The organism is Paenibacillus sp. 32O-W, assembly GCF_007679495.1.
Classification (GTDB): Bacteria; Bacillota; Bacilli; order Paenibacillales; family NBRC-103111; genus Paenibacillus_L; species Paenibacillus_L residui.
The window spans coordinates 1-57,671 of record NZ_VEGP01000030.1 but is presented as its reverse complement, the minus strand read 5'-3'; the positions used below and the strand labels follow the sequence as shown (position 1 = coordinate 57,671).

At 49.6% G+C, this 57,671-nt stretch carries 54 protein-coding genes and 2 pseudogenes; 45 read left to right on the top strand and 11 right to left on the bottom strand.

The window, feature by feature from the left end; all coding sequences use genetic code 11:
* Positions 1-75 precede the first annotated feature (75 nt).
* The 6 genes from FS806_RS13585 to FS806_RS13560 all read left to right on the top strand — a co-directional run bounded on the left by FS806_RS13585 (position 76) and on the right by FS806_RS13560 (position 4,230).
* Complete coding sequence (locus FS806_RS13585; RefSeq protein WP_144937319.1) at positions 76-615, top strand: GNAT family N-acetyltransferase; 540 nt, start codon at positions 76-78, stop codon at positions 613-615.
* Between the two features lie 191 nt (positions 616-806).
* Positions 807-1,727, top strand: coding sequence for an ABC transporter ATP-binding protein (locus tag FS806_RS13580; RefSeq protein ID WP_144937296.1), 921 nt, complete (start codon positions 807-809; stop codon positions 1,725-1,727).
* On the top strand, positions 1,727-2,479 hold the full coding sequence (locus FS806_RS13575; protein ID WP_144937293.1) for an ABC transporter permease: 753 nt from the start codon (positions 1,727-1,729) through the stop codon (positions 2,477-2,479). The genes FS806_RS13580 and FS806_RS13575 overlap by 1 nt, the downstream gene beginning before the upstream one ends.
* Positions 2,480-2,519: 40 nt before the next feature.
* Positions 2,520-3,143: a hypothetical protein gene (locus FS806_RS13570; RefSeq protein ID WP_144937290.1), complete on the top strand. Its 624-nt coding sequence runs from the start codon at positions 2,520-2,522 to the stop codon at positions 3,141-3,143.
* Complete coding sequence (locus FS806_RS13565) at positions 3,133-3,453, top strand: winged helix-turn-helix domain-containing protein (protein WP_144937287.1); 321 nt, start codon at positions 3,133-3,135, stop codon at positions 3,451-3,453. The genes FS806_RS13570 and FS806_RS13565 overlap by 11 nt, the downstream gene beginning before the upstream one ends.
* Before the next feature lie 102 nt (positions 3,454-3,555).
* Positions 3,556-4,230 carry an NAD(P)H-dependent oxidoreductase gene (locus FS806_RS13560; RefSeq protein ID WP_144937284.1) on the top strand — a complete coding sequence of 225 codons (675 nt, stop codon included), beginning with the start codon at positions 3,556-3,558 and terminating at the stop codon, positions 4,228-4,230.
* Between the two features lie 67 nt (positions 4,231-4,297).
* Here the strand turns inward: FS806_RS13560 and FS806_RS13555 are convergent, their stop codons facing one another.
* Both FS806_RS13555 and FS806_RS13550 read right to left on the bottom strand, forming a co-directional pair.
* Positions 4,298-6,184 (bottom strand): FtsX-like permease family protein, encoded by a 1,887-nt coding sequence (locus FS806_RS13555; protein WP_144937281.1) that lies wholly within the window; start codon positions 6,182-6,184, stop codon positions 4,298-4,300.
* Positions 6,159-6,923, bottom strand: a complete 765-nt coding sequence (locus tag FS806_RS13550) for an ABC transporter ATP-binding protein (protein WP_144937278.1) — start codon at positions 6,921-6,923, stop codon at positions 6,159-6,161. Before FS806_RS13550 ends, FS806_RS13555 begins: the two co-directional genes overlap by 26 nt.
* Positions 6,924-7,150: 227 nt before the next feature.
* Here FS806_RS13550 and FS806_RS13545 point away from each other — a divergent pair, with 227 nt between their 5' ends.
* From FS806_RS13545 to FS806_RS13515, 7 genes are all read left to right on the top strand, one after another.
* Complete coding sequence (locus FS806_RS13545) at positions 7,151-7,567, top strand: GNAT family N-acetyltransferase (protein WP_144937275.1); 417 nt, start codon at positions 7,151-7,153, stop codon at positions 7,565-7,567.
* A 316-nt stretch (positions 7,568-7,883) separates the two neighbouring features.
* Positions 7,884-8,480: an ArsR/SmtB family transcription factor gene (locus FS806_RS13540; protein WP_144937272.1), complete on the top strand. Its 597-nt coding sequence runs from the start codon at positions 7,884-7,886 to the stop codon at positions 8,478-8,480.
* A complete protein-coding gene (locus tag FS806_RS13535) occupies positions 8,477-8,692 on the top strand; it encodes a hypothetical protein (protein ID WP_144937269.1) in 216 nt (71 codons plus the stop codon). Before FS806_RS13540 ends, FS806_RS13535 begins: the two co-directional genes overlap by 4 nt.
* A gap of 20 nt (positions 8,693-8,712) precedes the next feature.
* Positions 8,713-9,297 carry an ATP-dependent Clp protease proteolytic subunit gene (locus tag FS806_RS13530; RefSeq protein ID WP_144937266.1) on the top strand — a complete coding sequence of 195 codons (585 nt, stop codon included), beginning with the start codon at positions 8,713-8,715 and terminating at the stop codon, positions 9,295-9,297.
* Between the two features lie 455 nt (positions 9,298-9,752).
* Positions 9,753-10,136, top strand: coding sequence for an MmcQ/YjbR family DNA-binding protein (locus FS806_RS13525; protein ID WP_225312758.1), 384 nt, complete (start codon positions 9,753-9,755; stop codon positions 10,134-10,136).
* 28 nt (positions 10,137-10,164) lie between these two features.
* Positions 10,165-10,782 (top strand): NUDIX hydrolase, encoded by a 618-nt coding sequence (locus tag FS806_RS13520; protein WP_144937263.1) that lies wholly within the window; start codon positions 10,165-10,167, stop codon positions 10,780-10,782.
* Positions 10,783-10,835: 53 nt separating this feature from the next.
* Positions 10,836-11,249 (top strand): NUDIX hydrolase, encoded by a 414-nt coding sequence (locus FS806_RS13515; protein WP_144937260.1) that lies wholly within the window; start codon positions 10,836-10,838, stop codon positions 11,247-11,249.
* Here the strand turns inward: FS806_RS13515 and FS806_RS13510 are convergent.
* On the bottom strand, positions 11,227-11,715 hold the full coding sequence (locus FS806_RS13510) for a DedA family protein (protein ID WP_144937258.1): 489 nt from the start codon (positions 11,713-11,715) through the stop codon (positions 11,227-11,229). The two genes, FS806_RS13515 and FS806_RS13510, sit on opposite strands and share 23 nt — an antisense overlap.
* 15 nt (positions 11,716-11,730) lie before the next feature.
* The gene (gene pssA / locus FS806_RS13505) at positions 11,731-12,285 is read right to left on the bottom strand and encodes a CDP-diacylglycerol--serine O-phosphatidyltransferase (protein ID WP_144937255.1); all 555 of its coding nucleotides are present in this window, start codon (positions 12,283-12,285) and stop codon (positions 11,731-11,733) included.
* Positions 12,286-12,630: 345 nt separating this feature from the next.
* Between pssA and FS806_RS13500 the strand changes: the two genes are divergently transcribed.
* Both FS806_RS13500 and FS806_RS13495 read left to right on the top strand, forming a co-directional pair.
* A complete protein-coding gene (locus FS806_RS13500; RefSeq protein ID WP_144937252.1) occupies positions 12,631-13,311 on the top strand; it encodes a response regulator transcription factor in 681 nt (226 codons plus the stop codon).
* Positions 13,308-15,056, top strand: a complete 1,749-nt coding sequence (locus FS806_RS13495) for a sensor histidine kinase (protein WP_144937249.1) — start codon at positions 13,308-13,310, stop codon at positions 15,054-15,056. Before FS806_RS13500 ends, FS806_RS13495 begins: the two co-directional genes overlap by 4 nt.
* A gap of 93 nt (positions 15,057-15,149) precedes the next feature.
* Here the strand turns inward: FS806_RS13495 and FS806_RS13490 are convergent, their stop codons facing one another.
* A complete protein-coding gene (locus FS806_RS13490; protein WP_144937246.1) occupies positions 15,150-17,438 on the bottom strand; it encodes a helix-turn-helix domain-containing protein in 2,289 nt (762 codons plus the stop codon).
* A 248-nt stretch (positions 17,439-17,686) separates the two neighbouring features.
* On the opposite strand from FS806_RS13490, the gene FS806_RS13485 reads away from it, so the two are divergent.
* The 8 genes from FS806_RS13485 to FS806_RS13450 all read left to right on the top strand — a co-directional run bounded on the left by FS806_RS13485 (position 17,687) and on the right by FS806_RS13450 (position 27,331).
* The gene (locus FS806_RS13485; RefSeq protein WP_225312761.1) at positions 17,687-18,622 is read left to right on the top strand and encodes an ABC transporter permease; all 936 of its coding nucleotides are present in this window, start codon (positions 17,687-17,689) and stop codon (positions 18,620-18,622) included.
* A 12-nt stretch (positions 18,623-18,634) separates the two neighbouring features.
* Positions 18,635-19,519, top strand: coding sequence for a carbohydrate ABC transporter permease (locus tag FS806_RS13480; RefSeq protein ID WP_144937243.1), 885 nt, complete (start codon positions 18,635-18,637; stop codon positions 19,517-19,519).
* A 137-nt stretch (positions 19,520-19,656) separates the two neighbouring features.
* Positions 19,657-21,291: an extracellular solute-binding protein gene (locus tag FS806_RS13475; protein WP_144937240.1), complete on the top strand. Its 1,635-nt coding sequence runs from the start codon at positions 19,657-19,659 to the stop codon at positions 21,289-21,291.
* Between the two features lie 208 nt (positions 21,292-21,499).
* Complete coding sequence (locus FS806_RS13470; protein ID WP_186328348.1) at positions 21,500-22,510, top strand: ComEC/Rec2 family competence protein; 1,011 nt, start codon at positions 21,500-21,502, stop codon at positions 22,508-22,510.
* A 60-nt stretch (positions 22,511-22,570) separates the two neighbouring features.
* On the top strand, positions 22,571-23,161 hold the full coding sequence (locus FS806_RS13465; RefSeq protein WP_144937234.1) for a glycosyl hydrolase family 28-related protein: 591 nt from the start codon (positions 22,571-22,573) through the stop codon (positions 23,159-23,161).
* Positions 23,145-24,461: a right-handed parallel beta-helix repeat-containing protein gene (locus FS806_RS13460; protein ID WP_144937231.1), complete on the top strand. Its 1,317-nt coding sequence runs from the start codon at positions 23,145-23,147 to the stop codon at positions 24,459-24,461. Before FS806_RS13465 ends, FS806_RS13460 begins: the two co-directional genes overlap by 17 nt.
* 666 nt (positions 24,462-25,127) lie before the next feature.
* Positions 25,128-25,979 (top strand): 23S ribosomal RNA methyltransferase Erm, encoded by an 852-nt coding sequence (gene erm, locus FS806_RS13455; protein ID WP_144937229.1) that lies wholly within the window; start codon positions 25,128-25,130, stop codon positions 25,977-25,979.
* A 185-nt stretch (positions 25,980-26,164) separates the two neighbouring features.
* On the top strand, positions 26,165-27,331 hold the full coding sequence (locus FS806_RS13450; protein ID WP_144937312.1) for a multidrug effflux MFS transporter: 1,167 nt from the start codon (positions 26,165-26,167) through the stop codon (positions 27,329-27,331).
* Positions 27,332-28,252: 921 nt separating this feature from the next.
* Here the strand turns inward: FS806_RS13450 and FS806_RS13445 are convergent.
* Entirely contained in the window at positions 28,253-29,092 is an 840-nt protein-coding gene (locus tag FS806_RS13445; RefSeq protein ID WP_144937226.1) for a Gfo/Idh/MocA family protein, read from the bottom strand.
* 18 nt (positions 29,093-29,110) lie between these two features.
* A complete protein-coding gene (locus FS806_RS13440) occupies positions 29,111-30,172 on the bottom strand; it encodes a Gfo/Idh/MocA family protein (RefSeq protein WP_144937223.1) in 1,062 nt (353 codons plus the stop codon).
* 454 nt (positions 30,173-30,626) lie between these two features.
* Here FS806_RS13440 and FS806_RS13435 point away from each other — a divergent pair, with 454 nt between their 5' ends.
* A complete protein-coding gene (locus tag FS806_RS13435; protein ID WP_144937220.1) occupies positions 30,627-31,814 on the top strand; it encodes a hypothetical protein in 1,188 nt (395 codons plus the stop codon).
* A 131-nt stretch (positions 31,815-31,945) separates the two neighbouring features.
* Here FS806_RS13435 and FS806_RS13430 read toward each other — a convergent pair whose 3' ends face one another.
* The 3 genes from FS806_RS13430 to FS806_RS13420 are packed head-to-tail and all read right to left on the bottom strand — an operon-like array spanning position 31,946 to position 34,354.
* Positions 31,946-32,674 (bottom strand): ABC transporter permease, encoded by a 729-nt coding sequence (locus FS806_RS13430; protein WP_144937217.1) that lies wholly within the window; start codon positions 32,672-32,674, stop codon positions 31,946-31,948.
* Between the two features lie 13 nt (positions 32,675-32,687).
* Complete coding sequence (locus tag FS806_RS13425) at positions 32,688-33,440, bottom strand: ABC transporter permease (protein ID WP_144937214.1); 753 nt, start codon at positions 33,438-33,440, stop codon at positions 32,688-32,690.
* Entirely contained in the window at positions 33,437-34,354 is a 918-nt protein-coding gene (locus tag FS806_RS13420; protein ID WP_144937212.1) for an ABC transporter ATP-binding protein, read from the bottom strand. Before FS806_RS13420 ends, FS806_RS13425 begins: the two co-directional genes overlap by 4 nt.
* Before the next feature lie 167 nt (positions 34,355-34,521).
* On the opposite strand from FS806_RS13420, the gene FS806_RS13415 reads away from it, so the two are divergent.
* From FS806_RS13415 to FS806_RS13315, 21 genes and pseudogenes are all read left to right on the top strand, one after another.
* Positions 34,522-35,235, top strand: a complete 714-nt coding sequence (locus FS806_RS13415; protein WP_397347432.1) for a response regulator transcription factor — start codon at positions 34,522-34,524, stop codon at positions 35,233-35,235.
* Between the two features lie 7 nt (positions 35,236-35,242).
* Positions 35,243-36,655 (top strand): sensor histidine kinase, encoded by a 1,413-nt coding sequence (locus FS806_RS13410; RefSeq protein WP_144937206.1) that lies wholly within the window; start codon positions 35,243-35,245, stop codon positions 36,653-36,655.
* Positions 36,656-36,693: 38 nt separating this feature from the next.
* Positions 36,694-37,566: an NAD-dependent epimerase/dehydratase family protein gene (locus tag FS806_RS13405; protein WP_144937204.1), complete on the top strand. Its 873-nt coding sequence runs from the start codon at positions 36,694-36,696 to the stop codon at positions 37,564-37,566.
* Positions 37,567-37,582: 16 nt separating this feature from the next.
* Entirely contained in the window at positions 37,583-37,786 is a 204-nt protein-coding gene (locus FS806_RS13400; RefSeq protein WP_144937201.1) for a hypothetical protein, read from the top strand.
* Between the two features lie 227 nt (positions 37,787-38,013).
* A complete protein-coding gene (locus tag FS806_RS13395; RefSeq protein ID WP_144937198.1) occupies positions 38,014-38,610 on the top strand; it encodes a class I SAM-dependent methyltransferase in 597 nt (198 codons plus the stop codon).
* Positions 38,600-38,800, top strand: coding sequence for a hypothetical protein (locus tag FS806_RS13390; RefSeq protein WP_144937195.1), 201 nt, complete (start codon positions 38,600-38,602; stop codon positions 38,798-38,800). Before FS806_RS13395 ends, FS806_RS13390 begins: the two co-directional genes overlap by 11 nt.
* A complete protein-coding gene (locus FS806_RS13385; protein WP_144937192.1) occupies positions 38,769-39,464 on the top strand; it encodes a response regulator transcription factor in 696 nt (231 codons plus the stop codon). Before FS806_RS13390 ends, FS806_RS13385 begins: the two co-directional genes overlap by 32 nt.
* Positions 39,454-40,530, top strand: coding sequence for a sensor histidine kinase (locus FS806_RS13380; protein ID WP_144937190.1), 1,077 nt, complete (start codon positions 39,454-39,456; stop codon positions 40,528-40,530). Before FS806_RS13385 ends, FS806_RS13380 begins: the two co-directional genes overlap by 11 nt.
* A gap of 331 nt (positions 40,531-40,861) precedes the next feature.
* Positions 40,862-41,083: pseudogene (locus tag FS806_RS13375) on the top strand (DMT family transporter); the annotation flags it as partial.
* Between the two features lie 127 nt (positions 41,084-41,210).
* Positions 41,211-42,599, top strand: a complete 1,389-nt coding sequence (locus FS806_RS13370) for an ABC transporter substrate-binding protein (RefSeq protein ID WP_144937184.1) — start codon at positions 41,211-41,213, stop codon at positions 42,597-42,599.
* Between the two features lie 82 nt (positions 42,600-42,681).
* Complete coding sequence (locus FS806_RS13365; RefSeq protein WP_144937181.1) at positions 42,682-43,566, top strand: carbohydrate ABC transporter permease; 885 nt, start codon at positions 42,682-42,684, stop codon at positions 43,564-43,566.
* 2 nt (positions 43,567-43,568) lie between these two features.
* Entirely contained in the window at positions 43,569-44,396 is an 828-nt protein-coding gene (locus FS806_RS13360; protein WP_144937178.1) for a carbohydrate ABC transporter permease, read from the top strand.
* Positions 44,362-46,239 carry a cache domain-containing sensor histidine kinase gene (locus FS806_RS13355; RefSeq protein WP_313960583.1) on the top strand — a complete coding sequence of 626 codons (1,878 nt, stop codon included), beginning with the start codon at positions 44,362-44,364 and terminating at the stop codon, positions 46,237-46,239. The genes FS806_RS13360 and FS806_RS13355 overlap by 35 nt, the downstream gene beginning before the upstream one ends.
* Positions 46,236-47,546: a response regulator transcription factor gene (locus FS806_RS13350; RefSeq protein WP_144937176.1), complete on the top strand. Its 1,311-nt coding sequence runs from the start codon at positions 46,236-46,238 to the stop codon at positions 47,544-47,546. The genes FS806_RS13355 and FS806_RS13350 overlap by 4 nt, the downstream gene beginning before the upstream one ends.
* An 807-nt stretch (positions 47,547-48,353) precedes the next feature.
* Positions 48,354-49,316: an ABC transporter permease gene (locus FS806_RS13345; RefSeq protein WP_144937173.1), complete on the top strand. Its 963-nt coding sequence runs from the start codon at positions 48,354-48,356 to the stop codon at positions 49,314-49,316.
* Positions 49,317-49,346: 30 nt separating this feature from the next.
* Positions 49,347-50,243 (top strand): carbohydrate ABC transporter permease, encoded by an 897-nt coding sequence (locus FS806_RS13340; RefSeq protein ID WP_144937170.1) that lies wholly within the window; start codon positions 49,347-49,349, stop codon positions 50,241-50,243.
* Between the two features lie 84 nt (positions 50,244-50,327).
* The gene (locus tag FS806_RS13335) at positions 50,328-52,004 is read left to right on the top strand and encodes an extracellular solute-binding protein (RefSeq protein ID WP_144937167.1); all 1,677 of its coding nucleotides are present in this window, start codon (positions 50,328-50,330) and stop codon (positions 52,002-52,004) included.
* Positions 52,005-52,170: 166 nt separating this feature from the next.
* Positions 52,171-53,748, top strand: coding sequence for a response regulator (locus FS806_RS13330; protein WP_144937164.1), 1,578 nt, complete (start codon positions 52,171-52,173; stop codon positions 53,746-53,748).
* 15 nt (positions 53,749-53,763) lie between these two features.
* Positions 53,764-55,475: pseudogene (locus FS806_RS13325) on the top strand (sensor histidine kinase).
* Between the two features lie 156 nt (positions 55,476-55,631).
* The gene (gene dcd / locus FS806_RS13320) at positions 55,632-56,210 is read left to right on the top strand and encodes a dCTP deaminase (RefSeq protein ID WP_144937161.1); all 579 of its coding nucleotides are present in this window, start codon (positions 55,632-55,634) and stop codon (positions 56,208-56,210) included.
* 112 nt (positions 56,211-56,322) lie between these two features.
* The gene (locus FS806_RS13315; RefSeq protein ID WP_144937158.1) at positions 56,323-56,718 is read left to right on the top strand and encodes a GNAT family N-acetyltransferase; all 396 of its coding nucleotides are present in this window, start codon (positions 56,323-56,325) and stop codon (positions 56,716-56,718) included.
* A 43-nt stretch (positions 56,719-56,761) separates the two neighbouring features.
* Here the strand turns inward: FS806_RS13315 and FS806_RS13310 are convergent, their stop codons facing one another.
* The gene (locus FS806_RS13310) at positions 56,762-57,472 is read right to left on the bottom strand and encodes an NHL repeat-containing protein (RefSeq protein ID WP_222126661.1); all 711 of its coding nucleotides are present in this window, start codon (positions 57,470-57,472) and stop codon (positions 56,762-56,764) included.
* Between the last annotated feature and the right edge of the window lie 199 nt (positions 57,473-57,671).

Here is a 57,671-nt window from a genome sequence, read left to right as displayed (position 1 = left end):
ATCTGCTTGGGAAACGCACCCATCCATTAGTAGCATTCTTAGCTCACCGTACTATAAAAGGAGGAGTGAAAGTTGATCTATTATCGATACGGGGACCTTGCGGTAAGGGCACTGGAAGAAAGCGACGCCGAGCTTCTGGTGCATTGGCTGAGTGATCCTCGCGTGTTGGAGTTCTATGAAGGGCGGGACAGGCCTTTAACCATGGAAACGGTCAGGGAGCAATTTTACGACCGATCGATAGAGATCGATCCATGTATAGTTCAATATCAAGGCAAGGATATCGGGTATATTCAATTCTACCCGATTGGCGATGAAGAGAAAGAAGAGTACGGCTATAGCGATTTTGCCGAAAACATATACGGGATGGATCAGTTTATCGGCGAGCCGGATTATTGGAACCGCGGAATAGGGACCGAGCTGGTGCGATCGATGGTCGACTATTTGATCCGTGAGAAGCGGGCGGGCAAAATCGTAATGGACCCGCAAACCTGGAATGCCCGGGCCCTTAAAGTGTATGAGAAATGCGGGTTTGTCAAGGTCAAGCTGCTGCCGAAGCACGAATGGCGTGAAGGCGAGTACAGAGACTGCTGGCTGATGGAATACCGGAATAATTAAATAAGGCGGGACGCGCCGGAGAGGCAAAGACAGTAGATCAGAGCTTATTTTGTTCTATTGTCTTTTTTTTTGTATCGTGTAACCAAAGAGTTTTCTCATTGACTTTTGCTGAAAAACAGAATACTCTGTAATACAGAGTTAATTCACTCTGTCTTTCAGAGTAAAAATGAACATGCAAGGAGGGGCATCCGGTGGAAACTGTCATCCGGTTGGATAAGGTGAGCAAACGGTACGGATCTACGTTGGCTGTAGGGGATGTATCGCTGCAGATCGGTAAGGGGGAAATCTTCGGTATCGTAGGTCCTAATGGCGCCGGTAAAACAACTTTGATTGAAATGATGGAAGGACTGCGTTCGGCGGACAGCGGAACGGTGAAGGTGCTGAATAAAGATATCCGAAGCCATTCGCAGCAGATTAAGGAAAGGATCGGTGTGCTGCTCCAGTCCACATCCATCCCAGGAAATGCGAGGGTGAAGGAGATTCTGAACGTCTTTTCCTCCTTCTATGACCGCACGGCCGACTTGGAAGGAATCATACGTTTACTCGGGCTGGGGGATAGGTTAAACAGTTACTTCAAATCGCTGTCGGGCGGCTGGAAGCAGCGGGTATCGTTGGCTCTCGCCCTGATTAACGATCCGGATATTGTCTTCCTGGATGAGCCGAGTATGGGCTTGGACCCGGTTGCCCGCAATCAGATGTGGCAGATGATCAAGCAGCTTAGAGAGGAAGGGCGGACCATCGTTGTTACCACTCATTATATGGAAGAAGCAGAGACGCTGTGCGACCGGGTGGCGGTGATGAGCCGCGGCAGCCTGATTGCGCTGGATACGCCGGAGAATCTGATCGCGTTGCTCGGAGAGGGCAAGCGGATCAGTTTCCGAAATCCCGGGCGGACAAGTCAGAAGGCCATGGCGGAGCTGACAAATGTCGTTCATGTCGAATGGGAGTCCGGCATCATCAAGCTCCATTCGACGGACATGGATCTCACCCTCCAGCATTTGTACCGCCGGGCCGATGAAGAGAAGTGGGTGGTCAGAGGACTGAAGCTGGAGGAGATGTCGATGAACGAAGTTTTCAGTGAATTGACGGAAAAGCAGGGGAGGGGAGCGTAATGAACGCCTTTTTGAAATTGACGGCTTTTGATCTGCGGTTATATTTGCGGGACTGGATTACGATCTTTTGGGTGCTGGTTTATCCCGTGCTGATGCTGCTGTTGTTTGGTTCCATGTTCGGGGATTCACCCAGTACGATCTATCCGGGAGGCCGGTATATCGATGATTATGTCCCCGCATTGTGCGCAATGAATGTCATGTCCGTGTCCTTGTTTACTCTTAATATTAACATGATCACCTACCGACAGAACGGTATTTTGAGAAGATTTCGGGTTACTCCGATCCGCAAGTCCGCCGTGCTGGCTTCCCATACGGTGCAAGGGATTTTTCTTATTGTCGCCGGTGCGGTTGAAATCGTCATTCTTGCCAAGCTCATTTGGGATGTCCAGCTTACGGCAGCCTCCCTGGCAGCGGTTATCGGGAGCCTGTTAATGGGAGTCATCGGTTTCTTCAGTCTTGGTTTTGCCCTGTCGGGTCTGGTCAGCACGACCGGTGCGGCAAGCGGGTTGGCGATGATCGTGTTCTTCCCCATGATCTTTCTCTCGGGAATTGCGATGCCGCTCGCCATGCTGCCCGACGTTATGCAGTCCATCAGCCGCTGGATACCGATGACTTATTATGTGGATCTGGTCCGGGGAGCATGGTATGGCCAGCCGTTCACGGAGCTTGGTAAAGAATTGCTGGTGATGGCCGGCTTCACAATTACTTGCTGTATACTTGCATTATTGTTGTTTCGATGGGAAAATCGATAACTAGGAAAGGTAAAATTGCAGGCTTCAGGAGTGGTTATCTTTGAAGGAAAACAAGGAGCAGCATATGCGTAAACCAGCAGAGGGTGGGCGGTACACGGGTGCGGATCAGGCTCTGCAGGATATTGAGTTTATTAAGCAGCTGATTGCCAGAAACCGCAAGAAGCTCGATCATTCTCCGCCCTATCTGTATATTTGGGGAGCCTATATGATGATCGGGTTTGTCGGCATGCATTTCGACCATTCCGTTTGGCCTAATTGGTACTGGTTAAGCGGTGCGATCGTAGGCTCGATACTTTCGGCGGCCGTCGGGATGAGACAGTCCCGTTCCTCCAACGAGCAGGAGGGAGGAGCCTATGCCTGGATGTTCTGGCTGCCTTTCGCGGTGATGATGCTGTCAGGGTTCTTTATGCTGGCATCGGGCATAGTAAGGGTCGAATACGCCTCCTTCTTCTGGGTTATTCTGGTAGGGATTTCCTATGTATCCCTAGCCTCGCTGGCCGGGAAAGGACCTGCGGTTGTCGGCTGCTGGTTCATCCTGCTGTCGATCTTGACCTGGCTGTTTTTCAGGGAATATCAATTTATCATTCTGGGATTGCTGGGCGGAGGCAGCAATATTATGGCAGGAATATATCTGCAGTGGCGGAGTAAGCGTCATGGGGGATAATCTGTTCGATGCCATCGACGAGACCATCCATGCCAAGGCCCGGCTTGGAATCATGAGCTTGCTTGCCGTTCACGGGCAATGTGATTTCAAATTTCTGCGGGACGAGCTGCAATTAACCGAAGGCAATCTGGGGAATCATATCCGCGTACTGGAGCAGGCCGGCTACATTGATGTACAGAAAACATTCGTCGGAAGACGGCCCAAGACGATTTGTTCTCCTACCGAGCTCGGGATGAATATGTTCCAGCAGTATATTGAAGGCCTGGAACGGATCATTCGTATGGCACAGCCTCCACATCGGAAGAGCTGACAGGGCTCCTTCCAAGCAGACAGCGTGGATTTGGAGTCTTGTATTCTCTTAAAGCTATGGGGCGCTGCCTTTCCTTACATAAGAAATAGAGAGGTGGATGACATGAGTACTCCCGGTATTCGCAAACAAGAGATTATCGATGCCTTTCACTTTCGCCATGCAACCAAGGTGTTTGACCCTGAGAAGCCTATTTCGGATGAAGATTTTCATTTTATTTTAGAGGCCGGAAGGTTATCCCCCAGCTCTGTCGGCTACGAGCCTTGGAAATTTCTTGTTATCCAGAATCCATCGCTCAGGGAGAAATTAAAGGAATTTTCCTGGGGAGCGCAGACCCAGCTTCCGACGGCCAGCCATTTTGTCGTTATTCTAGCGAGAAAAGACGTCCGGTATGATTCGGAATATGTGATGAGACTTCAGAAGGAAGTAAAGAACTACCCAGATCACCTGATCGAGAAGCTTCTCCCCAGGTATAGAGAGTTTCAGGAATCGGACTGGCACTTGCTTGATAACGAGCGGGCTTTATTCGATTGGTCCTGTAAGCAAACTTATATTGCACTGGGGAATATGATGACTGCTGCCGCTCTGATCGGCATCGATTCCTGTCCGATTGAGGGCTTTGACTACGATCGGGTCCATCAGGTGCTGGAACAGGAGGGCTTGCTGGAAGAAGGACGTCTCGATGTATCCGTCATGGCGGCCTTTGGCTACAGAGCACAAGAGCCGAAGTATCCCAAGAGCAGACAAAAGCTCGAGGATATTGTCCGGTGGGTCGAATAGTCAACATTAAAAGAGGAGCAGGCCGAATCGGCTGCTCCTCTTTTAAATCATCTGGTTTGGATGACGGCTACATGACTTCCTTCAGCTTTTTCACATAGTTGGCACGGATGAACAAGAAATAGAGGATCTGGATGATCGTGAATGAGCCCAGAACGAGTGCCGATTCTTTAACTAGATTGGCATTGAATGTGTTCTGCAATGAATTCAGCGCAACGGCTCCATGAATGAGCGCAACGATGATCGGTACGAAGAACAGCAGCCCGATCTGGGTCGATACGATCTTCGACAGCTCGCCTTCCGTCAGCCCCAGCTTCGTAATAGAGCGGAACTGCGCACGGTCATGGTCCAAATCCGCGTACAGGCGAAAGTACAGGAAGCTGCCCGCGGCGACGAAGAACACAGCTCCGATGAACAATCCGGTCAGCAGAATTTGCCCGAAGCCCTGATTAATATCGTTTAGATCGTAAGCCCTTGAGAAGAAGCTGTAATGCTCGCCGTTGCCTTGCAGCTTCTCATTAAGCTGCTTGGACACATTCAAGGTTTGCCGCCAATCTTCTACATGGAATACGTACGAGGTAGATTCCGTCAGCGATTCGGACAGCGACTGGAAAACGGCGTCAGATACGATGGCCGTTCTGGAGAATTCAACTTGTTGGAGCGCAATCGGTAAGACGGTATTCTCCTTGATATCCAAAGTGCGTCCGTCCTGAAGCGAGATTTGTTTCTCCTGTCCTACAGGTTGCCCTCCGAAGCCCATGTTGTCCGGATAGAACAGGAGAGCTTCACCATCCGTTAACTGTATCTCCTCTTTTGTAATTTTATTGTAGTTTGTTTCTGAAATGATACTGTAGCTTTTCTTCGTTTCCGCATCTTCCAACCGTTTCTTCTGGATGACCAGAGGCTCGTAATTGATCTTGGCCTCCGTCAATTCCTGCTCGATGAGCTTGGAATGTTCGGCCTCCTGTGGATTTCCGGCATACGATTCGTACTTAAACGCCGGGACCGATTCGGTTATCTTGGCAGTAAACATGGATTTCATCCCGACCAAAGTCCCGATGGCGCAGAAAGCGACCGTCGAGATGATAGCGACCAGGAAGAACATGCGGGCATTATCCTTCATCCGGTAGGCCAGATCGGACAAGGTAATCAGATTGGTTTTGCTGCGGTACAGTTTTTGATTTTTCTTCAGCTTATTAATCATATAAACGCTCAACTGGGTGAACAGGAAATAGGTTCCTATACTTACGATAAGAGCAACCGGGAGCAGGGCAATAATCACCATCGCGCCTCTGACCACGAAAGCAATCACGTATCCGGCAAGGATCAAGAAAGCCGCTAACAGGGCGAGGAAAGTGGAGGCCTTCGGCTCCGGCTTCGGTTTGGCAGTGCCTTTCAGCAGGTCAATAAGCGAGCTGCTGCGCAAAATAACGGCGGTGAACAGAGAAATGAATATAAATAACAGAGCAAAGGCTACGAAAGTGAATAAAGCGGCTTTGGTCGGCAAATAGAAAGAGAGAGGCTGCTCCAGTGTAAGGACAGTGCTTCCCATTATTAGCATACCTTTGGACAACAGCAGTCCGATAGCAATGCCGGACACGGTCGAAGCCAGCCCAATGATGACATTTTCGAGAAAAACGAGCCGTCTAAGCTGCAAATCGGACATCCCCTGCATAATGCAGATGCCGAATTCTTTCTTCCGCGATTTCAGGAAAACGCTCATCGAATACAGAATAAAGAAAAATGTAAAAAAGTAAATGATATATTGGGAAACGTCCATACTCGTCTGAGCGCCTTGTCCATAACCACCCTTACCGGAGAAATCCAGCTCCGGATGGAACGCCAGCATCGAGTAGACGAAGAAAATCATGACCGAGAAAGCGCAGCTGAAGAAATACCCGGCATACAGCCGCTTGTTGCGGAATACGTTCTTAAACGCGAACTGCCGAAAATTCATCTTCCGTTCCCCCTATGGTCATCAATACGTTCATGATTTCCTGGAAAAATACTTGCTGCTTGTCCGTCCGGCGCAGCTCGCTGAAAAGCATGCCGTCTTTGATGAAAATAACGCGGTCGCAGTAACTGGCGGCCTGGGAGTCATGGGTGACCATCATCATGGTGGCGCCCTCCTCCTTGTTCAGCTTCTGCAGGATCTCCAGAACGTCGCGGGCCGCTTTCGAATCCAGGTTTCCGGTCGGCTCATCCGCCAGAATCAGCTTGGGAGAGTGAATAATAGCGCGTGCGATCGCTGTTCGTTGGCTTTGGCCGCCGGATATTTCGTAGGTGCGTTTGTTCAAGATATGGGCGATGCCAAGCTTGTCCGCGATCCGATTCACGCGTTCGTCCTGTTCCTTGATGCTGACATTTTCCAGAGTCAGAGGGAAAATAATATTTTCCTTAACCGTCAGCGTCTGCAGCAGATTGAAGTCCTGAAAGACGAAGCCCAGCTCCCGGCGGCGGAATAAGGCCAGCTTGCGCTTGCTTAGTTGATGGGCGTTCTTCCCGGCAATGACGACTTCGCCGGAAGTAGGCTTGTCAATGGTCGACACGACATTGAGCAGTGTTGTTTTGCCGCTGCCGGACGGCCCCATGACGCCGACAAATTCTCCTTGCTGAATCGTTAAATTCAAATTGGACAGTGCTTGGTAAGAGACTTTGCCCTCATAGACCTTGGATACATTTCTAACTTCAAGCATATTCCCACTCCTTCTATCTAAATTCATCTTACCGTCTACTTTACCTCCTCCCGGCAAACGGCACCATTGATCTTCCTTACGGTTATCTTTCATTTTTGTCATGTTCGTCCGGAATATAAATAAGAGTCGCAGTAATCCATCGTTTTTTTCGTGTATACTGAAGTCAACAAAACGTTGTGACTTGCTTTTTATTGGATACGCATTGTTATGAAGGGAGGCTGACAGATTTGAAAAATGGAGAATATTTCATCAGCAAGGATAAGGCTCTGCTGCAGACCGAAACCATTCATCAGTTTTTATCACGCTCTTACTGGGCCAACCGGAGAACGTTAGCCCAAGTGCAGGCATCGATCGAAAATTCGATTTGTTACGGGGTCTATCATGGCACGAGACAAATCGGCTTTGCCCGGATCATTACTGATTGGGCCACTATGTATTATTTATGCGATGTATTTATTGACGAAGAGTATAGAGGGCAAGGCATTGGCAGGAGGTTAGTGGACCTCATTGTTCAATCTGAGGAATTAGACGGACTGACAGGAGTTTTGGGCACGAAAGATGCACATGGGCTGTATGAATCCTTCGGCTTTGTCCGGGACCCGGACAGATTTATGAAGAGGAGGCCGACTAATCCCTGGGCTTAGCCGGCAAGGGCGGAAGTAAGATTAGTCGGAACCAAAGTTTCAACCGACTGCGGATGAAAGGAATAAGTTTGGTGCATTCATTCCTAGTTTGCATAAAGATAAAGGAACTTCTAACCTCATTGCTGTGGGCTTGGAGGTTCTTTTTTTCGACTTCAAAGGCAGGTGGAAAGAATGCGGTCTCATGTATTTCCTGCGTAAAAGGCTTAAATCCATCCACTGCTTTCGGACTAGCCTCTGAGGAATAGGATTGACAAAAACAAACCATCATAATAAAATAAGTTTACGTAAAAAATAATTTTTAGGAGAGCGCGAAGCAATGGCGGAAATCGACATACAGGAAGTCTATAGGCTGGATAGCCCGGAACAAGCTCTTGCGCTATTGAATCCTCTGCGGGCCGAGATTTTGCGAATCCTGAGCGAGCCTTCCTCCGCATCGGAGGTTGGCCGGCAGTTGGGAGAAGCCCCGCAAAAAATCAATTATCATCTGAAAGCGCTCGAGAAGGTCGGTCTGATCCGGAGAAGCGGCACCCGCCAAGTGAAGAATTTGATCGAGGTGCTGTATCAATCGATTGCCAGAACGTTCATTATTCCGGAATCGTTCGGCTGGCCGGAAGAGACGGTAAGCAAGCTGAAGGAGCAAGGGGCGCTGAGGCATCTGATTACGCTCTCCGAGCGGATGCGCAGTGATGCTCTGCGCCTCATGGAGGCGTCCGATGAGGCGGAGGAGGTTCCAAGCGCAACGATGGAGACGGAGGTCTATCTGCCGGATGAGGCGGATCGGCAGGCGTTCATCCGCGATTATGCGGAAGCCATGAAGGCCCTCGCAGAGAAGTATCGAACCCCGGACAAGAAGAACGGCTACCGCGTATTAATGGCCGTCTATCCTGAACCCGAACAAGGAGGTAACCTATGAATAACAAGAGTGAACCTGTGACGTCCCGGCCGATATTGGTCTGGGAGAAGGGGAGAGAGGGCGAACGGGAGGCGACTGTTCAAGTGCTGCATACAAGCAGTGATACAGGGGCAAATATGCCGGTCATCCGCGTGGTTTCCTCCGGTTTTGGCATTCCGCAAGCTAGTAAGAACGCCTCGGCGGCGACAAATTCGCTGCGCTGCGCGGCTTAAGGAAAGGGGATTACAATCCAATGAGTATTGTGCCGATTGTAGTGGAACAGAGCAAAGGGGTGGAGAGATCCTACGACATCTATTCCAGGCTGCTTAGGGACAGGATCGTATTTCTGGGCTCCCCCATTGACGATTCCGTAGCGAATGCCGTGATAGCCCAGTTGTTGTTTCTTGCTGCAGACGATCCCGATAAGGATATTCATCTGTATATTAACTGTCCGGGAGGATCGACATCCGCCGGATTCGCGATTTACGATACCATGCAGCACGTGAAGCCGGATGTATCCACCATCTGCGTCGGTCTGGCCGCTTCCTTCGGCGCTGTCCTGCTGGCCGCAGGAGCCCCAGGCAAACGGCTGGCCCTTCCGAATGCCGAAGTGATGATCCATCAACCTTGGGTGGGCGGCGGCGGAATCAAAGGCCAGGCGACAGACATCGCCATCCATGCCAAGAACATTCTGAATACCCGCGACCGCATCAACCGTGTGCTCGCGGAGAAGAGCGGGCAGCCTCTGGAGAAGGTGGAGAAGGATACGGACCGGGATTACTATATGTCCGCCCAAGAGACCCTTGAATATGGACTGATAGACCGGATTTGCCAATGAGCTTGTAAGCCGGGTCAACGAGCCTTTCCCCGCGGGGAAGGGCTTTTTTTCTATTGGGGCTCTCCGCAAAGTAAGAACGACCGCGATATGAGGAAGGCATGACCTTTTACAGCGGGTACAAATTCCTGCGATTATACATCAATTTTGAGTCGATTCGGAACAGCTCGGCGAAAAGCCTGCGATAATACATTATTTTCCTTACAAAATCGTCCGACCTCCCCTCAAACGATAAAAAAGATGTATTTTTTCAGGCTTTGCAGTGGTTACCGGGCCAAACGGCCGAAATCATGCAGAATTGCAGGCTTTCTATTTACATAAGATTCTGCATGGTTTTCATCCCATGGTGACTTACAGTTCTTGTAAGAAACAGATAACCTCGGAAAAGGACTTTGCCGCTCGAGGACGAATAAGAAAAGAAGAAGCAAGAATCCTATAGACATCCAGGAGGTAGGGCGATGCATGAACCTAAAAGCTTGAAATCGGAACAGGGAATAGAGATGCTCAAGCAGGTCCGCAAGCTGTGCGCCTCCTTGCCGGAGGTGGAAGAAATCATTGACGGGTTCGGGCATACCACCTTTAAGGTCAGGGGCAAATCTTTTATTATAATGGGAGAAAATGAAGGTCCTGCCGGCTTGTCGTTCAAGTCGGATCGGGAAAATCAAGAGCTGCTTTTGCACCAAGGCCGTTTCTTTAAAACCCCATATATCGGTCATTACGGCTGGGTATCGATCAAGGCCGACCAGCCTCTGGACTGGGGGGAGCTGGGTGAATTGCTTCGTGAAGCGTATATGCGGGCCGCTCCCAAACGTCTGGTGAAGCTGCTGCAGGAGCAGGAATAGTCTCAATACCGGACGGGAGATGAAAAACATGGAGAATAAATGGCTCAAGTGGGCGGACCGGCTGCAAGCTATCAGTCAAGCCGGATTGGCTCATTCCAAAGATGTTTATAACTTGGAACGCTTCGAGCAGCTAAGAGAGCTCGGCTTGGAAATGCTTAACGGCAGTGTATTTGCTGAAAGCGAAAAAATAACAACGTTATTTGCCGATGCAACACGGAGGATTACCCCGAAGGTAGCTGTGCGTGCAGTCATTTTTAACGAAGGAAAGCTATTGCTGGTGAGAGAACGGACCGATGGCAACTGGGCACTGCCCGGAGGATGGGCCGATATCGGACTGTCTCCTGCAGAGGTGGCTGTCAAAGAAATCAAGGAAGAGTCCGGATTCGATGCGGTCCCTGTCCGTCTGCTCGGGCTGCTGGACAAAAGGCTGCATTATCCGCTTCCGGCCCCTTATCCGGAATATGTTCTCTTTATCTTGTGTGAAATCGTCGGAGGGGAGGCTGGAGGCGGGCTGGAGACGTCGGAGGCACGGTTTTTCACGGAGAACGGGTTGCCGGCATTATCCGAATCGCGAACCACCCGAACGCAGCTCCAAACGTTATTTGCATGGTTAAGAGAACCCGATAAAGAAGCGGTATTCGACTAGAACGGGCGGAAATCGGGATGCCCGGTCCATATACTAATGGGGGAGGTTCTTTCATGAAACATTGGTCCGGCTCGGCGGGTGTTTGTGTGAATGAGTCGAAGCAGATTCTTATGGTGTTACAAGGCAAGCCGGAAGAGAAGAAGGTCTGGTCCGTGCCGTCAGGAGGACAAGAAGAGGGTGAAACTCTGGAAGAATGCTGTATCCGGGAAATATATGAGGAGACGGGTTATAGAGCTAAAGTCATCCGAAAGCTCTTCGAAAAAAAAGGAACGCATCTGCAGACGGAATATACGGTGACTTACTATGAGGTGGAAAAAGTAGGCGGAGCCGCAGCCATCCAGGATCCCGACGGTCTGATTTATGAGGTTGCCTGGAAATCGGCAAGTGAACTGGAGGACCTGGAGCTGGCATTTCCGGAGGACCGGTCTTTCCTGTTAGATTACCTTAAACAAATTGAACCCCGATAAAATATCCGATAGTGATAAACAAGACACACCATACCACCGCCCCAATAGCAGCGAAGAGCCAATAGGTGGTTCGCTTCATCCCGCTGACCCCGGACAGGTAGCAGGTTAGATGGCGGATTCCGGGGATGAAGTAGCCGAAGCTGACGGCCCACTTTCCGTAGCGGTTGAACCAACCCTCCGCTTTCTCCAGCCTTTTCGGCGTCAGCCAGATCCATTTGCCGAACTTCCACACCAGCGGTTTGCCGATTTTGCGACCCAGCTCGTAACTGAGGATCATGCCGGACATGGATCCAAGAAGACTGACTACAACCGCTGCCGTATAGCGCAAAATCCCCATGGACGCCAAATACCCGACGAAGGTCATCAGCACTTCATCGGGTATGGGCAAGCCGATGATCCCAAGAGCCAGAAGACAGTACAAGGCGAGATATCCGTATTGTGCGATCATTTCCTGGACAAATTCCATATAAATATCTCCGTTCTAGTGAGGCGTAATGCCTTCGTTAGACTCCTGTAAAGGCTTGCCCCTGCTCCAAGTAGGCATTCTGATAGTACTGATCATGAGCCAGGAGAGAATAATAACGAGCAGGCTCATAATCCATGTATTAAGCTGGGAGCCGATAAGCACCAAGGCGGAAAGAGCACAGCCCGCAACCGGTATGGGCAGCCCCGAATGACGGCCGTTACGGGACGATACGATATTGTATCTGGCGAGCCTAAGAGCGCCGCATATCGGAAACAAGGCGGTGATGACCAAGCCGAGAGCATTGATTTGGTTAAAGGCAGCAACGTACAGGATCATGGAAGGTGCGGCTCCGAAGGTAACGAGTTCGGACAAGGAACGGAGTTCTTTCCCGAATTCATTGGAACGCTGGAGCCTATGAGAAGCATAACAGCCCATGCCGTTAATCAACGCCGCCAGGAAGACAAACAATACAGCGTGACGGGCCTCTCCTTCAAAAATCTGAATCATCGACAGCATTCCAGCGCTAAGGCTGCCTGAAGTAAACAGGATGGGGATTAATTCTATCAGCATCGCAATACTTCCTCCTTAATTTCTGCGATAAACTGCCCCCGGAGATTGGAAAAACTTCTTTTTTCTCTAGTTCCGGTACTGCATTTACTCTATTATAGTTTCACGATGTGTATTCCATGTGTTCAAGAAAAAGGAGCCGGGCATAAACCGCGATACGGAATATGGGGCATGCCTTCCGGCCGCATCTTAGTATAAGTAAAATAGAATAGCAGGCAAACACATAGAAAACACAACAGTTTGCTATACTGGGGTAAGAGATGTCTTCTGTTCGCACTAACCATACAGGCAGCCTGGCTGCTTCAGACAGAAGCGAATTATACTTGAACGGTAAACGGGGGACGCTAAATGGAGTGGAAGGTGCTCTTGATAGAGGATGAAAGCCGGATCCGCGAAATTCTGGCAGACTATTTCGAGCGGGACCATTGGACCGTATATGAGGCGGAGAACGGCAAGCAAGCGTTGGAAATGCTCGAGTATTTGCAGGTCGATCTCGTCATCCTCGATATTCTGATGCCGGAGCTGGATGGATGGACCGTCTGCAAGTCCATCCGTTCGAAGTCGGATTTGCCGATCATTATGCTTACCGCGAAATCGGAAGATGATGATAAAATGCTGGGCTTCGAGCTGGGGGCGGACGATTACGTGACCAAGCCCTTCAGCCCCAAGGTGCTGGTCGCTCGGGCCAAAACTTTAATGAAGCGGGTGGAAGGAACGATTGGCCGGGACGATCATCTGATGGTCTTCGGCCGGCTTACGATTAACAAGCGAGCCCATTGCGTAGAGATAGAGGGGCAGCGGATCGAGCTGACACCGAAGGAATATGAACTGCTGCTGTTTCTGGTCAAAAACGCCGGCATCGTGCTTTCCCGGGAGACGATACTGGACAACGTCTGGGGCTTCGATTATTTCGGCGATCTGCGGGTTGTCGATACGCACATTAAGAAATTGCGCAGCAAGCTGGGCGGCGAGGCCCGCCATATCCGAACAGTCATCCGCGCCGGCTATAAATTTGAGGAAGACTTATGAAGAGGCGGGGCGTCGTATTCAAGCTGTTCGCGATCACCGCGCTCTTCTTCCTGCTGTTCTATGCCATCATCATGCTAGGACAGCTTCTGTTCTTTGAAAAGTTCTATCAGCATAAGAAGATGGCGGACCTGGAGAAGAAGCTTCTGGCCTTCGAGCAGCAATATGCCCTGAAGCAGTGGGATGATACGCGAATGGACCGGGAAATTGCCTTGTTCATTACCCGATATAAAACTCAATTGGCGATTCTGACCCCGGAAGGCCATATGAAGCGAGAAACTCCTTTCCGTATCACCATCCGGGAGAATGACGGGCATTTCGTCAAAATTTCCTTGTCTCTGATTCACCCTTCGGACCGGGAAAATTTATTGAATGCCAATCTGATGCGCGGGGATTGGATTGAGGTCGAAGGGCTGTTCGAGGAGGGAACGAATGATTTCTTCTACCCTGTCGTTATCAAAAAGGAAGGGGCCCAGGATATCGGCAGCCTCAAGGGAGTAGAAGAACTGGAGCTCGAGCGGATTTCGGGCCAGATTACCGATTTGCTGCTGCCTGATCCCAACCATTTGAATTTGCGCCAGGGGATGCTTTGGCTGGCTCTTGACGAATGGTTTCCCCTGTCGGAAGCACATGAGAGCAAGCTTCATAACGGCCAATCCGTCATCGAAGAGTGGACGGAGCCTTGGACAGGAATGCGCTTGCTGGTGGCCATTCAGCCGGTCATGAAGGAAGGGCGGGTCAATGAGCTCATCATGGCGATAACCTCCTTGCAGCAAATCAGTGAAGCCAATGATGCACTGCAATTGTTTTATATGTATATCGGAATCGGAGGGTGCGCACTCATTCTCTTGCTTTCCCTTATTTTTTCCAAAATAGTGGCCAAGCCGCTGCTTTCCCTTAACCGGATTGCACTGAGAATGGCCAGGCTCGATTTTTCGGTGAAATCTCCGATTCGCAGCCAGGATGAATTCGGGAGTCTGTCCGACAGCCTGAACGGCTTGTCCGAGAAGCTCGATACCACGCTGCAGGAGTTGCATCAGGCCAACCGGCAGCTTCGGGAAGATATGGAGCACAAGCAGCGCATAGAGCAGATGCAGAAGGAGTTCGTGTCCAACGCTTCCCATGAGCTTAAAACACCGCTGAGCATTGTTCGCGGCTTCGCCGAAGGCTTGAAGGACGGCGTGGGGGAGAGCAAGCGGGAGCGGTATCTGGATGTCATCTTGGATGAGACCGGAAAGATGGAGGCGTTGGTGAGAGATATGCTCGAATTGACGAAGCTGGAATCCGGAACCATCAAGCTGAGGAAAAGCAGCTTCTGGGTAAGCGAGCTGATGGAGGAGATCGTCGATAAATTGTCCCACCATCTGAACGACAAGCAATTGAAGGTAGTGACCGTCACGGCCAACGAGCCGGTCGTCCATGCGGATCAAGAGAAAATCGAGCAGGTGATCTTCAATATTTTGGTTAATGCGATCCGGTATGCGGTTCCCGGAAGCGAGATCACCGTACGGATCGAGGATGAAGAGGGACGCGTGCGGATGTCTATAGAAAATGAAGGTGACGGGATTCCTCCGGACCAATTGGAGCATATATGGGAACGGTTCTACCGCGCCGAGCGGTCACGCAACCGGAAAACGGGGGGCACGGGTCTCGGGCTGGCTATTGTCAAGCATATTCTGGAGCTGCATGAGAGTAAGTATGGGGTGGTAAATAGCCAGAAAGGCGTCATGTTTTACTTTATTTTGTAATTCAGTAGGGGCGGGCGATGAGAGCTCGCCCCTATATACATTTTCACAGGGAGGGAGGCCGGTCAAGGGACAAAAAATAATACGGCTGCGGTCTCAATCTGAGGCGGTGACCCGGTCAGGGAATTCACCGCCCCCGGCTTCGATCAGCTTGTTCTTCCGGTATTCTCCCGGCGGGCTGCCCGTCATTTTCTTGAACATTCGAATGAAGGAGGTGACGTTCTGGTATCCGATTCTCAAGCTGATTTCCTTCACGCTCAAATCGGTTTCGAGCAGCATCTCCTTCGCCTTGCTGATGCGGACCGCATTAATGTGCTCGCTGAAATTGGCTCCGGTCTTCTCCTTGATATAGACGGATAAGTACGCTACCGACAGATTCAGCTTATCGGCCAGCAGATCGAGAGATAAATCTTCGGCAAAGCGGTTTACCACATAATTCATGACGAAGGTGATGATCGGGTCCTCCTCTTGTTTTCTGGACTGAACGATGTCCGCCGACGTATGAAACAACTGGGCCAGGAATTGCTTGAACTGCTCAATCGTACAGCATTCCTCCATGAGCTCAAGCTGCTTTTGACGCATGGATGAATCTGCGTCCACCCCGAAAGGCTCCAGCATTTTAGCCACCCTCACGACGACCCCCATAGCCAGCTCTCGAAGCTGATGCAGGCTGGCCTCCTTCTTATCCATCTGATCCAGCATTCGTTCCATGAAGGCGGTACAGAAGAGGTGGTTGCCCGCCTGCAAATTGGCGTACAGCTCCTGCTCCTGGGGCACTGTGAGAACGGGATGGGCTGGAAGCCGCCGGTAATCCCGGATCACCTGGCATTCATCCAGCGGCCGTGCCTGCAGTGCCAGCTCCAGCACTTGGCGGTAAGCCTCGCTAAGCTTGGCTGCCTGATCATAGACCGAGCTTACAGCAATGGTCACCAGAAAATAAGACTTATCCCGATCCAAAATCTCTTTCAGCCTTGCCAGAGCGTCCTCCAATGCCCCTGGGATTTCCTCGCTGCGGATCAGGGATAGAATCTGGTTGTTCTCGATTTGAAATGTATGAGCGGAAGGCATTCTTTCGGAAATGACGACATTGATATACTCCTGGATGTAATAGGCCATCCGCTCGGGCTTCATCTGGCTGCCGGCGACGATCCGGGTTTTGAAGTGAAGCTGATAGAGCACGATCACGAACGGTTCGTCCATCTCGGCGATATCTTTCCACTCGTTAATATCGGATGTAATGGCCTTTAATTTGTTGATGTAGCCGAAGCTGGTCAGCAGCGATCTTTTGCCGGACAGGTCTTTCTGGATTGATTCCCGTTCCTTCATTAGCTCATAGATGTTCTGGTGAATCAGATCGAACTCCAGAATAGCGCTTTGCAGCTTAACCGGGTCTCTGCGCAAGATCGAGGTGACCATCTGCTTCACAGGCCGGTTGATCTTGCGGCTTAGGAACACGCTGACGAACACTCCGATCACAATGGACACCGCGCAGATCAGAAGCAGCATGAGGCTGGCATTTCGAACCTGGGATGCAATATTCGCATATGGCACTGCCGTTACATAAGTTAGATCGGCTCCTCTGTCGATGAAGAAATAGTAATCGCCGGACAAGCCATACTCTTTGCCATTCGCAAAGGAAGGAATTTCCTCGGCCGCCAAGTCATCGGAGGAACGGTACAGCAGCGAGCCGTCCTGGGTCAAAATCATAAAATGTCTGTTATCGCTGCCGAAAAACGCTTCCTGCAGCGCCCGGGCATCCAGCAGCGCGATGGCCAAGTAATTGGAGGAAGTAGCCCGGAATGAAAACGGGATGAGCTGGACATCCACCGAGGAATTCAACGTAGAGACGGTGAACGTCGCTTCCGGATGCAGCACATAGTTGCTGTCCCTGGTAAGCTCTTCCTTCCAAAAGGAGAGAGGGTAGGCGTCGCTCTCGTAAAATTTGGTAAACATCATCTCCGCCTCGACGGTTCCTTCCTTTTCTACAATCAAATTTTGCGAATCGAAATAGAGAAAAAAATTATTGAGAAAAAACATCGGATTGTATGCCGGGGAGCGGAGGCTCTTCAACACATCTCGGGCTTTCCAATAATCGATTTCGTCTTCCGTTTTCCTGTGCAACTGGCGGTTGAAGGCTACGACCTGTTCGTTCATATAAATGTCGAACAGCAATGTTCTGATCCTCTCGAGATGAGTCTCGTACCGCTCCGCCGCATTTCTAAGCATCAGGCGGTTGTATTGGATGATCTCATTCTGCACGCTCCGGTTGAATAAATGGACGGACAGAAGATTGAAGACGGAAAACAGCAGAATGATGACCAGAAAGCTGAAAAAAACCTTGAAGACCAATGTTTGGCGGTTCAATAAGGCCCATTTCAATCGCACATGCTCCCTTACGTTTAATCGGGCTTCCTTTTTATAGAAGCGCTTTCATGAAACATGTCTTCATTATACAGAAAGCTGATTTATTGTAAAACATGCCCTTTTTTATATTGTTATCATTTTTTTTTGCGTGACAATGTGCTGCAAGCTACCGAAAGAAGTGTATATTCCCATTTCTCCGGGTCCTCTGGTATGCTCCGGAATGAATAGACGAAAGGGGTGGGAGCTTGTCAAAACAACCCGTGCCGCCGGTGCAGGCGGAGGTTGGTCTCAGCCGGAAACGGTCCGTGATCCTAAGACGGATACGGAAAAACTGGGACTTGTATTTACTCATCGCACCGGTCATCGCATTCTTTATTCTCTTTGAATATGTTCCGATGTACGGCGTACAGATCGCATTCAAAAATTTTATCGCGACCAAAGGCATTTGGGGCAGCCCGTGGGTTGGCTTCCAGCATTTCGAACGTTTCTTTGAAAGCTATTACTTCTGGCGGCTGCTCAAAAACACTCTCGGAATCGGGCTGTACCAATTGTTCGTCGGCTTCCCGGTTCCCATTATTCTGGCGCTGATGATCAACGAGGTTCGTTCCAGGGCATTCAGCCGCTTCGTGCAGACGGTGACGTATGCGCCTCACTTCCTGTCCACGGTCGTCATGGTGGGAATGATTCTTATCTTCCTGTCGCCGCAGACCGGTCTGGTCAACCTGATCATCACTTGGTTCCGGGGAGAACCTATCGAGTTCCTGACCGAGCCCGCCTGGTTCAAAACCGTCTACGTAATGTCGGGTGTATGGCAGCAGATGGGTTGGAGCTCGATCATTTATCTCGCAGCTTTGACCGGGATCGATCCTCAGCTGCACGAATCGGCCCGGGTGGATGGAGCCAGCCGCTGGCAGCGCATCTGGCACATCAATTTGCCGGGGATCGTTCCGACCATCACCATTCTGCTCATTCTGAACATGGGCTCTCTGCTCAGCGTCGGCTTCGAGAAAGTATTTCTGATGCAAAACTCGCTAAATATGCCGGCCTCCGACGTCATTGCCACCCATGTATACCGCAAGGGAATCATCGACGGACAGTACAGCTATTCCGCAGCGGTCGGGCTGTTCAACTCCGTGGTCAACTTTATTCTGCTGGTTATCGTTAACCGGATCGCCCGCAAAGTGAATGATACAAGCCTATGGTAGGAGGTGAAGTGCATGAACAATCAAAGCTTCGGTGATAAGCTGTTCGAATGGGCTGTCCACGCCATTCTGGCGGTCATATCCGTCATCGTTCTGTATCCGCTGATCTTCGTCCTCGTTGCGTCCATCAGCCATCCCGAAGCGGTTATGCAGGGAGAAGTGTGGCTATGGCCGAAAGAGATTACATGGATGGGTTACAAGAAAATATTCCAGAATCATGAAATTCTATCCGGGTATATGAACACGATCCTGTATACGACTGTGGGTACGGCGATCAATCTGGTTCTGTCCGTGGCGGCGGCGTATCCGCTCTCTCGCAGAGACTTCTACGGACGCAATCTCATCGCGGCGTTGATGGTGTTCACGATGTTCTTCAGCGGGGGAATGGTGCCTACCTACCTTCTAGTCAAAAAGCTGGGAATGCTCAATTCCATGTGGGCGCTCATTATTCCGGGAGCGGTATCCGTGTACAACATCCTGATTATGCGTACTTTTTTTCAGAGCTCCATTCCATATGAAATGCAGGAGGCCGCCTCGATCGACGGCTGCTCCAATCTGGGCATCCTTATGCGTATCGTGCTGCCGTTGTCCCTGCCCATCATCGCGGTCATGATTCTGTTCTACAGTGTCGGCCACTGGAACTCTTATTTTAGCGCCCTTATGTATTTGACCGACCGGCACAAATACCCTCTGCAGCTATTCCTGCGGGAAATTCTGATCCAGGGGCAGATGCAGGAGATGCTCGGCGTCGGCGATGACTCCCATGCCCGTAACGTCATGGAAGGCGAAGCGATTAAATACGCGGTGGTCATTGTAGCCAACTTGCCGGTTCTATTGCTGTATCCGTTCCTCCAGAAATATTTCGTCAAAGGTGTTATGATCGGGGCGGTCAAGGGATAATGGGCCGCATCGGGACTAATGGCTTTGGGCCTTTCTGAAAAAGGTTCGAGTGAACTGTGAATCATTAGGAGTTCTTAGGGGCTAGCCCCTTTTAACTAATCAATAGATAACGTATGGAGAAAAGGGAGGAAGAAGCAATGCGAAATCATAAATGGGCCTCCGTCATGCTGACTGTCGCCATGAGCGGCAGCCTGTTATCGGCCTGCAGCGGCGGCGGCAAGGAAGTCAAGGAAGGAAACGAGCCATCGCCGGAAACGGAAGAAGTTACAAATCTTAATCTGACGGGAATGCCGATCGTGAAGGAGCCGATTAGTTTAACCTTCTTTACGGGGAAAGCGGCGACCAACGGAAATAATTTCGAGGAAACACTGGTGTGGAAAGAATACGCCAAAATGTCGAACATGAACATTACCTTCCAGCTGGTGCCGTTCGAGAATTTGACAGAGAAGCGCAATTTGGCTTTGGCCGGAGGAGATTATCCCGACGCCTTCTACTCAGCAAGGGTCCCTGCCGCGGACTTGATGAAATACGGGGCTCAGGGTACCTTCATCAAGCTGAACGATCTTATCGACAAATATGCTCCCAATTTCAAAAGCTTGCTGGAGAAATATCCGGACCTGAAGAGGGGCTTGACGATGCCGGACGGTAACATCTATTCCTTCCCGTCGTTCTACAGCCCGGAATTTCTGCCTATGCTTATCGGTACGCCGCTGTGGGTGAACAAGGAATGGCTGGATAAGCTCAACATGCCGGAGCCGACGACCACCGAGGAGCTGTACCAATATTTAAAGGCTGTCAAGGAAACCGATCTGAACGGGAACGGGGAGGCGGATGAAATCCCTTATGCCGGCGGGGGGATCAATCCGCTGCTGGAGCAGCTTAGAGGAGCATGGGGGTTCGGCAACCGCGGGTTGGGCCATAAATACGTCGATGTAGATCCGGAGACGAACGAGCTGCGTTTCTTCCGCATCGATCCGAAATACAAGGAAGTGATCGAATATGTACGCAAGCTGTACACCGAGGGTCTCATCGACAAGGAAATCTTTACGATCAAAACGGCCGCTCTGTATGCCAAAGGCCAGAAAGGCGTATTCGGAGCCACCATTAATCCGAACCCCAAGACCCAGCTCAACCAACCGGGGTATGTCGGTCTTGGAGCGCTTGAGGGACCGCACGGGGACCGGCTGTATTCCCATATCAAAGTGCCTGCCGTATGGCCGGGAGCTTTCGTCATCACGGATAAGAACAAGCATCCTGAAGCGACCGTCCGCTGGATCGACCATTTCTTCGGCGACGAAGGGGCTACATTCTACTTCATGGGCATCGAAGGACAGACGTACAGAACGACTCCCGAAGGCAAGCTGGAATTTGTAGAGGAAATCACCAACAATCCGGAAGGGCTTACGATGGACCAGGCGCTGGCCAAATATATTACCTGGCTGGGCGGCAGCTATCCCGGGTATGTGCAGGAGAAATACTTCAAAGGCTCCGAGACGCTGCCCGAGTCGATAGAAGTAGGGGAGAAAGCAAAGCCTTACGCGGTCAAGGAGCTCTGGAACAGCTTCAACTATACCGAGGAGGAGACTGAATTCCGCTCTACGGTCGGCTCCGATATCGAGTCTTACATCACCGAGATGGAGGCGAAATTCATTACAGGCTCCCAGCCGATGTCGGATTGGGATAAATATGTCGAGACCGTCAAGAAAATGGGGCTGGAAGATTACATGACCATTTACAAGCAAGCTTACGAGCGCTACAAGGGAAGCAATTAAGTCTGCAGGAGGATATGACCGCCCCCAGGAAGTCTGTCCGGGGTATTGTAAACCGAATCGTTCAAAGCTATTAGCCGATGAAGACGGTTGATCCGTGACACGGAACAGTGAAAGCGCATTCGGGGAAGTGCCGTCGGACAGACTCCCGGAACAGGGGATGCAGCTTGCATTCCACCGGATAGAACAACCGGGAAAGGAGGCTTTCAAAATGTTCATCCGAATGAGCGCCGTCTGCAGAGCTCTCTTCATGCTGGCCGCCGCTGCAGCAATGCTGGCGGCTTGCACGAAGGCGACTTCCGAAATAGAGCCACCTGCCGTACCGGAAGAAGCGAGTGTGCGAACTGAGGAAATATTCGACCGGGAGGCCTATAAGGATCAACTGACGATTCGTTATTTTTATCTGGATGGCAAGGACCTGATGGGAGACAGCTTTCTGATTATTTCACCGGACGGCAAAACGATGCTGGTCGACTCGGGGCTGCCGGAAGCAGGGACGCAAGTGGTCGACTATTTGAACAAGCTGGGCATCGACACGCTGGACATCGCACTCAATACGCATCCGCATATCGATCATATCGGAGGCTTTGCCACCGTGGCGAAGGAGAAGGAAATCAAGCAATTTTATATGATCAATCTGCCGTATACGAAGTCTTCCGCCTATACCAATGCGATGAGCCCTCTGGAAGAGAAGAAGGTTCCTGTCCGAACGCTGGAGGATGGCGATGTTTTTCAGCTTGGCGATCAGGTTCGGTTCGAAGTGCTCAGCCCGCCGAAGGGGGAGCTGCCCGATGCGGTGAAAGTGTTCTCCGCTCCGGAGATTAACGATTATTCGATGGTGTTCCGAATGACCTATGGCGAGCGTACGTTTCTGTTCACTGCGGACATTTACAAGCACAGGGAAATTGAGCTTACCGCCTCCCCATGGGCAGACAAGCTGAAGTCCGATATGATGGACATTCCCCATCACGGCAGCGAATCGACCTCGTCATCGGAGGCGTTCCTGCGGGCGGTATCGCCGCAGATCGCCATTATAAGCCAGAATATATTTCAGAGCCCGAATTTGAAGGAGCGGCTGGAGAAAAAAGGCACCGAGGTGTATACCACCGGCCTGCATGGACATATTTTGCTTCATACCGACGGCAAGACGATTCAAGTGAAGACGGAGAAGGATTGGGAGCCACCCGGAAAGGATAGTGCAGGGGAAGGCAAGGAGACCTGATTGCCGGGAGCTTGGGATAAAGCATTAACCTATTCCATGTCATGCGAGGAGGAATGAGGGATGTTAGAGCAGGAAAAGCAGAAGCTGCAGGAAGAGCCGGATCAACAGCAGCAGGGGAGGCCGGATAATCCCGAGGAGCAGGAGAGGCCCGATCACCGAATCAGCCGGAGGAGGATGTTAACCTCCTTGGGAATGACCGGACTGGCTCTAGTTGCAGGAAGCAGCATGCTGCGGACCGTTTCCGGAGTTTCCGCCATGCCGGTTACGGAAAATGTCTACAGTCCGCTGGATAAGCCTTCGATTTCGGCCAAAGGAACAAGCCCGGTGCTCAACGTTCGCGATTTCGGAGCTGTCGGCGACGGGATAACCGATGATACGCCGGCCATTCAGAATGCGCTGAATCAGGCGCTGCACAACAGCTATACGCATATTGTCGTTCCGAAAGGCACCTATAAAGTGACCGATACGCTGCGAATCTATCGCCGGACGCGATTCAGCATGCAGCAGGGCGCCACGCTGCTGCGCTGCCATGACTATTCCTTTATGGCCAACGGGAAGCTGAACGATAGCTTTCAGGGGTACGAAGGGCACGGCGATATTATTATCGAGGGGGGGAGTTTGGGAAGGGAATATTTTGCAGTACCCGGATGACTTTAACGGCTTCGGCCTGGCCCGGGGAAGGAATATCATTATTCGCGATGTAGAATTGAGAGACGTTGTATCGGCTCACGGCGTGGACATGAACGCTTGCGAGAACGTGCTGATCGAGAACTGCCGTTTTCTCGGGTACAAGGACGATACACCCAATCAGTCGAGAAATTATGCCGAGGCGATTCAAATTGCCAATCATACGAAGGAGGGCTTCTCGATAATCGGCGTGTTTGACGGAACCCCCTGCCGGAACATAACCGTCCGCAACTGTTATTTCGGCGCCAGCGGCACACCGGGCACACAAGCTTGGCCGGCTGGAGTGGGCAATCATTATGCCGTTCACAATCTATACAACTCGAATATAAAAATTTATGGAAATACGTTCGAAGGCATGACCTTCGCCGGAGTAAGAAGCTTCAAGTATGCGGAATTGTTTGTCACAAACAATTTGTTTCTGAACTGCAACCGGGGAATCATGCTGTCGAATCCGCAGGCCAATACCGAATCGTCGAAGGATGCGGACGGGGTGCAGAGCGGTCTTCCCCAGTCGGGTAAAAATATAGTGATTTCAGGGAACATATTCAAAGGAACGCGGTCGGAAAATATCTATGGCGCGGGATGGCCCAAGACCAACACGGTTTATGCCAAAATGGAGTCCGTCGTTATTGCAGACAATCTCTTCGAAGACGGGTCGGCCAGCCATAATTGCATTACATTGCGGTGGACCCATAATGTGCAGATTGCCAATAATCTGTTCCGCAATCAGTATCGCGGAGTGCTGTTATCCTACGTCAGCGATACTTCCATAAGCGGCAATCGTTTCCAGGATATTAAGACGGAAGCGGTGTATACCGAGGAGCCGGATGCGGACTATCAGAATCAAGGACATACGTCGGGCATTTATATAGGCCATAACCAGATACGCCGCTGCGGAAGAACGGGAATCTTCATTCAAAGCATGGACGGTTTTCATGTAGAGGGGAATATGATCAGCTCGCCAGCCACCGAAACCGACAATACGCGCAGCGGCATCCTCGTAGCCAATAAAGCCAGGAACGGCAAGGTTGCCGGAAATACGGTCCGTAAAGCCCCTTCCGGCAACCAGAATCAGTACGGCATCAGCGTCACGGGGACGACCAGCAACGTGCAGGTAGCCGACAACTGTGCCGAGGGCAAGACGGCCGCCGTCCTCGTTCAAGGGTCAAGCAACTTCGACGGTATTTATGTGCATGCCCCTAATGGCACGAGATACAGGATGACTATCGGCAATAATGGAGTCCCTGTCTATACTCCGGGCTGAATGTAAATGTCCGCAAAAAGACTGCGAATGTCAAAATTCAGGGAAAGGTCAAGGGAGGGGATTGGAAAGCGAAAAAACGAGGCGGGACACGGCGGAAAATTTGATTATAACGATTTATTACAGATTGATCAGGTTGTGAGTCGGTTTCCGATATGTTAGCATGAAATTACTTTTAGTGAACGGAGGGTTACGTGTGGGTATTATATTTTTCATTCGATTGAGAACTTTGTGCAGATAATTGAATACTGCTCAAAGCCTCTGCCTGTGCAGAGCAATCGGAATGATCTGCCCATTTTTAACGTAACCTTATAGAGGGTGCAGGGAGAGGGAAGGTTGATCCTGACCTCTTCTTTGAAATATAAGCGTGTAAGCTTCATGCTTATTCCGTTATTATATTTCATCGAGAAACCGTACGTCCTTGTCCAAGGACGTACAGCCGTTTCTCCTTGCATGTGTAAATAAAGTTATAGGTTCGATCGGTTGAGCGGAGCCCTTAAGCAAGCTCATGCTGCAGGGACTTCAAGTCGAGTCGATATATGGGAAAAAATACCATGGATCTTCCAGATTCCCGAAGGAGGGAAGTCCTTGGCATGTATTCCTCCAGTGATGGATAAGCACAGGCAGCGGTCTGTGTTTTTTTATTTCATCAGATAATGGAGGATCGGCATGAAAAGACAAAACAAACGGCATCGCAAGGTGCGAAAGTGTGTAGAAGGACCTAACTTCTCCGGTCAGCATTTGCTGCATAATAAACGGATCATCGCAGAGATGATCGAGATCGCGGAGGTTAGAGAAACAGATACGATTTTCGAAATCGGGGCGGGTAAGGGCGTTCTCACTCTGCCTCTCGCCAAAAAAGCGGGAAAGGTGCTGGCGGTCGAGAATGATCCCGGGTTCATTGAGGTGCTTCGCGACAAATCGCGAAAGCATGCGAATATCACGATAATTCCGAGAGATATCAGGGAAACCGCGCTTCCCCGTGAGGCTTATTCCGTCGTAGCGAACATTCCATACTCCATAACAACGGCCATTCTCGGCAAGCTTCTGGATACCCCGTCCGCTCTCCTGCAGAAAGCCTTGCTGATGGTGGAGAAGGAGGCTGCAAAACGGTTTACTTCCACACCGGTTGTGAATGCACGCATTTTGACTTGGAGAATGTGGTTCGAGCTGAAGCTGGTAAGAGAGGTGCCCAGACACTTCTTCTCACCACCGCCCAGAGTCGATTCGGCCCTGCTGCGGATTCGCCGAAGGAAGCAGCCGCTTGTCCCGCATAACCAGCATTTGCGGTTTCGGGCCATGGCGGATTATGGGCTGAAGCATCCTAGGCTTCCGATTAGTGAAGCGCTGCTTGGAATTTTTACCCCGCCACAAATCAAGCATCTGGTTAAAAATATTGGAGCGGACCGCAATTCACCGATATGCTCATTGAATGAAGAACAATGGGCGACGGTATTTATGACGATGCTCAGACATGTGGAACCGTTTCGTTGGCCTAAAGGGTCGTGGAAGCGAAAATAATCATGAAGTGCCCATAACCATTGACAATGAAGTCAGATTTGCTAGAATGAATTAGTTAGTTTGGCAACTAACAGCCGCTTCGGCTTATTCATTCAATTTGTCAAGAAAGGTATGAGCTTATGGGCAATCCGATGTTAGGTACGGAAATGATACCGCAGAAGCTATCTCGGTCTAACCGATACAAGATGGCTGCCGTACTGGGGATGCTGAGTGCCATCGGGCCACTCTCCATCGATATGTATTTGCCTTCATTGCCGATCATGGCGGAGCAGCTTCAGACGAATCCTTCGCTGGTGCAGCTAAGTCTGACCTGCTTCCTGGCAGGGATTGCGTTAGGTCAGCTTTTCGCCGGGCCGCTGAGTGATATCTATGGGCGACGTACCCCGTTAATGATCGGCCTCGTCATCTTCGCCGCTTCGTCTCTGCTATGCGCAATCAGTCCTTCGATCGAAGTATTGATAGCGCTGAGACTTATTCAAGGCTTGTCCGGTTCGGTCGGCGTCGTCGTTTCGAGAGCGGTAGTACGGGATCTGTACTCGGGGGCAGAGCTGACCAAGTTCTTCGCGCTGCTGATGCTGGTTAACGGGGCGGCTCCCATCCTTGCTCCGATCATAGGCGGACAACTGCTGCGTTACGTATCCTGGCAGGGGGTATTTGTCGTCCTGGGTCTCTTGGGCTTTATTATGCTGATGGCCGCCTTGTTCGGCTTGCCGGAAACACTGCCGCGCGAACGGCGTTCCCAGAGCGGGATCAAGAATACGCTGTCGACTTTCCGCGGGCTGTTCAGAGACCGGATCTTCATAGGCTATGCTCTATCCCAGGGCCTTGTAAGTGCCGGCATGTTCGCGTATATTTCCGGATCGCCCTTTGTTATTCAAAATATCTATGGGGCCTCGCCGCAAATGTTCAGCGTCTTCTTCGCCATCAACGGGCTCGGCATCATTATGGCTACCCAGGTTACCGGCAGGCTGGCGGGAAGAATCAGCGAGACGAAGCTGCTGGTCTGCGGCCTCGGAATGGCTTCATTAGGCGGGACGACGCTGCTCGTGATGATTCTGTCCGGAGCCGGCTTGTATGGAGTGATGATTCCGTTATTCTTTGTCGTCTCGAGTGTCGGGATTGTTAGCACGGCTTGTTTTTCTCTGGCAATGCAGAACCAAGGCAAGGTTGCGGGCAGCGCCTCTGCGCTGCTGGGACTGATGTCCATGATCTTTGGCGCGCTGGTGGCGCCTCTGGTAGGCCTGGGCGGAGGAGAAACGGCCGTTCCCATGGGGATTGTGATAGCGGGAGCGGATATAGGGGCAGTCCTGTGTTATTTGCTGCTCGTTCGCAGATACAGAGCGAAGGCATGAAACGAGACAGCAGCAAGGACGTTGCAAAGACAAGCAAAAGTACATTGGATTTCCATTTTTTCCAGAAAGAGAGCGAAAGACGCTCAAATGTGCAGGTCTTCTTTGCCAAAATGCAGTGATTTCGCAAAAATCGCTCCAAAGACCTGCATAATCGCTTTAGAATCAGGTATTGCGCGGCTTTTACCAAAAAAGACCTGCGGTTTTGCCCGTCTTTTACGCTATCCGGCGTTGACCGGGGTTGAATGATCGCAATCCGACTTATGGGATTAACCCTTATCTCATGGGCCGAGTTGCAATCACCGGGTACCGTATTTCTTCGGACCGTTATCCTGCTCTCTCGATAACTGGCGCTCTGTTCCATATCTCTCTCCTCGTCCTATGTCTGTTATACCAACGGCTCAGTAACGACCGGACACCAATTTTCCCTTCCATTGGACTATTATCCCCTTCACTCAGAAGCTTCCGGATTAGAGTCGGGCTCATATAAGAAGATGTGCAGGTACAGGGCCGGTCTGAATGGAATCAAGAGGGATAGGACTAAGACCAAGGCAGCGGCCTCAAGCCTTACTGAGGAGAGGGGATAACGGTCGAAAGCAGACTTGATTAGTCGATCCATGCATTAGCGTTTGAATCCAACGGGCAGTGCTATTAGATCAAGACCGCAACTCCATTTTCCGAGCATCCAACCGACTGTCATGCACATACCGTAATGAACGGAAAGGTGTACAGCGGGATGCGTATCACTAAGAACGCCAGCGACGCTTTCTGATTAAGGGGGATAACAGTCCAAAGCGGCTAAAGAGGGGAGTTCCGTCCATAAGACGGAACAAGAAGAAGGAAGGTAATCAAATTATAGTAGGAAAAGAAAAAGGCGGGCTTAGGCCCGCCATATCTCGTTTTACTTCAAATTTACGTGCACGTTCAGGCTTTCGGAAGCTCTACCCACTGATAGGGCGTTTCCAAAGCCTTGAGGCCATATTCGATGATGGTGATGATTGCAATCGTATCGGATGGATCTACGGTAGGCTGACCGGTGTTGAAAAACTGCACCAGATTACGGATAAACAGGCCGAAGAAATCCGATTCCGGCTTCAGATGGACCGATTGGCCTGAAGAGTACCCCAGCGCCAGGCTGAACGGGCTATTGGCAAAATGGTGAATGGACGCCTGCCTGCCGTCTGCAAATTCGATAATCAGGGCAGGGAACGATGGGGTTCCGGTTGCCATGACCCTCGTCGGGGCGTTCCCCATCATGGAAACGATCGGTTCGATCTGATGGATTGAATAATTGGCGAACGTTCCCGGCCCCATACTGCAGATAGTTTCGATCCCCTGTCTGTCCGCCTCGACATACTCGGTGGCGAAACGCAAAGCTGAGGACGAGTACAAGGGGGTGCCGTGCTTGGCGGCGGTGTCGAACAGAAGCTGAGCTGTAGCCCGGTCCGGGGCAAATGTTTTGTCCACGTAAGTCGGTTTGCCGGATTTCAGGGCAGGGATTGCCAGCTCTTCATGAAACTCCGGATGGTCGGGGGAAAGCACGATCAAGTAATCGCTCTTGTCAACGACCGCTTCGATGGAATCGAGCAGCTCGACCCCCATGTTCCGGCACCAGGTGGCGTTATCGACACCCTGCTCGGAGTCCTTCTTGCCATAGGCATAGGCGACCTTCAGTTCTCCGTTCGTTGCTTGCTGAATCCATCCCGGGTATTTATTGGCATGCCATTCATCCAGGAAGTAATCAATGAACCCGATGGTTTTCACAGTATTAAAGCCTCCTTGCTACTCGAACGAAATTTCCTTGCGCTGGTCGGAAGAATCGTAAATAGCCTGAATAATCTTGGAAGATAAGATGACCGTATCAATATGGGAAGGAAGCTTCTCTCCTGTACGGATGCAATTGAGGAAGCCGTCAATTTCATTCTGGAACATATCCGTCGAGTTGTAAGTCGGCGTTGTCTCCAGCAGAGCGCCGTTCTTCGCGCTGTACAGCTTGAAGTCGGAGCCGTATTGCAGACGAATGCCCGCCTTGTCGCCAAGGAAATCGATGTAGGTCTCACTGACGCCGATGTTCTGGGCCCAGGCGCCGTTCAAGGAAATGGTCGGTCCTTCGGTCCGGATCAACCCGGTTACAAAATCGTCCACATCATATGTACCGGAATAATTTGGCGGGCCGGCCCACATCTTCGTAAACGTATAGTCTTTCATGTCTTTACCCAGCTTGCAATAAGCTTGACCGGTTACTGTCTTGGGCTGCGGATCTCCGGTGCAATACATAACGACATCGAGGTAATGGACGCCCCAGTCGATCAGCACGCCCCCGCCGGCAATCGCTTTGGTCGTGAAGGCGCCACCAAGGCCGGGAATGGAACGGTGTGCCCGGAAGCTGACATATACATGGTATACTTCGCCGAGCTCTCCATTAGCGATCATATTTTTAACTACGTTGACTCCCGTATTAAAGCGGTTGACTACACCGATATTCAATACTTTGCCGGTTTCGTGCTGTACCTTCTGCATCTCCAGCGCTTCCTCATACGTTCTGGCGGCCGGCTTCTCGCAGAGCACATTCTTGCCCGCGCGCAAGCAATCGATGGCGATTGCCGCATGACCGTCATTCGGAGTACAAATTGAAACCGCTTCGACTTCAGGATCATCCAGAATGACGCGATAATCCTCTATCGCTTGCCCGCATCCGTAGTCTTGAACAGCCTTATCGGCCCTCTCCTTGATAATGTCGCAGAAATATTTGATCTCGGCATTCGGGTTGGCCATATAAGCCTTGATATGGGCACTGTTGGCAATCGTACCGCATCCGATAATGGCCACTTTAATCTTCTCCATCGGTTTCCCTCCTCATGGACTTTAAATCCTTACTAATTATTGACAAGTCTATTGTAACGGTTTTCAAGAAATATACAACCACTTACGGAGTAAATAAATCGAAAAATTTTACGAAACACGATTTGGAAGAAAAATCGACATCCATAATCAAAATGTAAGGTTCTTAACATCAGTTTTTTCTTGCTAAGAAATGCTTGCAAATATAGAAAATACGGGCTGACATTAGAAACAGTAAGTTGAATTTTGAGAAAAAAGCCTAGAGATACAGGACTTCTAACTATAGGAAGGAAATTGAAAAAAATAATGGTTCAATATGGGTCTGTTTAATATATAATAAAATTTAATGGGATCTTAATCTAATAAGGGAAAATTGTTACAAGGAAATTCATCACGCATTCTCTTTCGGAAAAGCAATAGTATTTAAATACTTTCCTTCCAACTAAAGGAGAATGATATGTATTCGAAAAAAACGTCTTTGTTAATCGGTATTGCAACAATCTTCATAATCATCGTTGTTATTGGAGTACTATATAATGGAAGTATCTCACCTGAAAATGCGATCAAGAATGCTTCCGATCTTGAAGATGAACATACGAAGAGTGTTGTGTTAGACAAGGCATCTCATAATCCCGACCAGAATCTTCAGAAATTTATTATAGAGGATGATTCACTGAAGACGGCCGTAGCATCTCCGGAGTATATAAACGATGAATTGGTGGCCTTCTCTTTAGACCTAAGTGAGAAATCCGCCAGTTATATCATGGTCGTACCTAGAGGCAAAAACACCTTTAAACAAATTTATAGTACCACTAATAGTGACTTTATAAATTCCCTTGTGGGGATTGACAATCAATTGTTCTGGGTTGAATATCCTCGCAAGAGTTTAACGGATACTCCATGGAAGATCAAATCTTTAAAATTAGCCACGAACGAGGTTCAGACAATAAGAGAAGGGGTGTCCGAAGATCAAATGTTACCCCCAATCTTGAGAGTAGACCGTAATAAATTGACTTGGATCGAAAAGAAGTTTGAAAATAATATCGTCATTAGTTCAGCTATAGTTTATGAACCGAACTCCAATAAAATCACTGAGATAGCAACTGCAAAGTTGGACGAAAGAAATAACGGCAGAGAAGGAACATATCTAATTATCCAAAGACCCGTAGTAGATGGTATGTTAATCCATCAATCCGTATTTGAAAAGAAGGAGGCGCAGAGCAATAAGTCTTTTGAAATAGCTTTTTACCCTTACGATTCAACGAAATCTGCGAGAGTAATAAAATCTAATGTAGAAGGAATTGTGGATTTTACAGCAGATGAAAAATGGGTAGTGTTCTGCGAAATTGGAAGGGTTAGAGTGTTTGACCGGGAAAGTGGAGTTACCAAATATGAAATTAAAGGCGAAGAGAGTGAGATGACCTTCGATTCTCCTTTTATCATGAATAATAAAGTCTATTATCGTTATTCCATGAATCAAATATTCGCCTTAGATCTCTCAACTGGTAAAGAAGAGGAGGTTACAGTACGCCGGTCAATCCTATCAAAGATATACAATTCTGAGGGATATTTAGGATTCTCTTTCATCGAAGCCAGAGAAAACAGCGGCGAAATTGAGCTTTACATTATTAAAGAATCTCAGTAGAGATGCGGAGTATTAATGATTCTTTCGAATAGGTTTCTCCGCCTTGGGCGGGGCAAGCACGGTCCCGCCCCGTTTTTGCAATGAACGGGGTGGCACTTGTGCTGTATACGGTTATGAAACTAGACGGACATCTAGCTAACCACATCTTTCTTCTGCAATCTGCGTATGGCCAAGGAAGAGAAGGCGACGATGAAGATGAGATTCATCACAAGAAACAAACGGTCATCCGCGCCCGTCAGACTTTCTTGGCTTAGAACACCCAAGCCGATGGTCAAGAGAGAGTAAGGGAAGAATAACCCGACTTTGGCCACATAGAATCCCAATCCGAGAAAGGCCGCACAGAGACCGATTCCGATAGGGGCGGCGAAGCTGCGAATGCGCAGGGACAGCGCAAGCTGCACGGCACCGATGGATACCGAAGCAAGCCAGCCCCGCAATATCCAGCCGAAGGCTTCCGGGGGGAACGGGGAAGACAAGCCGAACAGGAGGCCTGCACAATAATACAGCGCCATAAATAAAGCTTGCACTATGAAAATCTGAATGCTAACGACGGTCAGCTTGGCCAGAAAAATGCATGCCACAGGAACAGGAGAGGTCATGACGGCGTTCCAGTTGCGGTTCATATGTTCCAAACGGCACGCATAAGCACAGCAGATGGCAATCAGTACAGGCAGGAAGAACTCGCCATAGAACAGGCCGACCTGGGTCCACAGGCTGTACCAGCCGTTATGCAGCGCGCTCCGATTCATGTAAAAAGTCGCACAGCCAATCAATACGCTAAGAATCGGAAGGGTGAGGAGCACCAGTCCGATACGGGAATGGCGCAGCTTCAGCCACTCCGCCGAAATGCTTCTTATCATGCAGTGAACCTCCTTATATTTCCTGCCGGGAAAAGTGAAAGCAGCCGGCTGTGAACAGAATGATGATAAGGATAGACATAAATGCCAGAGAACCGGTTTCTAACGGTTGAACCCGGTAGTCGACGGAAAGATTTGAATATTGATAGATGACAGGGCTCAATCCCGTATAGTAAGACCAAATAAAGAGCCGTCGTACTCCGGCGGGAAAAAAGTCTGCGGCCATCCCGATAAAGCCTCCTATCATACCCAGAGATAGAGCGAAGGCCTGATTTTTGACAGACAGGGAAATCCACTGCTGCAGGGCGACGATAGCCATGCTGGTCAGCAGAGCCCCGCCTATATATGGAATCAGCAGGGAGAAGGGCAAAGGTTCCGCAAATCCTTTGACGATCCCGAAGCCGGCAATGGCGGCAGCCTGAAGGCTAATATAATAGAGGATCAGGATATTGGCGCACCAATACTTGGCCCAATATAGCCGGCTGCGCCGTACCGCAGTGGTGGCCAGCAGCTTCCAGGTGTCCCCTTTGTGTTCCATATCGCATATGCGGGATACGGCAACCGCAGACATGATCGGGACAAACAACCCGTTCATGGAAGCGACCGTTACCAGAAGCGCTTCCCAGGACGTACTGTCCGGATGGCGGGACATGGACATGCTTATGGATACGAAAGCCCAAGCCAGCTCTGCGCCCAAAAACAAAGTCATCATGGCAAAGATTCGTTTGCGGCGAAGCTTATAGAATTCCAGTGCCAAAGCTTTCATCAAAGGCTGCGCTCCTTCCCCGTGAGCTCCAGGAAAATATCTTCCAGGCTCCTCTTGTGCTCCTCTATGCGGACGACGGAAATACCGGCCTCTACCAGAATTTGATTCGCCTTCGCTATCTGCAAATCGTTCGGATTATCGAAGTGCAGCCTTCCTTTGTCCATGACCGGCTTATACCCGTGAGCGAGCAGCAGCTTCTGGGCTGAGATGGCGTCCTGGGCCTTTATGGAAAGGGTAATATTATTTCTGGCCCGCAGCTCTTCCATTCTCCCTTGAAACAGGAGAGCTCCTTCGCTGATAATGCCGACGGAAGCGGCTATTTGTTCTATTTCCGTCAGAAGGTGGCTGGACAGTAGCACGGTCATTCCGTAACGCTCCGGCAATGATCGGATCAGCTCCCTGATTTCGCCGATACCGGCCGGGTCCAGGCCGTTGGTCGGTTCATCCAGAATCAGGAGCCTGGGGAAGGACAGCAGCGCCATGGCGATCCCCAGTCTCTGCTTCATGCCCAGCGAATACTGATCTACCTTCTTATCCTTCTGATTTTCCAAGCGCACGATTTGCAGAGCTTCACGCACATTCTTGTCCGGTACGTTCTTCAGGCGCTGCATGACTCGCATATTTTCCAATCCGGTCAAATGCCCGTAATACGAAGGGGATTCAATGAGGGCACCGATCTGGCTCAGGATGGCCGTGCGGTTCCGGCTAAACTCTTTGCCAAAAATAGTGACGCGGCCTTCGCTCGGCTTGGCCAGTCCCAGCAGCATTTTCAGAGAAGTGGACTTCCCTGCTCCGTTAGGTCCGAGAAAACCGTATACTTCCCCTTCATGAACAGTCAGATTGACCTTGTTCACCCGGCATACATGGTTGTAGTACTTGGACAGATTGTAGGTGGCGACAATAGGCTCAGCATTCATTCGGTGATCACTCCGTTTCTGTATTTTTGGTAGCGGGGGCCATAAACAACATAAGCCCCGAACCTTTCATCAGGCTGAAGGCGACCTTACGCCAACCTTAAATTAGAAGAATCATCCGGAAAGAGGCGGAAGAAACGGGGGCATGTCATGTATAATAGACCCAGGTGATGGACTTGGATGCTATTAAAAATAGAAAAATACTCATCGTAGAGGATGAGCCTGAAATAAGAGTGATGATTGAAGGCTTCCTGCGCAAAGAAGGGTTTTATCGGATTTATTCCGCGGCTGACAGCGAGACGGCTTTGGCCATATGCCGGTCGGATAAACCGGACATAGCTATTCTGGACGTGATGCTGCCGGATATGGACGGCTTTGCTTTGCTTACTTCCATACGGCAGTTTTCCGGAATGCCGGTGCTTTTTCTGTCGGCGCGGGGGGAGGATGAAGACCGGTTGCTGGGGCTTGGGCTCGGGGCCGATGATTACATCGTCAAGCCTTTCTTGCCCCGGGAGCTGATTCTCAGGCTCATCGCGATCCTTAAGCGCGCCTACTCCCCGGCGTCCTCTGAACGGCTGCCTGTTTTTAACCTGGGGGTGTGCAGGGTAGACCTGGAAGGCGCAACGGTCTATAGAGCTGACGAGGAGTACCCGCTGACGGCCAAGGAGCATGCGCTGCTGTTGAAGCTGTACGAAAATCGAGGGCGCATTGTGACGAGCGACGCTCTATGCCAAGCGGCTTGGGGGGATGACTCCTATGGCTATGAAAATACTTTGATGGTGCATGTCCGAAGAATTCGGGAGAAGATTGAAGCTGATCCTTCCAAACCGCAGTGTCTGCAGACTGTAAGAGGGCTGGGCTACAAGCTGATTGCAAAGGAGTAAAAGCCCTATGGATTACATTATCCGGCTGATACGCAGATACATTGGAACGACCATGGTTATATCCTTATTGCTGCTGACGCTTAATTTGGTTATGCTGGGGACCGTCCTTTTTCAGGAAGCCTATGAGAAGGAAGCTCCCGCCTCGGTGCTTGAAAGAATAGCAGCTTCTCTCGTTTGGAAGGATATCGGCTATGTTTTGGGAGAAGCGGAACAACAATGGCTGGAGCAAAATCATGCCTGGGCTATGCTATTGAGCGAGGACGGAGCCGTGAAGTGGGAATACCGGCTGCCGGAGGAAATCCCCCGTTCTTATACGTTGTCGGAGGTGGCCAAATTTTCGCGGAACTACCTTATGGATTATCCGGTATTTGTCTGGGAGCAGGATGAAGGGATATTGGTGGTCGGCTACCCTAAGAACAGCTACGCCAAATACCAGCTTATTTATCCGGTTAGCTGGATAAGCTCGATACCTTCAAGAGTTGTCCTTGTTCTGGTCGGGAATATGGCACTGGTGTTGATTCTTTCGATCATAGTCGGTACGAGACTGATCCGGTCGATCAGGCCTCTTGTGTCGGGGGTGCATGCTCTCGCCAAGGAAGAGGAGGTCCATGTCGAATGCAAAGGTATATTCAGTGACCTAGCGCATAGCATTAATCAAGCCTCCGACAAGCTTCAAGAGAAAAATGCGGCGCTTAAAGCCCGGGATGAGGCTCGTTCCAATTGGATCGCCGGGATTTCCCACGACATTCGTACTCCTCTGTCGATGGTGCTTGGCTATGCCAGCGATTTGGAGGAGAACAGCGCTTTGCCCGATGAGGGAAGGGAACAGGCAGGTATTATCCGCAGACAGGGGGAGAAGCTCCGTTCCTTGATTCAGGATTTGAATCTGGTCTCCATGCTGGAATATGAGATGCAGCCGCTGGATGTAAAGCTTATTCGTTTATCCGCAGTGGCGCGTCAGGTTGTCACGGAATTTCTCAACCATGGGCTGGAGGAGGACAGGTATCACTTGATCCTGAAAATAACGGACGAGAGCATCCGCGTGCAGGCGGATATCAAGCTGCTGCAGCGGGCGGTAACCAATCTGGTGCAAAATAGCATAGCCCATAATCCGCAAGGATGCGTGATTTGGATCGAAACCGGCCTAGGGCCGGACTCGCAGAAGGGGCTAATCGTCGTTTCCGATAACGGTACAGGGATTCCGGAGGAAGAACTGCCTGATTTGTTGGAGCTTCCTTATTCTTCAAGAAGAAAACGGCCGGTCTCCCACAGACATGGCCTGGGCCTGCCGATGGTGGCCAGAATTGCCAAAGCCCATCTAGGCCGGCTTACTCTGCAGAGCGGCGCCGGTCAAGGGCTGCGGGCAGAGATGGAATTTCCGCTCTGTAATGAACAGCAAGAGATACATCGAATGGCGTGACCCCAACGTATTATTTTTAAGTAAAAGAGCGCATCGAAATGAAGGATGTACTTATTCTTGGAGGAACGAGATTTGTTGGGAAGAAGCTGGTGTCTTTGCTGTTAACGAAAGGATACCGTGTTACGATCGGAACGAGGGGGACAACCCCGGATTCTTTCGACGGCAGCGTTAAGCGGTTGACCCTGGATAGAGCGGATTTCCAGTCGCTGGAAGAGGCTGTTGGATCGTCCGAATGGGATATCGTCTATGATCAAATCTGTTACACTCCGGAAAGTGCGAGTTATGCATGCCGCTTACTCGAGAACAAGGCCGAGAGATATATTGTGACTTCCAGTCAAAGCGTCTATGATTTTCTGGATAAAGAGTTAAGTGAGAGCGATTTTGATCCTTACAGTTATTCCGTGACCGGTCATGGCAACGATTTATCCTACTCCGAAGGCAAACGTTTAGTGGAGGCCGTGCTGTTTCAACAAGCGAAATTTCCGGTTTGCGCGGTCCGCTTCCCGATCATTCTCGGAACGGATGATTATACGAAACGTCTTCAGTTTCATATTGAGCGAATACGGGATGGAATTCCGATAGGTGTTCCCAACATGGATGCGCGAATTTCCTTTATAGATTCCGATGAAGCGGCCTCCTTCCTCGTGTGGTTAGGCGATAAGGATTTGCAAGGTCCGATAAACGCCTGCTCTTCAGGGAGCATCTCCATCCGCGAACTTCTTGCCGCTATAGAGCAAGAAGTGGGGAAAGAGGCGCAAACGCTGGAGCAATCGGAGGAGCAAAACCGTTCTCCGTTCGGCATACCGTCTTCATGGCATATGACTAACGGCAGAGCGGAGCAAGCTGGCTACCAGTTCCGGTCTCTGAACAGTTGGCTGCCAAAGTTAATCCGTGAATTGTGTTCGTTCTGACGGAAGGAAGGATGCGATGACAACGATCAAGCTTGGTATGATTGGCAGCGGTCATGTAAGCAATCGATACTTTGAGCAGGCGTCCGGGTCATCTCATATTTCGCTCAATGCCTTCGGTCGGGTCAGCAGCCTGTCCAGTCCGGCAGGCAGCAGCTGCATGTGCATGAGATTATGTTCGGTGCTTACCGTTCTGCAGAAACCGGCACCCGCTATAAGCTAACCTCAACGTTTACTCCATGGGAAAAACTTAAACCGGATATTTTGGACACCAGAAGCGGTTATCTGTAATTCGGCGACTTGACGAGCAGTCCGCAGCCTCGCAGGCTTAATGGACTGCTTTTTGCCATGCACAAATAACCTTAAGAAATTATTCAGAAATTCCTTACCTAAATCTACAGAATGTTTTTGTAGAATGAGAAGCAGCCTTACATATGGAGGGAATGGACGATGTCGAATTCAATTACGGAAGTAATGCGAGAAAAAATGCTGTTTCTAAGCAAATTCCTCCGCACTCCCAAGGAGATCGGTAGCGTAACGCCAAGCTCGAAGGCTCTAGCCCGCAAAATGGTTGAGCCGGTACCCTGGGAAACGGTTCGGAATATAGCAGAGTTGGGTGCCGGTACGGGAGCCGTTACGAAATTCATCCGAAGCGCCAAACAGCCTGCCTGCAAAGTGCTGCTGTTCGAAAAAGACGATTATTTAAGGGAACAACTGGCCAAGCAATATCCCGATTTCCCCGGCTATCCGGACGCCTCGCAGCTGTTGTCCGTTATGAAGCGCGAACGGGGGGAGCAGTTGGACTGTATTTTGAGCGGATTGCCCTTTTTCAACTTCCCTCAAGCGTTTAGAGACCGGCTTATAGACCAGATTGTAACTTCGCTGAAGCCGGGCGGGTTGTTCATAGCGTTTCAATATTCTTTGCAAATGAGAGATCAGCTGGATCGGCATTTCGACATGGTCCGTGTAAAATTCGTTCCATTCAACATTCCACCTGCATTCGTATATATTTGCCGTAAGAAGGAGATTTCTGCCCATGAAGCATGATGCCGTAGGGCCGGTTATCGAATACTTGAATTATACCGCAAGCGAGCCATTGCAGGACCCGGCCATCAAGGGAATATGGTTGGCGGCCGTTCTTATAATTGTGTTCGTCATTATTCGGCTATCGTCGATGCATAATAATAGAAGGGAGAGAGCGCCGCTTGGCAAAAACAATATTGGTCGTGGACGATGACGCGGACATTCGTGAGGTCATTCATGTCTATTTACGGAATGAAGGCTATCATGTCATAGAGGCGGAGGACGGTATCCAAGCGTTGGAATATCTGCAGAAGGAAAACGTCGATTTGATGATTCTGGATCTGATGATGCCCCGTTTGGACGGAGTTCAGACTTGTCTAAAGATCCGCCTGGCGTCCAATATCCCGATTATTATGTTAACGGCGAAGGGGGAAGATCAAGATAAAATTACCGGGTTATCGGCAGGAGCCGACGATTATATAACTAAGCCCTTCAATCCTCTGGAGCTGGTGGCCAGGGTGAAGGCTCAATTAAGGAGGCAGCAGCTTAATACCAAACAGGAGGAAGAATCCTCCGCCGTTATCCGTCTGGATGGGCTGGAAATCGATAGAAGCCGTCATCTTGTAACCGTGCGGGGACGGGAAGTTTCTCTCACGCCAACGGAGTTCTCCATCTTGGAATTGCTTGCTTCGCATCGGGGGCATGTGTTCAGCACGGATCAAATTTATGAAGGCGTGTGGAAAGATCCTGCTTTATATTATTCGGAAAATACGGTCATGGCCCACATTCGAAAGATACGGGAAAAAATAGAGGAGAATCCGAAAACGCCTCGGTATATAAAAACGGTTTGGGGAGTGGGATATAAAATTGAGAATTAAGATTCCCGGCCTGATCAACATTAAAAAAAATCTGCGCCTGCAAATATTGCTGGCCGTCCTGCTTAGCTTCATTTTGGCCATGCTGGTCATGATCCTGTTTGCCAACTTGCTGAATCCCGCTCCATTCGCTTATCAATTATTTTTTGTGCCGCCGCTTTCATTTATTCTATCGTTCTTTGTCTTTTTTTCTCTACTTACCCGCAAGATAAAGAATTATATGCGTATGCTGGCTGAAGGCATTATGCAGATGGCGGAAGGTAATCTTCGCTACCGGGTTCCATTGACGAGACAGGACGAGCTGGGGGAAATCGCGAATAGCCTTAATCATATGGCTGTACAAATCCAGCAGAGTATCGATCGCGAAAGAAAGCTGGAGCAGTCCAAAATTGAGCTGATTACAGGCCTTTCCCATGATTTAAGAACTCCGTTGACGAGTATTAGCGGTTACTTGAATCTGATCCAGAACGAAGCCTATCGAAATGAAGAAGAACATAAACGCTTTGTGGAAAATGCCTCGCAAAAAACGGAGCAGTTAAGGAAGCTGATCGATGATCTGTTCGAATATACGCGCCTGATTAACAGGGATATTCAGCTCTCGTTGAGAAAGATCGAATGGAAGCATTTGGCCGAGCAGATCATCTATGAATTCGAGCCGATCGCGAATGAGCAGGGGCTTGTCATAACGAAACAGTGGGAGGCCGATCACGTGATCGTCGAAGCGGATGCGGAAAAGCTGGCGAGAGCGATGGATAATCTGCTGATGAATGCATTGAAATTTTCGCTAAGGCCGGGGGAAATCAAAGTCCGTCTATATAGTACTAAGGATCGGGCCATCCTGGCCATGGAAAACAAGGGCAAGTCGATTTCCAAAGAAGCGGAAGCCCGGCTCTTCGAACGGTTCTACAAAGCCGAGCCATCCCGCAGCGAGGGGCATATGCCATCCGGTTCCGGGCTTGGTCTATCGATTGCCAAAAATATTGTGGAGCTGCACGGCGGAAGCCTCTCGTTTGAACATCGGAACGGGCGGTTTACCTTTTATATAGAGCTCCCATTGGACTCGGGTTAAGAGGCATTCAAGCCTCGACAACCTGAGTCTATTTTTTTATAGAAGGCAACCGGTCCGTTGACACGAGTCTGCGAAGCATAGGCGGGGGCTTACAGAACGGAGAGACGTTATTGGGCGAAAAAGGGTCAGGTTCGAAATCTTACGGAACGGAGAGACGTTATTGCCTTCAAATTGCGAGTATTTTGCCTCTGATGGCTCAAATAGAGGCGCTCAGTTCCGTTGTATACTATAAAAACGCCTGATGAAAGAAATAAGGTCGCAGAGTTCCGTTACGGTGACGGATGAGCCAATTTGCTGAAAGCGAACCGCCAATCGGTATACATGGACCAATAATCTGCTTATGCTAGGTGCTTTCGGGTTTAGCCTGGCTTTACTGTCTATGGCTCTGGAGACGATTCCTCTCGGCGTGGCTTATTCGATATGGACCGGGATCGGAACGATAGGGACGGCGGTTGTCGATATTCTGTTTTTTAAGGAGCGGCCTTCCCTGCTTCGCATAGTTTGTATGGTCGGCATCATCGGGACCGTCATTGGATTGAGACTGACTCTATGAAACTGTGCCGGCAAAGAGAGTAGATGATTTTATCCCCGCATGATGAAAATATCGACCTTACCCCAATGAGGCAATGAACTTATAATGAGCTTGTAGCAAAAAAATACATGATATGGGAGGGTCATCCATGAAAAAAAGCGCATCCATCCTACTTTCTCTTGCATTCATCGCCACAACCGCATTGTCCGGCTGCAGCGGCAGCAAGGGCGGGACCGCCGGTCCGGCCGGAAACAGCCAGCCTCCGGACAGCAATAAGGAAACATCGTCGCCGGCACCGGAGACGGCCGAGCCATTCGAGATGACAATCCGCCATACCCAGCTGGGGGAGGCCAAGAAGTTCCGTCTGGCCATATTGGAGGATGTGGTCAAAAAAACGGAGGCGGCCATACCCGGTTTAAAGTTTAAGCTGGATGCGGTCGATTCGGAGGTTAACCGGACGGAGAAGCTGAGAGGAGAGATGGCCGCCGGCAGTCCTCCCGATATCTTCGATGTGTTCGGCAGTCCGGACGCGGGTCTCTACGGCAAGGAAGGCTTGGTGCTAGATCTGACCTCCATACTCGATGAATTGAATCTGAAGGATAAATTCACGAGCCTGGATCCGTTCACCCATAACGGGAAAATATACGGACTGCCGATCGGCGGGTCGATTGAAGGCTATTTTTACAACAAAGCCTATTTTGAAGAAAAGGGATTAAGCATTCCGAAAACGCTCGATGAGCTGGAAAAAATCGCCGAAACGATCAAGGCCGACGGCAAAATTCCGTTTGCCCAGGGCTCCAAGGACGGCTGGGTTCCGCTTATGACGACCAATAACCTGTGGTCTTACTATGCGGGTCCCGAAATCACCTACGGATTCAAGACAGGGGAAGCCAAATGGACGGATCCCAAGGTTGTGCAAGGCTTCGAGAAGCATCGGGAATGGGTTGACAAAGGATATTTCAAGAAGGGTGAGCTCGGTCTGGAGTATGCCGATATGAGAAATCAGGTCATATCCGGGGAAGCGATCATGATGATGGACGGCTCGTGGGCCAACTCGGTCTTTACGGATCCGCAGCAAGCAGGGGATATGGTGGGCAAAATCGGGTTCTTCAATATGCCGCCGCTGAAGGAGAACGGCGAAGTTATCGTCATGCAGGACACGAATAACGGCTATGGCTTCTCCGCCAAAGCTGCGGAAGATCCGAGGAAATTGAAAGCGATTAAGGAGTTCATTAAAAATATGTGGACCGAGGAAATGCAAATTCGGGGCTTGAAGGAAGACGGGGTTCTGCCGGCGATGAAAATCGACCAGGCCCAGCTAACCGCCGCCTCCAGCGACCCGCTGATGCAGGATATTTTCCAGGCGGTCAGTGAAATCGACATATCTTTCCCGGCCTTTGACGCTCTGGTCCAATCCTCGGTGAAGACGGCCCTTAATATCGGTATTCAGCAAGTGATCGGCGGAGAACTGGAGCCTGCGAAGATGCTGGGAAATCTTCAGAAAGAGCAGGAGGCAGCCAACGCTTCAGGAGATTAATCCATGGTTGAGGGAGGGATGCCTCGATGGGTCTGCGGGGGCGTCCTTCCCGAACATCATGTGAATAATGACGGAGGTAACCATGAACAAAGCGATGAGACAACCTCTCACCTATATGATCTTTGTGCTGCCCGGGCTCCTGTTGTTCATAGCTTTCTTTGTTTATCCGATCCTAAGTGCGGTCCATAACAGCTTCACAAGCTGGAACGGTATTTCCAAGGACGTTGCATATGTCGGAATGAGCAATTATGGAACCGCTTTGACGGACACGGCCTTTTGGAAGTCGTTAAGAAACAATCTGTACTTTATTCTGTTCTCATGCTTTCTTCAGGTTCCGGTCATCGTCATCTTCTCTCTCTTGATTGCCAACGTCAAACGGTTGAAGGGGCTTTACAAAACCGCCGTATTTCTTCCTTCGATTATGTCCACGGCCGTGATCGGCATTCTGTGGGGGTTTATTTATAACCCGGATATCGGCTTGCTGAACAAGGTTCTGGGTTTGTTCGGGATCGAGCCGATCTATTGGCTGGCGGATAAGAAATGGGCGATGCTCTCTATTCTGATCACGAACGCATGGCAGTGGACCGGATTCTATATTGTGATGGTGCTGGCAGCCATCCTGGCGGTTCCTAGAGATCTGGAGGAGGCGGCGGCGATCGACGGCGCGTCCAAATTTCAATCCGCCATGAAAATCACCCTTCCATTGATCATGCCGATCATATCGGTGGTCATTATGCTGTCGATAGCCGGAGCCATGAAGGCGGCCGACATCGTCATCGTCATGACCAAGGGCGGTCCGGCCGGATCGACGGATGTCATGGCCACTTATATGATTCGTTATGCGATAACGAACTTTAAATACGGCTTTGGCAATACAATAGCCGTATTAATATTTATTTTTACGCTGATCATTACAGTCTTGTATCAATTTCTTATATCAAGACGAATCGAAAGGCTGGAGTATTGATGATGAGGGCATGGAAGAAGCTGATCCCGCACATTTTCCTGATGATCTATCTGTTTGTCATTCTCTATCCTTTCTTGTTCGTGCTCTTCTCATCGGTCAAAACCGGTAATCAGGAAATCGCGGCAAATCCGTTCGGTTTCCCGACTTCGTTCCAATGGGAAAACTATGTTACAGCCTGGGTAAACGCCAAAATCAGCACTTATTTCTTCAACAGCTTATATATTGGTGTGCTATCATCCGTATTGTCCATCTTCTTTGCTTCCTTGCTGGCTTTTGCCGTCACCCGGATGAGATACAATAAATTAAGCGCGTTACTGTTCCAATTTGTGCTGCTGGGCATGCTCATTCCGAACAACGCCTTGCTGCTCCCAATTTACGGATTAATGCGCAAGCTCGATATTCTGAATACCCATTGGGCTCTTATCGTCCCTTATGTCGCTAACGCCATTCCGTTTTCGGTTATCATCTTGGCCGCCTTCATGCGCTCGTTGCCCAGTGAAATAGAAGAGGCCGCAGTTATGGACGGATTGAGCGCAAAGGGAATATTTGCTAGAATTGTAATACCATTGACGATACCGGCGATTGTCACCGTCTTTATTATTAATTTTCTGGGGAACTGGAACGAGTTTCTGCTGGCGAATTTCTTTCTGTCCGAGGATGCTCTCAGGACGCTGCCGGTGGGAATGGTCGGTTTTCGCGATGCGTACAATACGAATTACGCCCAGATGTCTGCCGGGATCGTATTCAGCGTAGTTCCTGTTCTAGTGATCTATGCCATCCTTCAGGAGAAAATCATTGAAGGGGTCACGGCCGGAAGCGTTAAGGGCTAACACAGAGAGGATCGGGTTAATGATGAATTTGCGATGGAAGCTCACGACAGCCTTTGTTACTCTCATCATTATTCCGCTTCTATTGATCGGTCTGCTCATCTTCTTCGTCGCTTATAATCTGATAGAGAAAAAATACAGCCAGCAGGCCGAATTCTCTGTCAAATCGATTATTCAAAACATGGAATATGTATTTAAGCAAATGAACTACGTCACCGACAGCGGGATTGCGAATTCCGTGTTCGAAACCGCCATCCATGCCAGAGATCCGGGAAGTCAGGATCTAACGGCTGCCGATTATATAGAGTTAAATGAAAAGCAGCGGATTTTCCGAAGCATGCTCTACGGATATCCGGCCATAAGCTATGCCTATCTCTATAATCTACAAGAAGGGGCGAATGTCGGGGTCATTCCTCTGTTCAACAAGGAGGGCTTCATCACTTACCCTTTGGACGAATGGAAGAAGCACCCGTTATACGCGAAGGTCATGGAGCTGAACGGTCTTCCGCTATGGGTCGGGCCGTATGAGTATCCGGAGTTGTCGGGATTCTCGTCGGTATTTACCCAGATCCGGCTGGTGAAAGAGGTCAGCACGCTAAAGAAAATCGGAATCCTGACCGTACAAATCAAAGATTGGGACATTGCCCAGATCTTCAGAGCCTTCGGCAATAATGAAAATTTGGCCAACACGCGCTTCCTGCTCGTAAATAAGGACGGCCTGATTTTGTACGATCCCTGGGAGGAGGCCGGCGGGGACAATATCCGCAGCTACCTGTCCGGAGAGATTGAGTTTAAACCCGGTTATCAAAGTTTTAAACGAAACTTCGGCGGCTATGAAAGCGTTATCTCCATGGAAAAGCTGAAGGCTTACGACTGGTATTTGATTTCCGTCGCTTCCTGGACCTCCCTGTCCCAGGAAATGATCACCTTCACCAAGTGGATCGTCGGGATATTATCCGTCAGCCTGCTGGCCGCCTTCTTGTTCTTCCTCGTCTTTATGAACCGGATTGCGAAATCGATAGGCAGAATCGTTCGCTTCATGCGCAAGGTGGAGGACGGCGATCTCCGGGTTCGTATTCAGCAGAACGGACAGGATGAGCTGCATACGCTGGCCACGGGCTTTAACAGCCTGGTCAGCCGGGTGCATGCACTGCTGGATCAGGTCAAGCAGGAGCAGAATCATAAGATGAAAGCCGAATTGCGTGTTCTGCAGGCGCAGATCAAGCCACATTTTCTATTTAATACGCTGGAGTCGATCAATGTGCTGGCCGTTCAGAATGAAGGGAAGAAGGTCAGCCAGATGGTATATCTGCTGGGCAATATTTTGCGAATCAGCATCCAGGACCGGGAAGAGATTTCCATCCGTCAGGAAATAGAGCATTTGCGAAGTTATTTGGAAATTCAGAAGTTTCGCTTTCAGGATGTATTCGAATATGAATTATCGATTCCGGAAGAAGTCATGAACTGCAGCATTCTTAAGCTGACTCTGCAGCCGCTGGTTGAGAACAGCATTCAGCATGGCTTCGACGGAGTGGATCATAAGGGCTTGATCCAGGTTAAGGCAGAGCAGCAGGGCGAGAAGGTGATCTTCTATATCACGGATAACGGCAAGGGAATGACTAATGAGCAGCTGCAATGCTTCCGCTATTTGCAGAATGAAGAGGAGGCGGGAACGAATTCTGTCGATTTTCATCAGGAAAGGCGGGGCTTGGGCGTTCGCAGTGTGGCAGACCGAATCCGCATCCAATATGGATCGGGGTACGGATTGATGATTTGTTCGGAATGGGGCCGGGGTACGGTGATTCAGTGTACGATTCCGAAATATGAGAACGGGGGATCCGCATGAAACTGCAAGCTATGCTGATAGATGATGAGCTTCCGATTCTTCATAATTTGAAGCAGGTCATTCCGTGGGAAGCTATGAACGTGGAAGTCCGGCTTGCCCGCAACGGCCAGGAAGCTCTGAATATGGCCAGAGCCTGTATGCCGGACATCATCCTATGCGATATACGCATGCCGGTCATGGACGGACTGGCCTTCGTTCAGGAAATTCGCCGGCTGAGCTCCGATTGTGAAATCCTGCTGATTACCGGCTACGAGCAGTTTGAGTATGCGAAAATCGCCTTGCGATATGGCGTAAGGGATTATATCTCCAAGCCCATTAACTATGAGCAATTAAAGGATACGGTTCTCGGACTGGCGGAACGTATCCGTTCCAAGAAGCAGGAGGAGCGCAACGAGCAGCGGAAATGGAGCCGAATCGCCAATCTGGCCAACGAAAAAATGCTGCTGGACATCCTGATGGGGTTCTCCTCCTTTCCTCCTTATTCCTTGGCATGCGGGGAAGAACAAGCTCAGGAAGAACCGGCCTACGCCATAATGCTGGCCGGAATCCACGATTATGCGAAAGTTTCGCTGAAATGGAACAAACAGGAGAGCAAGCTGTGGAATTTTGCCGTCAAAAATGTCCTCCAGGACCTGTCGGATGAGCTCTGGTCCGACTTCGCCGCCGTTCAGACCAAAGAAGGGGAATGGTGTATCGTCATTCCGTTCGTAGATGGAAGCCTCCCGCTTAAGGAAGAAGAGGCGGTAGACCTAGCGGAGAAGCTTCGGCTTGGTGTGAGGCAGCATCTAAAATTTGACATCCGTGTAGGGATCCATCCGGGCCCCATTAAGGCGGAAGAATTGGCGGAGGCCTACCAGTCGATTCAGTGGAGCTTGGCCAATCAACCGGTCAAGGAACCGTTTATTTATTATTATGCCGAGCCGGAGGCCGGCTCCCATTCTGCCCGTTCCGGTAAGAAAAGCGTAGAGATGTGGATGCTGTCCGCCAAAGATTACATTGAGCGCCATCTATCGTCCGACTTCGGTATTGAAGACGTAGCCAATCATCTCGGAATCAGCAGCAGCTATTTCTGTTTACTATTTAAAAACTATTTTGGCGAAACCTTCGTTGAATACGTAACGAAGCAGCGGATCGAATTGGCCAAATCCTACCTAATCCAAAGTGACAGGAGCGTCCGGCAGATCGGTCAGCAGGTAGGTTATATGGAAAGAAGGTACTTTACCAAAGTATTTCAGAAGTATACGGGCATTACACCTTCGCAATATCGGGAGAAGCAAGCGTTCCGCAGTGGTGCGGAAGGATGCTGAGCGGATCACTGTGATTTTTGCAGAAGGAGAGGTAGCGTCAAGAAGTTTGTGTAAGAGGCAGGGTTACCTACCGGGACGATAGATAAGGGCAGCTTGGTGGGGAACGCAGCCCAGGCGAAGGCGCGAGAAGCGGTTTTTTATTTTTACTTCCGGGTCATCATGTGAACTAACTGTATTTAATGCAGGTAAATTTAAGGATTTTTAAATGTTGGCCCAACTAAGTGGAAAAATGCAGCTAGAATGGCCGTTTTCGCGGCTTCCTCCCAATTTGCGCACAACTAGATGTAGGTTTTCCAGTTAGTTTGCTAAAATTAACTTTAAAGGATAAATTTAACTGTATAATTTCCATTTAGAATCCATCCGTCTCCTTGCCAGAGCGCCACGGAAAGAGGCAAGCATGCTCAATGGCAGGGTAATTTTTTCTGTATTGTCCTATTAAAGGAAAAATATTGATTTTGCAATACTAGTTGGTTATATCAATTTGCGTGTATTGAATGCATTTTACGCAGGCTGCCGGACATGGGTCGGCGGCTTTGTTGTGGTAGGGTCCTCTGCCAACAGGATGGAGTTGATTGAGCTTAAAGGGCTGTGGTATTGCAGCTTGTACCCCTTGGAGCTAAGCGAAGAGCGGATAAGCATCTTCTTGCGATCAAAGAACGTGTCAAAGTATCAATAATCGTTGATTTGTCATATTTATCTGAAAGCGTTTCGAATGTAATATGAAGTAAGTAATAGAAGATAAAGGAAGATCGCTAGAAATTACCGCTTATCCTATGGCGGCACCATGCTACAAGGAGGGATTCACCTATGGCGAAAGGATCCGCCGGACTAGAGACGAAATCGCTTTTGAATCCGGGACATAAGAGCAAGCTTCGGCGGTTTTTCACGCAAATAGATATTCAGCTTATGGTATTGCCCGCGCTTGTCTTTATCTTTATTTTTTCTTATATCCCTATGTATGGCGTTCTTATCGCCTTCCAGGATTATAAGCTGGGTTCAAATCTGTTGAACAACAACTGGGTTGGGCTGAAGCATTTTATCCAATTTTTCAATGCTCCGGAATTTAATACGGTCATGCGCAACACGATAGTGATCAGCTTTCTGAAATTTTTCTTCGGGTTCCCCGCTCCCATTATTCTAGCCCTGATGCTGAACGAAGTCCGCAAAATGTTATTCAAGCGGGTTGTACAGACCGTAACGTACCTGCCACACTTTCTGTCCTGGGTCGTCATCGGGTCCATGGTGACCTCCATACTGTCCGTAGATAACGGCAGCATCAATATGCTGCTGCAGAAATTAAGGTTGATTGATGACCCTATTAATTTCTTATCCATGACCGAGTATTTCTGGACCATCCTCGTAACAACCAATGTATGGAAGGAGATCGGATTCAACTCCATCGTGTTCTTGGCAGCCATTGCCGGAATCGATCCTCATCTGTACGAGGCGGCTTCCATCGACGGTGCAAGCCGGTTCAAGCAGATAAGATTAATAACGCTCCCGTGCATCATGCCTGTCGTCATCATCTTTATGATCCTGGCGATCGGGAACCTCCTGAATGCCGGCTTCGAAGATATTCTCATTCTTGCCTCCAACCCTGCTTTGCGTGAAGTGTCGGATTCCCTGGATGTATATGTGGTTCGGGTCGGGATTGACAACTACAGGTACTCCTATGCGACGGCCATCGGTCTGTTCAAGGCCGTAATCAGCGTAACGCTGCTGACCATGGCGAACTTCCTTGCCAGAAGGACAGGCAACAGCTTGTGGTAAAGGATCATTCCATAGACAGGAGGACCTGCAATGATTCGAGATAGTATAGGAGACCGTATCTTCACCTCATTGATATATGTCTTTTTGGCTGTACTGGCGTTTTCGACCTTCTATCCGTTCTGGAACTCACTGGTGATTTCTTTTAACGAAGGGATAGATACCTCGAAGGGCGGGATTACGTTCTGGCCGCGGGTATTCACTCTGGACAACTATAAGATTGTATTTGAAGACCCGCGTTTAATGAACGGATTCGTTATTGCCGCCTTGAGAACGGTCATAGGTACCGTGACCGCGATACTGGCCACATCGATCTTTGCTTACGGAATGTCGAAGAAAGAGCTGATGGGACGCAAATATTATATGATCATGTGCATCATCACGATGTATTTCGCAGGCGGATTGATTCCAACCTATATGCTCATCAGAGGGCTGGGCTTGTTCAACTCCTTCTGGGTGTTCATTATTCCCGGTCTGATCAGCGTATGGAACATGATCATCTTCCGTACGTTCTTCCAAGGGCTTCCGCAAGGATTGGAGGAATCTGCCAAGATGGACGGCTGCGGCAACTGGGGGACGTTCTTCCGAATCGTCCTGCCGCTTTCCGGACCTGTAGTGGCAACACTCTCGTTATTCACGGCCGTCGCCCACTGGAATGAATGGTTCGTAGCCAGCATTTATATCACGAACGAGAAATTGCTGCCGATTCAGACGGTCCTGCGGCAAATCCTGTTCTCCAATATTGCTTCGGAGCAATTGTCCAATGTTGATATCAGCTCGATTGCCCATTTGAATGCCGCCAAAAAAATTACGTCGAAATCGTTAACGATGGCCACCATCATGGTCGCAACCATTCCAATCGTATGTGTATACCCGTTCCTGCAAAAGTATTTCGTTAAAGGCGTATTGGTGGGGTCTTTGAAAGAGTAATTGAACGTCGCCATGAAGTGTCGCCGCGAGTTTGAAGCTTAGTGCTTTGAACATAGATTAATAAGTGGAAAGGGGAAAGATCCGGTGAAGAACAAGAAAAATCTTCTTCTTAGCATGCTCTCCGCTTCTATGGCGTTCGTTCTGCTGGCAGGCTGCAGCAACAACAACTCAAGCGCGCCGCCCGCTAACGAACCCGGGAAGCAGGAGGAGTCCAAGTCTGAAAGTGAACCTCCCAAGAGCAATCTGTATGAATTAGGCAAGGAAGATCTTGAAGTGTCGTTCTACGGCAATTATGGCTGGTATGACATGCCGAAATGGGGCAAGGACCCTGCTTCGAAGTGGATTCAGGACAATCTGAAGGTTAACGTTACGGCTATCAGCTCGGGTGGAAACAACGCCCAGAAGCTGCAAACGATGATTGCCGGCGGTGATCTGCCTGATATCATATGGACAGAGAGGGGAGCGGACGTCGAACGTCTCCGTGAAGCCGGCCTGCTCGTTCCGCTGGATGAATACATCGAGAAATATCCGAATTTCAAGAAAAATCTGACCGAACAGCATCTTGCTCTGCTTCGCTCTTCAGACGGCAAGGTCTACCAGCTTCCTAACTATTACACGCAGCAGCCGAACGGTAACGCGGGCTATGCGATTAACAAAAAGATCTATAAAGAGCTCGGTTCTCCGAAGCTGGAGACCACCGATGATTTGTACGAATATTTGAAGGCCGTTAAGGAAAAATTCCCGGACGTCGTTCCATTTGAGACGGGATTGGCCAAAGAAGGTCACGGCATTGATCAGATTTTCTCTTCCTTCAAGGAAGGCAACCTGTCCTTTACCCGCTTCTACGGGGTGCCCGACGGGGATAAGATCGTCTCCATTTACAAAGATCCCGGATTTCGCGAATCGGTCGTTTTTGTTGCGAAGCTGATGCGCGAGAAGCTGATGACGCAGGATGCGAATACGCAGACGGAAGATCAGGTTAAGCAAAAGGCGATGAACGGCAAGTTTGCGGTCATAGCTACGTTCGACCCGATGAAGATGCTTTCGGCTGCAGATGCAGAACTGAAGAAGGCGGACCCGGAAGACGGATATATGTTCATCCAGCCGATTGCCAAGGAAGGGCTGGATCGCAGTAAAATTTACCCCGGTACATTCAATCAGTTGGGCTGGAACGTTGCTGTAATTACGAAGAAGGCGAAAAATCCGGAAGCGGTGTTCGCTCTTCTGGACTGGATGACAGGGCCGGAAGGAAGCATGGTTCTGAACTGGGGCCCTCCCGGACCGGACGGGTACTGGAACGGATTCGAGGCGGATGGAGTGACTCCAAAGTTCAATAAAGAGAAGTATTTGAACGACCCGGATCCTTTGGCTGAAATTAACGGAAAAGCCGGCGATCTGGTTTGGGTGGGTAATACGATGTTTCTGGATAATACGAAAAAGAAGATGCTCTCGAGCATACCGCCCGAGAAAATCGATTTCAGCAATCGCTGGCAGATGGAGGTCACATGGGCAACTCAAGGCGATTTTACCGAGTTCTTGAATTGGGAGCCCGCTCCAGATAGTGAAGAAGGCATCATAAGGCAAAGCGTCAGAGATATATGGCTGACAGCCAGAGCGAAGTCGATGTATGCCAAAACAGATGAAGAAGCACTGCAAATATTGGATAAGGCCCATGACGATTCCATGCAGATTGGTTATGAGAAGTTCCTCAACCATGTAACCAAAGTATGGACCGAGAATAAGAAAGCATTGAAGAAATAAGTAGTATGGGAGGTCCGCTGTAACAGCGGGCCTCTGTCCCATTGGTTGAGTCGGCAGATAAAGCGGTATCCCCTGTTCAAATAGGGATGGTTCAATAGTATACTTGAAACAGGTAATTATTGGTTAACTGTCGGCTGATCTCATGTTTTAGAAGGGGGCATCACGTGTGTATAACGTCTTATTAGTGGATGATGAAATGCCGGATCTCGAAGGAATGAAGCAGTTTATTCCGTGGGAAGAGCTCGGCATGAAGGTAGTGGCGGCAGTAAATAACGCCTTTGAAGCATGCGATATTATAGAACGGCAGCCGATAGACATCATGGTTAGCGATGTAAAAATGCCGAATATGTCGGGCTTGGAGCTGGCCCGCAGAGCGATAGAGCAGAGAGCAGACATTCGCATCATATTTGTAAGCGGTTTCCAAGAATTCAGTTATGTAAAGCAGGCATTGTCATTAAAGGCTTACAGTTATGTGCTCAAACCGATGGATGATAATGAACTGATCGCTGCGCTTCTGAAAGCGAGGCAGGATTTGGACAATGAACGGAAACGCCGTGACGTGGAAGAGGCGTATCAGCGCATGATTCCAATGGCTAAGAACGACCTGCTCATCAGGCTGCTGGAGGGTGAATATGATCACGACAACCTGCAAGGAATGGTCAAGCTGATTCAGTCCTACGGATTGGATAAGCTGGAATGGCCTGTACGGGCTGCCGTTCTAGAGCTTGATGTGTTGAGCTGGACGCGTGAGGGTACACTGTCCCAGCAGGTGATGTCGAAGAACTTCTTTCGCGAGGTGAATGAAATCGGGCACAGGCACGGCATGCCGCACTGCTGCAAGCTGTCCTCCCAGCGAATCGCATTGTTGATTCATGACCGGCAGATGGAAGAGCTTGTGGCTGAGTTGTATAAGGTCATTCACGCCAATTTCCCCGTTACGATGACGATAGGCGCAGGGGAACCGGTGTATACGTTAGAACAGCTTCACAGTTCGTTCAAGCAGGCGGTGGAAGCTGTGGACGGGAAAATGTTCATTGGCAAAGGCAAGTTTATCATGTATGAAGAAGCAAGCCGGGAACCGGAAATGATCGATGCCCGAACGCTGGATACTCGCTTGGATGCTTTATTTCACGCTCTGACGGAGTATGAGCTGGTCCCGCTCTATGACGAGATTGAGAAATTGTTCGAATCGGTAAGCATGCTGAGATCTAAATTCACGGTGCATAATCTTGCGATGTTTATCCTATGGAAGCTGGATCAGCAGTTGAAGGCAAGAGGGGAGAACTTATTTGATATTTTAGGAATGGAGCTTCATAATTTGGACATTCTGTTTCAGTTCGATACGATTGACGATATTCGCTCCTGGCTCGTACGGAAGGCGTTTGAAATATCCGAGCATTTGCGAAGCAAAGCCTGTTCCAAGAACAGCCGGCTCATTCGGGAAATGATTCAAATGATGAAAGACCGAATGAGTGACAACCTTACGCTCAAAGATGTGGCCCAGCAATTTTCTTTTTCCCCCAACTATCTCGGTTACATGTTCAAGGAGGAGACGGGTAAATCGTTCAGCGAAGTGCTGATCCAACTGCGGATGGAGCGGGCAAAGGATTTGTTGAAAGAGCCTTCCATGAAAATATATGAGATTGCCGATCAGGTAGGCTATCGCTATCTCCCTTATTTCAGCAGACAATTCAAAGAGGCTTACGGAATGACCCCGATGGAGTATCGCAAGCGAGTAACGTAACAGGGGGAGGGTACTATGAACGAGCAGCGGTCGAAACTCCGGTATTTGCCCATCGGCTATAAATTAATGCTTTCCTATATGCTGTTCATTCTTATTCCGGTATCTGTTATCGGCTATGTATCTCATTCCATGTATGAAGAATCGATACGGAAGCATGTGAAAATGAATGTTCGGGGAACCTTGCTGCAGATTCGCGATAATATTGAATATAAGATGCGGGATATGGTCCGCATTTCTTCTCTTTTATATGGCGATTATGATTTGTATCGTTTTTTACGAAGGTATGAGGAAGGATGGGATAACTACGACCGGATGACTAAAGAAATTTTGCCCAAGATAGAAGTGGCCACGAAATCGACCGGTATGAAGCTGTGGACCTCGGTGTTCTTCCGCAACGAATCACTTGGAAAGGCACTTGGTCCTATGATATCTATCATCTTAACCGAATAGCAGGGAAGGATTGGTATCTCCAGTTCCCTCCCGAGAAGTACGGGATTACGATGAAATGGAGCCAAGTAGAGAAAGATGAAGAGCTTCATCGCATTTCTCTGCTGCGCAGGCTTGTAGATACGAACAATCCGGTTCAACTGCAGGAAGTCGGCTTCCTCCGCATTAATGTGGCCATTCAAGAATTGTTCGACAGTCTAGATTATTCCAAGATCGGCAGCGGCAGCGTCCTCTATATTCAAGATGAATCCGGCCGGATCATGCTGCAATCCGGTGAGCTCCCCGCCACTTATTCTTATGGACAAGAGCAGCTCGACAAGGGCTATTTAAAGATTGAAGAAACGGTCGGACAGCCATCGTGGAAGCTGGTTGCGCTTGTGCCTCTAACGATCATCCAGCAGGATGCGATGAAGGTTCGACTGCTGATCATCTTTATTTGTCTGATTTGCTTTATTGTCTTATCTTTTGCGGGAGGGTTTGTCTCCCGGTATTTTGCTAAACGGATAAACAAGTTCGTTGCGGTGCTCAACGCCTTTCGTGAAGGAGATCTGCATAAGCGCATCTCTTACCGGGGCAAGGACGAGTTCTCGCAAATTGCAACGGCACTTAACCGAATGGGGGAAAATATCGAGACCTTGATCAAGGAAGTGTATTGGAACCAACTGCAGAAGAAGGAGGCGGAGCTGGAAATGCTGCAGGCTCAAATTAATCCGCATTTTCTCTACAACACCCTATCCTCCATCAGCCGTCTCGCCAAATTCGGACAGAATGACATGCTGCAGCAAATGGTATTGGGCCTGGCCAAATTCTACCGCTTGTCCCTGAATAACGGCAAGCTCATCATTTCAGTTCCGCAAGAGCTGGAACAAGCACTGGCATATGTAGACATTCAGAAGATCAAGTACGGAGAACGGCTTCATGTCCGGTTCGATATAGATATGAACATCTGGCCGTATAACACGGTAAAGCTGATCCTGCAGCCTTTTATTGAGAATGCTCTGGAGCACGCCTGGTGCGGAGACCGGATCCATATTCGCATCGTGGCGGCTAAGGAAGGGGAGCATTTGCTATTTCGCGTCATTGATGATGGAGTCGGCATCTCCCCGCAGCGAGTGAGAGACATCTTCGACGGCCGGGATCACGTGAACGCAGGCTATGGCATCCGCAACGTCGATCAACGCATCAAGCTGCATTACGGTCCGGAATACGGCGTAACCATCGACAGCCGGCTCGGAATCGGAACGTCGGTCACAATCCGGATTCCTGCGAAGCGCAGGTGATTTTCGATGGGCTGGTGAGCAGAATTTTGTCCCGTCATTAGTAGTGATCAAGGCTGCCGGATATTATTTGGCGGCTTTGTTTGCGATAGTAGCCATTTTAAAATAGGATAGAAGGTAGGAGTTGGTTATCAAAAAATAATTGGGAGTTGTAAGCTTGTGATTCTATCCGATAAAACGATTAGAAGCTTGCTTGACCGCGGGTCATTGGCAATCCACCCTTTGGAGGACGATCAAATCCGCGATGAACTTCGCATGGGCAGACAAATCCAACCCGCCAGTGTCGATCTGAGGCTGGGCAGGCATTTTCTGAAGGTAGACGAGAACGATATCCCCTTTATAGATTTAGAGCATCCCGCCAATTATATTTCTATTGAAAAAGAGGAGATCATCCTGCCTCCCCATTCTTTTATTCTGGCGACGACTATGGAGTATGTAAAGCTGCCGGATAACTTGACTGCCTTCGTAGAGGGGAGGAGCTCCATTGGACGGATGGGCCTCTTCATCCAGAACGCCGGTTGGGTGGACCCGGGATTCGAAGGGGAAATTACTTTAGAGCTGTACAATGCCAATCAGCTTCCGATCAAGCTCAAAGCGGGGCGCCGCATTTGTCAGCTTGTCTTTGCCCAGCTTGACCAGAAGGCCCAGTTTCCGTATAGAGGAAAATACCAGGGGCAGAGAAAAGCTACAGGCAGCCGGGTTTATGCGGATATCGAAAACAGGGGCCCACATTCTTAAAATATGGTAGCTTGAGCGGCCAAATGGTTATGAGCTTAAGAAAGAGGAATTTCTTTGACAACGAATAGGAATTGATTTGGGGACGACCCATCAAGCTTAGGAGAAGAAACTTATGAATTTTCTGTATACGGAAGTGATCCCAAGCCAGAACGAAATCTATAAGCTGTATGATTGTTTTGGATGGAACGACTATCTGAAGTTGAGCAAGGAAAGCCTTCATCAAGCTATGCTTCAAAGCTGGTGTGTCATCAGTGCTTATCATGAAGATGAATTGGTGGGGACGGGCAGACTGGTTTCCGACGGAGTCCTTAGTGCCTATCTCTGTGGGCTGGCTGTCCATCCGGATTATCAACAGATGGGGATCGGTAGTGAAATTGTGCGGCGTCTGGTCAGCAAAGGCCAGCATCAGAATCTGCATATAGAGCTTTTTTGCGAAGAGAAATTGCTTAACTTTTACGAGAAATTAGGGTTTGCCGTCTTTGCTTCGGGAATGAAGTATAGGAAATGAGGTTAACCCCAACGGATTAACCTCATTCAGGCAACTAACGTTTTTATTTATAGTTCACTAAGCGTTCAGCAAGATAGATGAATAGGGAGGCCGCATCCTCGCTAACATGCTTTCCTCTCTGGGCTTGGACTTCCCGAATAAAGTCCGTTAAATTGTTGTTTTTTAATTTGACCTGCAAACTGTTTAAAATACCCTGCTGCCGAATCCATCCTTTCTCGTAGCCCTGGTCTAAGAGACTTTGCAGCAATTCCTCACTCATGGGAGGAGTATACTTCCATAAATTCGAGCTGTTATCCGAGAAGTAGAAGTTTCCGTATTTATCCTGGTTTAAGTAATTTCCGATGCTTCCGTTAAGCATGATAAAGTCCATGCTGTCCGGTTTGACCATGAAAAATTGCCCCCGGGAAGTTCCATATACATTCCCGTCAATCCCTGTTCTTAAAAATCCGTAAGCCCACGTTGTGCTTGAGCCGTATCTTTTCAGCTTGGAGATACTTGTTTCCACTGTCCGGGTATCCGGATTAAAGGTAAAGATATGATCTTCGGCAATCCCCCAGATCATTCCGTCAGGGCCGACCGTCAACCCGGTCACCCCCCGCCTGCCGGCTACCGGTACCGTCTCGAATATTTTACTCTTCGTCTCGGGATCGAATATAAAGAGCTTGCCCTCGCTTTCCGCCGGACCGTCTGTGCCGAGTCCGCCATAAATCGTAGATCCGCCGTACACTAGGCCGTCCTTATAAACTAAGGACACGATACTTTGATTCGGAATAATGTTAGAGTAAACATCGAGCTCTCCTGTTGCAAAATTGTAAGTCGAGAGAGCCCCTTCCAGCGAGGTCGTGTCAGGGACCGTTCCGACATAGAGCTCATCCCGATGCCAAAGTCATAGGAAAATTGGTGATCGACGGTCGTTATACGAAGCCTCAGTTACCAGAAGGAGTCTACGCGGA

Bases quoted from the DNA above. Each gene is read 5' to 3' on its own strand.
- FS806_RS13470 (WP_186328348.1), top strand. From the start codon at position 21,500: ATGTTCATCCGAATGAGCGCCGTCTGCAGAGCTCTCTTCATGCTGGCC.
- FS806_RS13370 (WP_144937184.1), top strand. From the start codon at position 41,211: ATGAAAAAAAGCGCATCCATCCTACTTTCTCTTGCATTCATCGCCACA.
- FS806_RS13555 (WP_144937281.1), bottom strand. From the start codon at position 6,184: ATGAATTTTCGGCAGTTCGCGTTTAAGAACGTATTCCGCAACAAGCGG.
- FS806_RS13495 (WP_144937249.1), top strand. From the start codon at position 13,308: ATGAAGAGGCGGGGCGTCGTATTCAAGCTGTTCGCGATCACCGCGCTC.
- FS806_RS13395 (WP_144937198.1), top strand. From the start codon at position 38,014: ATGTCGAATTCAATTACGGAAGTAATGCGAGAAAAAATGCTGTTTCTA.
- FS806_RS13315 (WP_144937158.1), top strand. From the start codon at position 56,323: ATGAATTTTCTGTATACGGAAGTGATCCCAAGCCAGAACGAAATCTAT.
- erm (WP_144937229.1), top strand. From the start codon at position 25,128: ATGAAAAGACAAAACAAACGGCATCGCAAGGTGCGAAAGTGTGTAGAA.
- FS806_RS13475 (WP_144937240.1), top strand. From the start codon at position 19,657: ATGCGAAATCATAAATGGGCCTCCGTCATGCTGACTGTCGCCATGAGC.
- FS806_RS13340 (WP_144937170.1), top strand. From the start codon at position 49,347: ATGATTCGAGATAGTATAGGAGACCGTATCTTCACCTCATTGATATAT.
- FS806_RS13420 (WP_144937212.1), bottom strand. From the start codon at position 34,354: ATGAATGCTGAGCCTATTGTCGCCACCTACAATCTGTCCAAGTACTAC.
- FS806_RS13525 (WP_225312758.1), top strand. From the start codon at position 9,753: ATGCATGAACCTAAAAGCTTGAAATCGGAACAGGGAATAGAGATGCTC.
- FS806_RS13535 (WP_144937269.1), top strand. From the start codon at position 8,477: ATGAATAACAAGAGTGAACCTGTGACGTCCCGGCCGATATTGGTCTGG.
- FS806_RS13435 (WP_144937220.1), top strand. From the start codon at position 30,627: ATGTATTCGAAAAAAACGTCTTTGTTAATCGGTATTGCAACAATCTTC.
- FS806_RS13540 (WP_144937272.1), top strand. From the start codon at position 7,884: ATGGCGGAAATCGACATACAGGAAGTCTATAGGCTGGATAGCCCGGAA.
- FS806_RS13345 (WP_144937173.1), top strand. From the start codon at position 48,354: ATGGCGAAAGGATCCGCCGGACTAGAGACGAAATCGCTTTTGAATCCG.
- FS806_RS13450 (WP_144937312.1), top strand. From the start codon at position 26,165: ATGGCTGCCGTACTGGGGATGCTGAGTGCCATCGGGCCACTCTCCATC.
- FS806_RS13510 (WP_144937258.1), bottom strand. From the start codon at position 11,715: ATGGAATTTGTCCAGGAAATGATCGCACAATACGGATATCTCGCCTTG.
- FS806_RS13440 (WP_144937223.1), bottom strand. From the start codon at position 30,172: ATGGAGAAGATTAAAGTGGCCATTATCGGATGCGGTACGATTGCCAAC.
- FS806_RS13575 (WP_144937293.1), top strand. From the start codon at position 1,727: ATGAACGCCTTTTTGAAATTGACGGCTTTTGATCTGCGGTTATATTTG.
- pssA (WP_144937255.1), bottom strand. From the start codon at position 12,285: ATGCTGATAGAATTAATCCCCATCCTGTTTACTTCAGGCAGCCTTAGC.
- FS806_RS13410 (WP_144937206.1), top strand. From the start codon at position 35,243: ATGGATTACATTATCCGGCTGATACGCAGATACATTGGAACGACCATG.
- FS806_RS13400 (WP_144937201.1), top strand. From the start codon at position 37,583: ATGACAACGATCAAGCTTGGTATGATTGGCAGCGGTCATGTAAGCAAT.
- FS806_RS13360 (WP_144937178.1), top strand. From the start codon at position 43,569: ATGAGGGCATGGAAGAAGCTGATCCCGCACATTTTCCTGATGATCTAT.
- FS806_RS13390 (WP_144937195.1), top strand. From the start codon at position 38,600: ATGAAGCATGATGCCGTAGGGCCGGTTATCGAATACTTGAATTATACC.
- FS806_RS13515 (WP_144937260.1), top strand. From the start codon at position 10,836: ATGAAACATTGGTCCGGCTCGGCGGGTGTTTGTGTGAATGAGTCGAAG.
- FS806_RS13405 (WP_144937204.1), top strand. From the start codon at position 36,694: ATGAAGGATGTACTTATTCTTGGAGGAACGAGATTTGTTGGGAAGAAG.
- FS806_RS13530 (WP_144937266.1), top strand. From the start codon at position 8,713: ATGAGTATTGTGCCGATTGTAGTGGAACAGAGCAAAGGGGTGGAGAGA.
- FS806_RS13520 (WP_144937263.1), top strand. From the start codon at position 10,165: ATGGAGAATAAATGGCTCAAGTGGGCGGACCGGCTGCAAGCTATCAGT.
- FS806_RS13465 (WP_144937234.1), top strand. From the start codon at position 22,571: ATGTTAGAGCAGGAAAAGCAGAAGCTGCAGGAAGAGCCGGATCAACAG.
- FS806_RS13415 (WP_397347432.1), top strand. From the start codon at position 34,522: ATGGACTTGGATGCTATTAAAAATAGAAAAATACTCATCGTAGAGGAT.
- FS806_RS13500 (WP_144937252.1), top strand. From the start codon at position 12,631: ATGGAGTGGAAGGTGCTCTTGATAGAGGATGAAAGCCGGATCCGCGAA.
- FS806_RS13365 (WP_144937181.1), top strand. From the start codon at position 42,682: ATGAACAAAGCGATGAGACAACCTCTCACCTATATGATCTTTGTGCTG.
- FS806_RS13430 (WP_144937217.1), bottom strand. From the start codon at position 32,674: ATGATAAGAAGCATTTCGGCGGAGTGGCTGAAGCTGCGCCATTCCCGT.
- FS806_RS13560 (WP_144937284.1), top strand. From the start codon at position 3,556: ATGAGTACTCCCGGTATTCGCAAACAAGAGATTATCGATGCCTTTCAC.
- FS806_RS13350 (WP_144937176.1), top strand. From the start codon at position 46,236: ATGAAACTGCAAGCTATGCTGATAGATGATGAGCTTCCGATTCTTCAT.
- FS806_RS13480 (WP_144937243.1), top strand. From the start codon at position 18,635: ATGAACAATCAAAGCTTCGGTGATAAGCTGTTCGAATGGGCTGTCCAC.
- FS806_RS13565 (WP_144937287.1), top strand. From the start codon at position 3,133: ATGGGGGATAATCTGTTCGATGCCATCGACGAGACCATCCATGCCAAG.
- FS806_RS13550 (WP_144937278.1), bottom strand. From the start codon at position 6,923: ATGCTTGAAGTTAGAAATGTATCCAAGGTCTATGAGGGCAAAGTCTCT.